The following is a 56876-nucleotide window of genomic DNA, read 5'->3' on the forward strand; positions in this document are numbered from 1 at the left end:
GCGCTCGGGTAGTTCTGGCGTTCCGTTTCGTTCCGCGTAGGGGCGTGGGGTTCTGTGTTGTGCGGGCTGCGGGCTGCGGGCTGCGGGCTGTGGGTTCGTCGTGGCTTGTCGCGCCCCACGCGGCGGAGCCGCAGATCGATACAGCCCCGCGCCCCTGAGGAGCAGGGGCTGCGCCACCTGCTCCTCAGGGGCGCTGCTGACGGGGCAAGGACCACAGCCACTTCTGGAAGAACAGGGTGAGGGTGCCTGCCAGGACGATGCCTGCGAGGTTCAGCAGGAGTTGGTTCGTCGAGCCGATCGTCTGGGCCGTGTCGCCGTAGCTCAGGGCGACCGCCGCGTTGGCTGCCGCCGGGACCGTGGTGACCGAGATGGCCACGCCGACCAGGGCGCCCGACTTCGCCGAGGTGAGGGAGAGGGTGCCGGCGATGCCGGCGAGGACGGCCACGACGAAGGAGAAGGCGTCGGGGGCGTAGACGAAGGCCGTGTTGGGGCGCTCGGCGTCCAGTTGCTCCCTGCTGAACAGGTCGAGCGCGTCCATGAAGAGGCTGAAGCCGACGGTCACGGCCATGGCCACCGCGAAGCCCACGAGGAGCGCGATCAGGGAGCGCAGGGCGAGGCGCGGGTGGCGTTGCACGATGGATGTGCTGATGCCCGCCAGGGGGCCGAACTCGGGGCCGACCGCCATCGCGCCGACGATCAGGATGGCGTTGTCGAGGACCACACCGCAGGCCGCGATCATCGTGGCGAGGGTGATGAAGGCGATGTAGGTGAGGGAGAGCGTCGACTCCTCGTGGGTGGCGTCCGTCAGGTGCTCCCACAGGACCGCGTCCGCGCCCTCTCCGGGCGCGTCCTTCTCGGCCCTGTCGGCGCGCTCGGAGAGCGACAGATCGATGTTCTCCACGGCGATGGAGCCGGTCCTGTCGAGGTCCAACGCCCTGAGCGCGCCGATCAGTTCGTCGCCCGCCTCGCGGGCCGCGTCGCACATCACGACGTCTCCGGCGGGGTTGCGGGCGGCGCCCGGTACGACGACGAGGTGGGCGGTCCCGACCGTGTTCTCGATCAGGTGCACCACCTCGTCGGTCCTGTCGGACGGGGTGATCAGGCGGAGATGCAGCATGCCGCCCTTTCTAACAGGCCGTGGTTACGGCCGTGGGCATCGCGTTGTCCGCGGCTTCACAGTTTGCGCAGGCTGAGGCGGCGCACCTTGTGGTCGGGGCCCTTGCGGATGATGAGGGTGGCGCGGCCCCGGGTGGGGGCGATGTTCTCGACCAGGTTGGGCTTGTTGATGGTGCGCCAGAGGATGCGGGCGTAGTCGACGGCCTCGTCCTCGGAGACCTGGGTGTACTTGCGGAAGTACGAGTCGGGCTTCTGGAAGGCGGTCTGGCGGAGCTTCTTGAAGCGGTTGAGGTACCAGCGCTCGATGTCGTCGGCGCCGGCGTCGACGTACACGCTGAAGTCGAAGTAGTCGGCGAGACCGACGCGGGTGCGGCCGTCGCTGCCGGGGAGGGCGGGCTGGAGGACGTTGAGGCCCTCGACGATGAGGATGTCGGGGCGGCGGACCGTGAGCCGCTGGTCGGGAACGATGTCGTAGATGAGGTGGGAGTAGACGGGGGCCGTCACCTCGTCCTTGCCGGCCTTGATGTCGGCGACGAAACGGGTCAGGGCCCGGCGGTCGTACGACTCGGGGAAGCCCTTGCGGGAGACCAGACCGCGTTCCTGGAGGTCCTTCATGGGCAGCAGGAAGCCGTCGGTGGTGACCAGTTCCACGCGCGGGTGTTCGGGCCAGCGGGCGAGGAGGGCCTGGAGGAGACGGGCGACGGTCGACTTGCCGACGGCCACGGAGCCGGCGACGCCTATGACGAACGGGGTGCCGGACTGGGAGCCCTGCTCGCCCAGGAACGTGTTGAGGGCGCCGCGCAGGCCGTCGGTGGCGCCGATGTAGAGGTTGAGGAGCCGGGACAGTGGCAGATAGATGTCCCGTACCTCGTCGAGGTCGATGACATCGCCCAGGCCGCGCAGCTTCTCGACCTCCTCGGCGTTCAGGGGCAGCGGCGTTTTTTCACGCAGCGCGCTCCACTCGGCACGGGTGAGGTCGACGTAGGGAGTCGCCTCCGGCCTGGGCCGGTGGGCGCTCCGCGGCAACGAGGAGACCGGTGAGATCACAGTCCATTGTTAACGGAGTTTGAACGGGGTGGCGGGTGGGGTCCGTCACGCCGGGGGCACATCAGGGGATATGCCCTTCACTGTGCGTGAACTGTGGCGAAGGTGTGGACCTGGAGTGGGGGGAGGACTAGCGTCCGGGCGGTCGGGAGGGAGCCGCCTCCCGGTCGGCCAGGGGGAATTGGGGGATCTGGATGACTTTCGACGTGCGTTCACGGTTACGGGGCGCTGTTCGGAGGGGGTCTACGCGCGGTGAGTCGGAGCTCGCCGGGCGGGTGTGCAGCGAGCTCTCGGTGGATCTGCCGGACGAGGATCTGGGCGAGTGCCTCTCCGACGCGATGGACATGTACCGGATGGGGAGCAAGCCCCGGTGCGAGGAGGTCGAGTACCTCGGGATGGTGCGGGAGGCGATCGACCGGATCGAGGAGGGGAGTTGAGGAGTCGAGTGGCGAGGGCGGGGTGAGCGTCAGGTCGTGATGTTCCGCCAGGCGGCCGGGATCGCCTCCGCCACGTCGTGGGCGCCCGCCGGGGCGCCGTCGGCGGCGTAGCGGCCCGCCAGGCCGTGTACGTACGCCGCCACGCTCGCCGCGTCCAGGGGGGAGAGGCCGGCCGCCAGGAGCGAGCCCGCCAGGCCCGAGAGGACGTCGCCGCTGCCGGCGGTGGCCAGCCAGGGGGTGCCGGTGGCGTTGACGCGGACCGGGGTGTCGGGGTCCGGGGCGGCGACCAGTGTGGTCGAGCCCTTGAGAAGGACCGTCGCGTCGTAGGCGCGGGCCAGGTCGCGTACGGCGGTGAGACGGGAGGCCTCGACCTCCTCCCGGGAGATGCCGAGGAGGGCAGCGGCCTCGCCCGCGTGCGGGGTCAGCAGGGTCGGGGAGGGACGGGCACGCACCGTCTCGCGGTCGGCGAGGCGCAGGCCGTCGGCGTCGAGGAGGACGGGGACGTCGGTGGAGAGGGCCTCGGCGACGGGGGCCGGGTCGTCGCCCGCCCCGGGACCGGCGACCCAGGCCTGGACCCTTCCCGCCTTCTTCGGGCCCGTGTTCGAGACCAGGGTCTCCGGGAAGCGGGCGAGGACCGCGTCGGTGGCCGCGCCGACATAGCGGACCGCGCCCGCTCCGCCGCGCAGGGCGCCCGCGACCGCGAGGACCGCCGCGCCCGGGTAGCGGGTCGAGCCCGCCGCGATGCCCACGACTCCTCGGCGGTACTTGTCGCTCTCCCGGGACGGGTGGGGGAGCAGGGCGGCCACGTCGGCGTGCTGGAGGGACTCCAGGGCTGGGGTGGCCGGGAGGGTGCTCGCCAGGCCGATGTCGATCAGGCGGACCGAGCCTGCGTACTCGCGGGCCGGGTCGATGAGGAGGCCCGGTTTGTGGGTGCCGAAGGTGACGGTGAGGTCGGCGCGGACGGCTGCGCCGTGCACCTCGCCGGTGTCCGGTTCGACGCCGCTCGGGAGGTCCACGGCGATGACCGTGGCGGGGGAGGAGGCCACGAGGGCGGCGAGGAGGGCGGCTTCCGGGCGGAGTCCGCCCTTGCCGCCGATGCCGACGATGCCGTCCAGGACGAGGTCGGCGTGGTGGATGAGGGCGGCGGCGGTGGCGGGGGTGGCTGTGGTGCCGCCCGCTCGGAGAAGGGACTTGAGGGCGGCGGGGTGGGTGCGGTCCGGGGTCAGGAGGACGGCGGTGACTCCCGCGCCGCGCTTCGCCAGGCGGGCGCCGGCGTAGAGGGTGTCGCCGCCGTTGTCCCCGCTGCCGGTGAGGAGGACCACGCGGCTGCCGTAGACGCGGCGGGGGAGGGTGTCGGCGCAGGCCGCGGCGAGGCCTGCGGCCGCGCGTTGCATCAGGGCGCCGTCGGGGAGCTGTGCCATGAGGGTGCGTTCGGCTGTGCGGACGGTTTCTACGCGGTGGGCTGAGCGCATGGGGACGAGTCTGCCTTGTGGTGGGGGTGGGTGCAGCTGGGTGGGGGCGTGGGGTGCGCTTGGCTGTGGCCGGGCGGGGGTGGGTTCCGCGGCTCGGCGGTTACGAGGTGCCGCTGCGCCCACCTTCCCCACTCTCGGCTTCGCTCGAGCGGGAGGTACCCCATCGCCCCAGCGGCACGATTGCCCGCGGTTGAGTGGACGGGTGGGTGAGCTATTGGACCCCTCCCTCACCCTTCGGCGATCACCACCGCCGATGCCACCCCCGCGTCGTGGCTCAGGGAGATGTGCCAGGACTTGACGCCCAGCTCGGACGCGCGGGACGCGACCGTGCCGGTCACTCGGAGGCGGGGTTGGCCGGAGGGTTCGACGTAGACCTCGGCGTCGGTCCAGCGGAGGCCGCTGGGGGCGCCGAGGGCCTTGGCCAGAGCCTCTTTCGCGGCGAAGCGGGCCGCGAGGGAGGCGATGCCCCGGCGTTCCCCGCTGGGGAGCGTGAGTTCGTCGGGGAGGAAGAGGCGATCGGCCATGCTGGGCGTGCGTTCCAGCGCGGCGTGGAAACGGTCGATCTCGGCGACGTCGATGCCGACTCCGATGATGGGCATGATCCGCACCCTAGCCTCAGCCCGAGGCCGCCCCGCCCCCGCTCACTCCACCGTCACCGACTTCGCCAGGTTCCGCGGCTGGTCCACCTCGTTGCCCCTCGCCGTCGCCAGTTCGCAGGCGAAGACCTGGAGGGGGACCGTGGCGACCAGGGGCTGGAGCAGCGTCGGGGTGGCGGGAATGCGGATCAGGTGGTCGGCGTACGGGACGACCGCCTCGTCGCCCTCCTCCGCGATGACGATCGTGCGGGCACCGCGCGCGCGGATCTCCTGGATGTTGGAGACGATCTTGTCGTGGAGGAGGGAGCGGCCCGCCGGGGAGGGGACCACGACGACCACCGGGAGGTCCGCCTCGATCAGGGCGATCGGACCGTGCTTCAGCTCGCCCGCCGCGAAGCCCTCCGCGTGCATGTAGGCCAGTTCCTTGAGCTTCAGGGCGCCCTCCAGGGCCACCGGATAGCCCACGTGGCGGCCCAGGAACAGCACCGTGTTCTTGTCGGCGAGGGTGCGCGCCAACTCCCGTACCGGCTCCATCGTTTCGAGGACCCGTTCCACCTCGCGGGAGATGCGGGAGAGGTCGCGGACCACCGCCCGGATCTCGTCGCCCCACTTGGTGCCGCGTACCTGGCCGAGATACAGGGCCACGAGATAGCAGGCCACCAGCTGTGTCAGGAACGCCTTCGTGGAGGCGACCGCCACCTCCGGGCCGGCGTGGGTGTAGAGGACCGCGTCGGACTCGCGGGGGATCGTCGAGCCGTTGGTGTTGCAGATGGCGAGGACACGGGCGCCCTGTTCACGGGCGTGCCGCAGGGCCATCAGCGTGTCCATGGTCTCGCCGGACTGGGAGATGGCGACGACCAGGGTGTGCGGGCCGAGGATCGGGTCCCGGTAGCGGAACTCGCTCGCCAGCTCCACCTCGCACGGGATACGGGTCCAGTGCTCGATGGCGTACTTGGCGATCATGCCCGCGTGGAACGCCGTACCGCACGCGACGATGACCACCTTGTCCAGCTCGCGCAGCTCCTTGTCGGGGATCCGGACCTCGTCCAGGGACAGTGAGCCCGCCGTGTCGATACGGCCGAGGAGCGTGTCCGCGACCGCCTTGGGCTGCTCGGCGATCTCCTTGAGCATGAAGTAGTCGTAGCCGTCCTTCTCCGCCGCCGACGCGTCCCAGTCGACGTGGTAGGAGCGGACCTCGGCGGGGCGGCCGTCGAACGTCGTCACCGTGACGCCGTCGCGGCGCAGTTCGACCACCTGGTCCTGGCCCAGCTCGATCGCCGAGCGGGTGTGGGCGATGAACGCGGCCACGTCCGAGGCGAGGAAGGCCTCGCCCTCGCCGACACCGACCACCAGGGGCGAGTTCCGGCGCGCGCCCACGACCACGTCCGGCGCGTCCGCGTGCACCGCGACCAGGGTGAACGCTCCCTCCAGCCGACGGCACACCAGCCGCATCGCCTCCGCGAGGTCCGCGCACGACGAGAACTCCTCGGCGAGCAGGTGGGCGACGACCTCGGTGTCCGTCTCGGAGACCAGGGCGTGGCCCCGTTCGGCCAGTTCGGCACGGAGCGCGGCGAAGTTCTCGATGATGCCGTTGTGGACGACGGCGACCCGGCCCGCGTTGTCGAGGTGCGGGTGGGCGTTGGCGTCCGTGGGGCCGCCGTGGGTGGCCCAGCGGGTGTGGCCGACGCCGGTCGAACCGGCCGGCAGCGGGTGGCCGACCACCTCCTTCTCCAGATTGACCAGCTTCCCGGCCTTCTTCGCGGCGGCCAGGCCCCCGTCGGCCAGTACCGCCACGCCCGCGGAGTCGTACCCCCGGTACTCCAGCCGCTTCAGCCCGGCCAGGACCACGTCGAGCGCGGACTGCGAGCCGATGTATCCCACGATTCCGCACATATCAACCCCTGTGTCGTGCCGCTCGCGACCTGTCGTGTGCAATATGTGACTGTACGTGACGCCGGTGGTGTCCGGTGAGCCCTCATATCGGGTGACTTGCCGCGCGGATATCGGGTGACCGTACGCGCGGCGCCCTCACCCGCGCGCGTACGGCACGTATCGCTGATCACATGACGAGCAGACGAATGATGTTCCGTGCCGTCGCCGTGTCCCCGGCGCAACGATGCGCCCCGTGCCCCTGACGACCGGGCTGCGCCCGTTCGATGATGCGTCCATGGGCTCTGAGACACTGGGGCTGACATGAGTGAGACAGCACCTCTGCGGAGCGCGCCCCTGCGGGCCCGTGCCGAGATCGATCTGGATGCCCTGCGGGCCAATGTGCGGACGTTGCGTGCGCTGGCGCCGGGCGCCGCGCTGATGGCCGTGGTCAAGTCGGACGCGTACGGCCATGGGGCGGTGCGGTGTGCGCGGGCGGCGGTCGAGGCCGGGGCGACCTGGCTGGGGACGGCCACGCCCGAGGAGGCGCTGGCGCTTCGCGCGGCGGGGCTGTCGGGACGGTTGATGTGCTGGCTGTGGGCGCCGGGCGGGCCCTGGCGCGAGGCGGTCGAGGCCGACCTGGACGTCGCGGTCAGCGGGATGTGGGCGCTGCGGGAGGTCACCGACGCCGCCCGCGAGGCGGGCCTGCGCGCGCGTGTGCAGCTCAAGGCCGACACGGGGCTCGGCCGGAACGGCTGCCAGCCCGACGACTGGCCGGCGCTCGTCGCCGAGGCGCTGCGGGCTCAGGCCGAGGGGTTCGTGACGGTCACCGGACTCTGGTCGCACCTCGCGTGCGCCGACGAGCCGGGGCACCCGTCCATCGAGGCCCAGCTCACCCGCTTCCGCGACATGGTCGCCTACGCCGAGGGCCAGGGCGTCCGCCCCGAGGTGCGGCACATCGCCAACTCGCCCGCCACACTCACCCGCCCGGACGCCCACTTCGACCTCGTACGCACGGGAATCGCGGTCTACGGCATCTCGCCCAGCCCGGAGCTGGGCAGCTCCGCCGATCTCGGGCTACGGCCCGTGATGCGGCTCAGCGCCTCGCTCGCGCTGGTCAAACACGTCTCAGGGGGGCACGGTGTCAGCTACGGGCACCACTACGTCACGCCCGGTGCCACAACCCTCGGCCTGGTCCCCGTCGGCTACGCGGACGGCATCCCCCGGCACGCCTCCGGAACCGGGCCCGTACTGGTCGGCGGCAAGTGGCGGACCGTCGCGGGCCGGGTCGCCATGGACCAGTTCGTCGTCGACCTCGGCGGGGACGAACCCGCCGCCGGGGACGAGGTCGTGCTGTTCGGGGCCGGCGACAGGGGTGAGCCGACCGCCGAGGACTGGGCGAAGGCGGCCGGGACCATCGCGTACGAGATCGTGACGCGCATCGGAACCCGCGTTCCGCGCGTCTACGTCAACACGGGTGAGTGAGCGGGCGCGTGCGGCCGTGAGCGCGGCCCATGAGGATGTGACCACGGGTGTGCGATCGCCGGTGTGCGGCACGGGCGGGTGGCCACGGGTGTGATCCGGGGCACGTGTGGGTGGGGGCATGAGCGATAGGTGCCCGAACACGAGTAAGTGAAAGACGAACAGGACTGGTGACTCCGTACGGATGTGCGGAGCGCCAGTGGGAGCGGGACCGGCCGTCGGCGAAGAGGAGCGGGACGTGAGCGAGAGCAGCGCGGAGGCCCTGGAGGCCGTCGCGAGCGCGGCCGCCGCCACGGCCGCGTCCGGCGACGGGATCTGGCGCAGAGCCGGTGTCGCGGGGGCGGCGATAGGCGTGGTCGCGGCGGGCGCGGCGGCCGGCGTCGCCATAGAGCGGCTCACCGTCGGACGCGGCATGCGCAGGAAGGCCCAGCTCGCGCTCGACTCCACCGGCCCGTACGGGGCACTGCGCGGCACCCCCGGCAAGGCGTACGCCGACGACGGTACCGAGCTGTACTACGAGGTCGACGACGTTGAGCCGGAGGCCGGGCTCTCGCCCCGTAGACGCCGGCTCTTCGGCCGCAAGGCGCCCGCCCCGGTCACCGTCGTCTTCAGCCACGGCTACTGCCTCAACCAGGACTCCTGGCACTTCCAGCGGGCCGCGCTGCGCGGTGTCGTACGGACCGTGCACTGGGACCAGCGCAGCCACGGCCGGTCCGGCCGTGGCGCGGGCCAGGTGCAGGACGGGCTGCCGGTCACCATCGACCAGCTCGGGCGCGACCTGAGGGCCGTCATCGACGCGGCGGTGCCCGAGGGGCCCATCGTGCTCGTCGGGCACTCCATGGGCGGCATGACCGTCATGGCGCTGGCCGCGCACGACCCGGAACTGATCCGCGAGCGGGTCGTCGCCGTCGCGCTGGTCGGTACGTCGTCGGGGCGGCTCGGCGAGGTCAACTTCGGGCTGCCGGTCGCCGGCGTCAACGCGGTGCGGCGGGTGCTGCCGGGTGTGCTGAAGGCGCTGGGGCAGCAGGCCGCGCTGGTGGAGCGGGGGCGGCGGGCGACCGCCGATCTGTTCGCCGGGATCATCAAGCGTTACTCGTTCGCGTCGCGGGACGTCGACCCGGCGGTCGCGCGGTTCGCCGAGCGGATGATCGAGGGCACGCCGATCGACGTCGTCGCCGAGTTCTATCCGGCGTTCACCGAGCACGACAAGACCGAGGCACTGCCGACCTTCGCCGAGCTGCCGGTGCTCGTGCTGGCCGGGGTCAAGGACCTCGTCACGCCGAGCGAGCACAGTGAGGCCATCGCCGATCTGCTGCCGGACGCGGAGCTGGTGCTCGTACCGGACGCGGGGCATCTGGTGATGCTGGAGCACCCCGAGGTCGTGACCGACCGGCTCGCCGACCTCCTCACCCGCGCGGGGGCCGTTCCGGCGGGGGCTACCGTAAGTGGCTATGGAAGCGCCAGCAGCACCGCACGTCCCGGGTGAGTCCGGGCCGTCTCTGCGGATCACCGTAAATTCCCCCGACCAGATGCTGGAGCTGGGCCGTCGCCTGGCCAAGCTCCTGCGCGCGGGCGATCTCGTGATGCTCAACGGGGAGTTGGGCGCCGGGAAGACCACCCTGACCCGGGGGCTCGGGGAGGGACTGGGGGTGCGGGGTGCGGTCACCTCGCCGACCTTCGTCATCGCCCGGGTGCATCCCTCGCTGGTGGAGGGGCCGCCGCTCGTCCATGTCGACGCGTACCGCCTGGGCGGCGGGCTGGACGAGATGGAGGATCTCGATCTCGACGTCTCGCTGCCGGATTCGGTGATCGTCGTGGAGTGGGGCGAGGGGAAGGTCGAGGAGCTCACGGACGACCGGCTGAACGTGGTCATCCACCGGGCCGTCGGCGACACCACGGACGAGGTGCGACATGTGACGGTCACCGGGCTGGGGGAACGGTGGGCATCCGTGGAGCTGGGTGTGCTGTCCGCGTGACGCCGGGTCGTCTGCGGCTCGTCTGTTCCGACAAGGCGTCGGCAAGATGTTGCGTCGGCCGTCCTCGGCGTGGTCACATGGTAACCAGTCCTTGGTTAGGTCTACCTAACTTGGTTCGCCGGTGGCACCAGGAGGCGTCCATGTCGACAGCGGAGCGTAAGCCGACCGGGGCGGGCGGGGTGTCGATGCGGGACCTTCTGGCGGCGTGTGCGGCGGCGAAGGTGATCTCCACGCCGCCGGCTCCGCCAGCGGCTCCGCCGGTGAAGGTGGAGGGGCGGCGGACTGTGGTTGAACGGTGCCCCAGGGCTGCGTAGCGCCGCGGGAGGGGTGTCTCGGGTCGTGTCGCGGCTGGCGGGTGGGTGGGGGCTGGTCGCGCAGTTCCCCGCGCCCCTGAAGGGCCGGGGTTTCCTGCCCGGCGACCAGAAATGACCCTCTGTTCGACCCGACCGCGCTCTGCCCTGCGGGCGGACATGGCGGCCTCTGCTCGATCAGGGCCGCCCTCGCGGCGCTGGCCGCCGAACGGCTCGCGGCGGGCGGGGAACTGGAGCCGCCCTCTGCTCGATCACGGCCACCCTCTGCCCTGCGGCCGGAAATGGCCCTCTGCTCGATCACGGCCACCCTCTGCCCTGCAGGCGGGCGGATATGGCGCCCTCTGCTTGATCAGGACCGCGCTCTGCAGGCGGCCGGACATGGCGCCCTCTGCTCGACCACGACCAACCTCTGCCCTGCGGCCGGAAATGGCCCTCTGCTCGATCACGGCCACCCGCTGCCCTGCGGCTGAAAATGGCGGCGCCTTCTACTCGACCACGATCACCTTCGTGCCGATGCCGGCGAACTCCCACATCGCCTTGCCGTCCTTGCGGGCCTCTCGGATGCCGCCCGTCTTGGTGGTGGGGTCGGGCTCGGGGGTGGAGCCGTCCACCGCCGCGCTGAAGCCGATGGAGACGCCGTCGACCGTGGCGAAGCGGACGACGTTCTCGATGGGGGTGCCGTCGGAGCCGGTGACGGCGGCGGAGCGGGACGTGACCGTGTAGGTGGCGGGGGTGGGGTCGACCGTGCTGGGGGTGACCTCGAAGGTGCGGGTGACCTTCTCGTTCGCGCCGACCAGCCAGACGCGGTCGTCGTCGAGGGAGTAGACGACACGTTCGCCGGAGCCCGAGTCGTCGGGGAGGACCTCGTCGGTGTCCTTCTCCCGGTCGGCGGGGGCCTTGGACTTCGGGAGCGCCGAGGACTTGGAGGGTGACGGTTTCCCGAGGTCGTCGGGCGCGTGCGCCGACGCCTGATAGGTGAGGAAACCGACTGCGGCGATGGCCGCCGCGGTGAGCCCGGCCACGAATACCGAGCTGCTACTGGCCACCTTCTGAGTCCACCTCTCGTACCCACGTACGCCCTTGAAGTACGTCTGTGCTGTGACGGTAGCAGCAGAGGGGACGTGTACCAGGTCGGCCGTGGCCCGGCCCGAAGCGCCGTAGGCTGTTTGTGTGCTCTTGCTCGCTCTGGATACCGCCACCCCCGCCGTCACCGTCGCGCTGCACGACGGGACGGACGTCGTCGCCGCGTCGAGTCAGGTGGACGCGCGTCGCCACGGGGAACTGCTGCTGCCCGCCGTCGACCGGGTCCTCGCCGAGGCGGGCACCCGCCTCGACGCCGTCACCGGCATCGTCGTGGGCATCGGCCCCGGCCCGTACACCGGGCTGCGCGTCGGCCTCATGACCGCCGACACCTTCGGCCTCGCCCTCGGGGTCCCCGTCCACGGCGTATGCACCCTCGACGGGCTCGCGTACGCGGCCGGGGCCGAGAAATCGGTCGAGGGACCGTTCGTGGTGGCGACCGACGCCCGGCGCAAGGAGGTGTACTGGGCGCGGTACGAGGACGCCCGGACGAGAGTCACCGAGCCGGCCGTCGACCGGCCCGCCGAGATCGCCGAAGCGGTGGCCGGACTGCCGGCCGTGGGGGCCGGGGCGGTCCTCTATCCCGGCACCTTCCCGGACGCCCGCGCGCCCGAGCACGTCTCCGCGGCCGCCCTCGCGGCGCTGGCCGCCGAACGGCTCGCGGCGGGCGGGGAACTGGAGCCGCCCAGGCCGCTGTATCTGCGCCGGCCCGACGCCCAGGTGCCCAAGAACTACAAGGTGGTCACCCCCAAGTGACGACCCCGGTGCTGCGCGAGATGCGCTGGTGGGACATCGAGCCCGTCCTGGAGCTGGAGAAGGACCTCTTCCCCGAGGACGCCTGGTCCCGTGGCATGTTCTGGTCGGACCTCGCGCACGCGCGCGGGCCCCAGGCGACCCGGCGGTACTACGTGGCCGAGGACGCCGCAGGCGACGGTGACAGCGGCGGCAGGCGGATCGTCGGCTACGGGGGCCTCGCCTCCGCGGGCGACGTCGCCGACGTCCAGACCATCGCCGTCGCCCGGGAACATTGGGGCACCGGCCTCGGCGCGCTGATCCTCACCGAGCTGCTGCGGACCGCCACCACTTTCGAGTGCGCCCAGGTGATGCTCGAATGCCGGGTCGACAACGTCCGTGCCCAGAAGCTCTACGAACGCTTCGGCTTCGAGGCGATCGGCTTCCGCCGCGGCTACTACCAGCCGGGGAACGTGGACGCCCTCGTCATGCGCCTCAACGACCCTTCCGCATCCGTACAAGGAACCGAGATCAATGGCTAGGTCAATGGCTGACGAACCGCTGGTCCTGGGGATCGAGACCTCCTGCGACGAGACCGGTGTCGGCGTCGTGCGCGGCACCACACTGCTGGCCGACGCGATCGCGTCGAGCGTCGACGAGCACGCCCGCTTCGGCGGCGTGGTGCCCGAGGTCGCCTCCCGCGCGCACCTGGAGGCGATGGTCCCGACGATCGAACGCGCGTTGAAGGAAGCGGGGGTGAGCGCGAAGGACCTCGACGGCATCGCCGTCACCGCCGGGCCGGGGCTCGCGGGTGCGCTGCTGGTGGGTGTCTCGGCCGCCAAGGCGTACGCGTACGCGCTCGGCAAGCCGCTGTACGGCGTCAACCACCTCGCCTCCCACATCTGCGTCGACCAGTTGGAGCACGGGGCGCTGCCCGAGCCGACGATGGCGCTGCTGGTGTCGGGCGGGCACTCGTCGTTGCTGCTGTCCACGGACATCACGTCGGACGTACGGCCGATGGGCGCGACGATCGACGATGCGGCGGGCGAGGCCTTCGACAAGATCGCGCGGGTGCTGAACCTCGGGTTCCCGGGCGGGCCGGTCATCGACCGGTACGCGAAGGAGGGTGACCCGACCGCGATCGCGTTCCCGCGGGGGCTCACCGGGCCCCGCGACCCCGCCTACGACTTCTCCTTCTCCGGTCTGAAGACCGCCGTGGCCCGCTGGATCGAGGCCAGGCGGGCGGCGGGCGAGGACGTTCCGGTGCGGGATGTGGCGGCTTCCTTCCAGGAGGCCGTGGTGGATGTGCTGACGCGCAAGGCCGTGCGGGCCTGCCGTGATCAGGGGGTGGATCATCTGATGATCGGTGGCGGCGTCGCGGCCAACTCCCGGCTGCGGGTGCTCGCCCAGGAGCGGTGCGAGGCCGCCGGGATCAGACTCCGGGTGCCCCGGCCCAAGTTGTGCACGGACAACGGGGCGATGGTGGCCGCGCTGGGCGCCGAGATGGTGGCGCGGGGGCGCGCCGCTTCGGACTGGGACCTGTCCGCGGACTCGTCGTTGCCGGTGACGGATCCGCATGTGCCGGGGCGCGCCGCTGGCCACGGCCACGGCCACGGGCATACGCACGATCACGATCATGTGCACGAGGTCGCGAAGGACAACCTGTACTCGTGACGACCGTCGCGTTGATGTGGGAGGCGCGGGCGGTGGCCGGGCGGGGGGAGGAACTCCTCGCCTGGGCGCGGGCCCAGGAGCTTCCCGTACGGCCGCTGCGGCGCGAGACGCTCAGGGCGCCGCAGGACCGGGTGCTGGTCATCACGTGGTGGGATGCGGAGTACGACGCCGATCTACCCGAACTGCCGGAGCCCGGCGCGGAGTTGGTCAGTCGGACGGTGCACCGGTGGAGGTTCGAGTCACTGGGTGGGTGAGGCGTCGGTGCTGACTTTCGCCGACGCGGTCCAGGGCGAGGAAGAAGACGGCGAGGCAGAGCAGCGGGACGCCCCCGAGCAGCAGGAGCGTGTGTGCCGGCCGGTCGGTGAAGAGCAACCCGGTGGTGAGGGCGAACATGGCGGCCGCGACGACCAGGCTCGCGATGCCCGCCCGCCGCGCTGCCATGCGCCGTCGCGTTCCCCGGGCGATGCGCTCCTCCACCTCCGGTCGCGTCTCCAGGGACGTGAGCCCGAGCCGCAGGGCTGTGGCGCACAGGTCGGCGACCTCGGCGATCGGGTCGGTCAACTGGTACTCGTCGAGGTGCGGGAGGCGGATCCGGCGACCCTCGGTGGAGTAGAGATACCCCGACCAGCGAGGGGCGCTCCCCTTGTTGTCCTCGACCCGGATGCCGTAGATGTCGGACCAGGCCCAACTACGGGTGCGTATCACCCCGCGTACGGTGACCCCGTCGGCCGTGACGGACGTACGCGCCCGCCACTGCTCCAGCACTGCCCGGCAGGCGACGGCCAGCCACGCCACCACGGCCAGCACGTCCCAGCCCGACGGCCCGAGCGTCGCCATCGCGTGCAGCGCGCCGGCGGAGACCAGCCCCGCCGCGACCAGCGTGGTGAGGAACGCGGGCGGAATTCCCCGCCGTCTGCGGTAATCCCGCTCGATGCCGTTGCTCATGGGGCCGTTATAACCCGTCTCAGTGAGCGTGAGGTAAGGATGCTGCGGCGCGTATCGAGGGGGAGTACGTGGCTGTTCGGTGGAGCAGCCGCCACCCCCGCCACCATCCACAGCCGCGACTCCGAGGGCATCACCCCGTCCCCGCCTCGGCCCCTCCGCCTGGGCCGCGTTCGTCGCGCACGCGGCGGCCCAGGCGGAGGGACGAACGGCCGTCAGCTCTCCACGGCCCGGACCTCCGTATCGCAGTGCAACCGGCGGTCCGGGCCCACCTCGCGCACAGGGCCCGTCAGGGTCAGCCGCACCCGGTGGCGTACGTCCACGCTCGACGCGGCCAACCGCAGTTCCAGGTCGCCCGGTTCGACCACGCGCCGCCCCGAACGGTCCGTGAAGGACGACACGTCCGCGTGGAAGCGGAAGGTCACCCGCCGCGCCTCACCCGGCTCCAGCTCCACGCGCCGGTAGGCGATCAGGCGTACGTCCGGGCGGGTCACCGAGGCCACCGGGTCGTGCAGGTAGAGCTGGACGACCTCCGCACCCGCCCGCTCTCCCGTGTTGCGGACGGTCAGCGAGACGTCGTACGTGCCGTCTCCGTCCGTCGAGAGCTCAGCGCCCTCGCCCCCGTCCTCGAAGTCCGTCCACGCGAACGTGGTGTACGAGCCGCCGTGCCCGAAGGGATACAGCGGGGTGGGGTCGATGTTGCTCGCGCCGCCCAGGAGGCCCAATGGCGGCTGGAGGTACGTCCACGGCTGGCCACCGGGCCGGTGCGGGACGCTCACCGGGAGGCGGCCGGACGGGGAGACGCGGCCCGACAGCACTCCCGCCACCGCCGGGCCGCCCTCCTCCCCGGGGAAGAACGCCTGGACCACGCCCGCCAGTCGCCCGTGCCAGCGGCCCAGCGCGTACGGACGCCCGGTGAGCAGGAGCGCCACCACCGGCGTACCCGTGGCGATCAACGCGTCCAGCAGCTCCGCCTGGACCCCGGGCAGGCGCAGATCCTCCGCGTCGCAGCCCTCACCCGAGGTGCCACGGCCGAACAGGCCCGCCCGGTCGCCGAGCACCGCCACGCAGACGTCGGCCTCGGAGGCCCGCGCGACCGCCTCCGGGAACCCTCCTGTGTCCGCACCGTCCACGTCACTGCCCGCCGCGTACGTGATCTTCGCGTCGGGGAGTTCGGTGCGCAGGGACTGGAGGACGGTCGGGATCTCGATGCCCAGCGGCGTGCCGGGGTGGGCCGGCAGGACGTGGGAGGGGAAGGAGTAGCAGCCGAGCATGGCGAGCGGGTCGTCGGCGCGTGGGCCCACCAGCGCGATCCTGATGTCCGGGGCCAACGGCAGTACGTCGTCGGGGTTGTCCAGCAGGACGACCGACTCCTCGGCCAGGCGGCGGGCCAGGGCGCGGTTCGCCGTCGAGTCCAGGGAGATGCGCTCGACATCCGGTTCCGGGGCCCAGTCCTCGTCGAGCATGCCCAGCTCGCACTTCTGGAGCAGGACCCGGCGGGCCGCCCGGTCCACCAGGGACTCCGGGCTCTCACCCGCCCGCACCGCCTCCACGAGGGGCTTGCCGTAGCAGCGCAGGGTCGGCAGTTCCACGTCGAGGCCCGCCGCCAGCGCCGCGTGCGCGGCCTCCGCGCGGCTTCCCGCCACGCGGTGGTTCGTCTCCAGGAAGCCGATGCCGAAGTAGTCGGAGACGACCGTGCCGGTGAAGCCCCAGTCGTCGCGCAGGAGTTCGGTCAACAGGTGGGGGTCCGCCGAGACCGGGACGCCGTCCGTCTCCGTGTACGCCGCCATCACCGAGCGCGCGCCGCCCTCGCGCACCGCCATCTCGAACGGGGGCAGGGTCACGTCCGCGAACTCCCGTACACCGGCCCGTACGGGCGCGTGGTTGCGAGCGCCGACGGACGCGGCGTACCCCGCGAAGTGCTTCAGCGTGGCGACGATCCCGGCCGACTCCAGGCCACGGACGTACGCCGTGCCGACCGTGGACACGAGGTACGGGTCCTCGCCGATCGTCTCCTCGACCCGCCCCCAGCGCGGGTCGCGGACCACGTCCAGAACGGGGGACAGTCCCTGGTGGATGCCGACGGAGGCCAGGTCGTCGCCGATCCGCCGGGCCATCTCCTCCACGAGCGCGGGGTCGAAGGTCGCGCCCCAGGCCAGGGGGACCGGGTAGGCGGTCGCGCGCCAGGCGGTGAAGCCGGCGAGGCACTCCTCGTGGGCGACGGCGGGGATGCCGAAACGGTTCGCGGCCATGATGCGGCGCTGGGCGCGGGCCAGTGCACGCGCGCCCAGCGCCGGGTCCACGGGGGCCGTGCCGAAGACACGGGTGAGCTGGCCGAGGCCCCGGGTGATCAGCTCGTCGAAGTCGAACGACTCCGTCATGCCCTGCTCGTCGGGGGCGATGTCCTCGCCGTTCGAGTCGCTCTTCACCCACACGCCGTAGAGCTGGGCGGTCTTCTCCTCCAGGGTCATCCGGGAGAGAAGGTCGTCGACCCGGGCCGCTGCGGGCAGGGCGGGGTCACGCCAAAGGGCCGTGGTCATGAAACTCCTGTCATGGGTTGGTGAGTTTCAGTGGCAACGATGCGATGGGGGTGTCACTTGCCTCCCACCCCCATCAACCCGCCCACCAGCGCCCGTCGCGCCACCAGGTACACGGCGAAGATCGGGATGCCGGAGAGGACGACCGAGGCGAGCACGGCGGGGATGTTGATGCCGAACTGGCTGACGTAGTTGAAGAGTCCGAGGGTGAGAACGCGCGGCTCGTCGGACTGGGTGAAGATCAGCGGGAAGAGGAACCCGTTCCAGGCCTGGAGCGCCGAGAAGATGACGACCGTGCTGATGCCGCCCTTGGCCAGCGGGATCGTCAGCTGGAAGAGCATCCGGAGCGGGGACGCGCCGTCCAGGGCCATCGCCTCGTACAGGTCTTCGGAGACGTCCCGGAGTGTGCCCACCAGGACCAGGACCGAGACCGGCATCGCGAAGGCGGCCGTCGGGAGGATGACGGCCAGGAGGGTGTCGTAGAGGTCGAGTTTCGCGATCAGCAAATACAACGGGACGACCACCGCCTGTGCCGGGATCGCCACGCCCAGGAGGAACAGGCGGAAGGCCGCGTTCGACCAGCGGTCGCGGGTACGGACGGTGACGTACGCCAGAGGGATGGACAAGGACAGGACGATGCCCACGACCGACACCGCGACGATCGCCGTGTTGCTCAGCAGATGGCCGAAGCCGGTGGTGAGGACGGTGTTGTAGTTGTCGAGGGTCGGGTCCGTGGGGGGCTTGAGGGGGTTGCCCGTCAGAGCCTTGTCGGCGCCCGTGAGGGAGGCCGACAGCATCGCGTAGATGGGGATCAGGACGATGGCCAGCCAGATGAACGCGCCCAGGCCCGCCACCGGGTTGGCGCGCCTGGTCCAGTGGCGTCGGCGGCGAGAGGCGGTCACGCGCTCGCGCGAGGGCTCGTCGGTCTTCGTGGGGCGCGCCAACGTGTCGTGTGACATTCCGGCCCGTCACATCCCTTCGCGGGTGCTGCGCATGGCGCCGAATCCCGTCAGCCGGACCAGGACCAGCGAGAGGCCGGTCGCGGCGATGACCAGGAAGGACGCGATGGCGCTCGCGTAGCCGAAGTCGTAGGTCTTGAAGCCCGCCTCGTACATCAGGTAGGGCAGGATCGCGGTGTCCGTGCCGGGGCCGCCCTTGGTGAGGATCAGGACCGTCTCGAAGTACGTCAGTGAGCCGACGACCATCAGGACCGTGGACGTGGTGATCGTGTGGCGCAGCTGCGGGAGCGTGATCGAGAAGAACTGGCGGTAGCGGCCGGCACCGTCGATGGCGGCGGCCTGGTAGAGGACGTCGGGGATCTGGCGGGCCCCGCCCTGGTAGATCAGGGTGTGGAAGGGGATGAACTGCCAGCCGCCGACGAAGACGATCGCGAGGAACGCGCCGCTCTGCGAGCCCAGGGTGTCCTTCTGGATGATGCCGAAGTTCGGGTCGAGGAGGGCGTAGAAGAGGATCGCGATGGCGGTGGAGGAGAGCAGGAACGGGACGAAGAAGACCGCGGAGAGGATCGCGCGGTTGCGCTGCCGGCCCGCCGCCCAGACGCCGAGCAGGAGGGCGATGACCGTCTGGAACACCCAGCTGGCGACCGTCAGGACGACGGTCAGCCACAGGGACTGCGTCATCCGGGGGTCGTCGAGGAGCTTGCGCCAGTTGTCGAGGCCCACCGGCCGCGGGTCGCCGAGGCCGTCCCAGCTGGTGAAGGAGAGATAGAGGGCCAGGGCCATCGGGACGACCGCGAAGAAGGTGAAGAAGAGGACGCCGGGGAGGGCCCAGGCGGCGTGCGGGCGGCCGGTGCGGCTCGCGTGGTGCGCCTGCCCCTTCCGCGCCGTCGGGGTCTTCTCGACCGTGACGGTCATTTCAGGCCCTTGCACGCCGTCACGAACTCGCTCGGCGTGGACTTGCCCGCGAACAGCTTGCCTATCTCCGTGTGCATCTTGGTGCCGAGGCCGTCGCCGAGCGCCTGGTCCCAGGAGAGCGTGAACGCGGGGGCCTTCTGCACCATGTCGTACTGGAACTTCGCGTACTCGGGGTTGGGCGCGGAGGTGAGGAGGCCGGCGGCGTTCGAGGTGGTCGGGACGTCGCCGTTGTCGATCAGGGCCTGCGCGTACGCCTGGGAGGCGCAGTCCTTCAGGAAGCCGACCGCCAGGTCCTTGTTCTTCGTACGGGCGTTGACGGACCAGTAGTTGGTGGGGTTGCCGACGACGTTGCGGACATCGCCCGTGCCGCCCTCGACGGTCGGGAAGGGGGCCCAGCCCAGGTTCGCCTTGGCGAAGTCCGGGAACTTGCCGAGCTGAGTGGAGTACTCCCAGGAGCCCATCAGGTGCATGGCGGCCTTGCCGCGCGCGAAGACCGCGGGGGCGCCGCCGTTGACGTACGACACCGAGGTGAACTTGGAGCCGAAGGCGTCGTCGTCGACGAGTTCCTTGACCAGTTCGGCGGCCTTGAGGATCGTGGGGTCGCCCCAGCCCTCGGCGTCGCCGTCCTGGATGCGCTTGAAGACCTCGGGGCCGCCGATACGGTCGACCAGGTACTCCAGCCACATCAGCTCGGGCCAGACGTCGGATCCGCCCAGGGCGAAGGGGGTGATCTTCGCCTTCTTGAGCTTGGCGTTGTTGTCGAGCAACTGGTCCCAGGTGGTGGGGGGCTGGAGCTTGTGCTCGGCGAAGACGGCCTTGTTGTAGAAGAGGATCACCGGTTGCATGCCGCGCATCGGAATGCCGTAGTGGCGGCCCTTGAGATCGCCTGCGGCCAGGACCGACGGCAGGAAGCCGTCCTTGAGGACCGGGTCGCCCTCGATGACGTCGGTGAGGTCGGTGAGCTTGCCCGCCTCCTCGTACGGCTTGATCGAGCCGCCGCCCCAGTTGAAGAACACGTCCGGGGCGCTGGGGGAGCCCATGGCCGTGCGGAGCTTGGGGGAGTAGTCGGAGCCGGGGACCTTCTGCAGCTTGATGGTGCCGCCGGCCTTCTTCGCCGCCGCCGACTTGTTGAACCGGTCGACGCCCGCCTGTTGGACCTTCACCGCGTCGTCGCCGTACACGAACGCGGTGAGCGTCTTGCCGTCCCCGGCGCCGCCCCCGCCGCCGGAGCCGCAGGCGGTGAGGCCGGTGCCGAGTCCCGCGGTGAGCAACGAGGCTGAACCGGCGCCGAGGAACCAGCGCCTGCTGAACGGCCGGCCGCCCGCGCTGTTGCCGGTGACCTGGCCTCTACTCTGCTCCATGACAGCACCCTTCACGAATGTTCGGACGCGCGAATGTTTCGGATGGCACTTCGAATGTTCCGGGAACGTATGACTGTCGAAAGGGTTCGTCAAGAGGTCGCGCAGGGATACGATCCCGCTCATGAAGCCCGCGAAGCCCGAGGAAACCCAGACAAGAGCGCGTGCGTCGCGGTCCACGCAGACCGCGACGCTCGCCGAGATCGCCCGCCAGGCCGGCGTTTCGGCTCCGACTGTTTCGAAGGTGCTCAACGGCCGCGCGGATGTCGCGCCCGCGACCCGTACCCGCGTCGAGGACCTGCTGCGCGCGTACGGCTACCGCCGCCGACGCGCCGAGGCGAGCCGGTCCCCCCTCATTGACCTGGTCTTCCACGAACTGGAGAGCGCCTGGGCGATGGAGGTCATCCGGGGGGTCGAGAACATCGCGCGGGAGGAGGGCCTGAGCGTCGTCCTCTCCGAGAGCGCGGGCCGGCTCACCCCCGGCCGCACCTGGGCCGACCAGGTCGCCGCGCGCCGCCCGCACGGGGTCGTCCTCGTGCTGTCCGGGCTCGACGAGTCCCAGCGCGCGCTGCTGACCAGCAGGTCCATCCCGTTCGTGGTGATGGACCCGGCCGGTGACCCCGGTGACGACGTGCCCTCGATCGGCGCCACCAACTGGCAGGGCGGCCTGGCCGCCACCCGCCATCTGGTCGAACTCGGCCACCGGCGTATCGGTGCCATCAGCGGCCCCTCGCGGATGATGTGCAGCCGCGCCCGGGTCGACGGCTACCGGGCCGCCCTGGAGACCGCCGGGCTGCCGGTCGACCCGGGCCTGCTCAAGGCCGGCGACTTCCATCACGAGACCGGCTACCGGCTGGGCCTGGAACTGCTGCGTCGCCCCGACCGCCCGACGGCAGTCTTCGCCGGCAACGACCTCCAGGCGCTCGGCCTCTACGAGGCCGCCCGGGAACTGGGCCTGCGCATCCCGGAGGACCTGAGCGTGGTCGGCTTCGACGACCTGCCGGTGGCCCGCTGGGTGGGGCCGCCGCTGACGACCGTACGGCAGCCGCTGATGGAGATGGCCGAGGCGGCGGCCCGGCTCGTCCTCGACCTCGGCCGCCAGGACGGCTCCTCGGCGGCGACCCGGGTGGAACTGGCGACGAGCCTGGTGGTGCGGAGCAGTACGGGGGTGCCGCCGAGCGGCACTGACACCGACCGGGTCCTGAGGCCGACCGAGTCCTGACGTCATTGGTCGTCTGGCGCCGGCGGTGCCCCGAGGTCAGCCGTGTGCGGACGCCTGCCGAGTCCTGAGGCCGACCGGGTCCTGAGGCGGGCCGTGCTCTGACGTCAGTGGTCGTCTGACGGCGGCGGTGCCCCGAGGTCAGCCGTGTGCGGACGCCTGCCGAGTCCTGAGGCAGGCCGTGCTCTGACGTCAGTGGTCGTCTGGCGCCGGCGGTGCCCCGAAGTCAGCCGTGTGCGGACGCCCGCCGAGTCCTGAGGCCGACCGGGTCCTGAGGCCGACCGGGTCCTGAGGCAGGCCGTGCTCTGAGGCCGGCCGTGTGCTGACGCCGACCGTGCCCTGACGCCAACTGCCCCCGAAGTCAGCCCTGCCCGGAAGGGGTGCGGGGAACTGCGCGATCGGCCACGGCGGAGCGGCGGTCGGGCTGCGGACCGGACTCGGCGACCGGCCACGGCGGAGCGGCGGTCGGCTGTGGATCGGACCCGGCGGACGGGTGTCCGACGCGGTCAAGCGCCGCCGGTGACCCGTGTGGCCGAAAGTTGATGTATTGACGGGGTGAGACAACCCGCTCCACACTCCTCCGCAGTCAATCGGTTGCACAACCGAAACTTTCGGAGGCACCCGCAATGAGAACCTCCAGAACCCCCTTGCGTTCCCGTCTCGCTTCCCTGTTCACCGGCGTGGCCGCCCTCGCAGCCCTGCTCGTCGCGGCCCCCGCCGCCCACGCCGCCGACCCGCCCCTGCGTGACCTCGCCGCCGCCAAGGGCAAGGGCATCGGCACCGCGGTGACCGGCTCCAAGCTCACCGGCACCTACGGTGAGATCGCGGGCCGGGAGTTCAACTGGCTCACCCCCGGCAACGCCATGAAGTGGGGCTCCGTCGAGCCCACCCGGGGCAATTTCAACTGGACCGAGGCCGACAGAATCGTCGACTTCGCCGAGGCCCACGACCAGGACGTACGCGGCCACACCCTGGTCTGGCACAGCCAGAACCCGAGCTGGCTCGACAACGGCACCTGGACGCCCGCGCAGCTCAGCCAGCTGATGAACGACCACATCGCGCTCGAAGTCGGCCGCTACAAGGGCCGGTTGGCCGCCTGGGACGTGGTGAACGAACCCTTCAACGAGGACGGCACCTACCGCCAGACCCTCTGGTACAACGGCCTCGGCACCGACTACATCGCCCAGGCGCTCACCGCCGCCCGCGCCGCCGACCCGGCCGCCAAGCTCTACATCAACGACTACAACGTCGAGGGCGTCAACGCCAAGAGCACGGCCCTCTACAACCTGGTCAGGGACCTGAAGGCGCGAGGCGTCCCGATCGACGGGGTCGGCCTCCAGGCCCATCTGATCCTCGGCCAGGTGCCGTCGACCCTGCAGCAGAACATCCAGCGCTTCGCCGACCTGGGCGTGGACGTCGCCATCACGGAACTCGACATCCGGATGCAACTTCCGGCCACCGAGGCCAAGCTGGCCCAGCAGCGCACCGAGTACGACGCCGTGGTGAAGGCCTGCGTGGCCGTGACCCGCTGCACCGCCGTCACCGTCTGGGGATTCACCGACTCCGACTCCTGGATCCCGGACACCTTCCCGGGACAGGGCGCGGCGACCCCGTACGACGAGAACTACGCGCCGAAACCCGCGTACCACGGCATCGTGACGGCGCTCGGCGGCACGGTGACCGAGCCACCGGTCCCGGCCGGCTGCTCGGCCGCGTACAGCGTCGCCAACCAGTGGAACACCGGCTTCACCGGCAATGTGACGATCCGCTGCGCCGCCGGGTCCTCGCTCTCCTCCTGGAGGGTCACCTGGACGTTCGGGGCCGGTCAGCAGGTCGGCCAGGCCTGGAACGCGACATGCACCCAGACCGGCGCGACCGTCAGCTGTGCCAACGCCTCCTGGAACGGCGGCGTGTCGAGTGGCGGTTCGGTGAGCTTCGGCTTCAACGGCACCTGGAGCGGCAGCAACCCGGTGCCGACCGTGACGTTGGGCTGAGAAGTCTGAGAATTTCCGAAGGAAAGGCGGCAGGTAGTTTCTCGCCGTAACAATTCGGACGTACGTTCATGTGTGTGACGGGTGAAGGGAACGAGTGCGGGAACGACAACGGGGGCGCGGGCAGACGGCGACGCCGGCTGAAGACGGCCGGGTTCACGCTCGCCTGCGTCCTCGTACTCGGTGTGAGCGGGGCGGGCTGGGCGTTCTGGCGGCTGAACAGCAACATCAAGAGCGTCGACATCAACAGCGCGCTCGGCGACAACCGCCCCGCGAAGATCCAGTCGGCGGCGTCACCCGAGGCGTCGGCCACCGCCGAGGCCCTGCCGAGCGGCGCGCTGAACATCCTCGTCCTCGGCTCCGACTCCCGCAGCGGCAAGGAGAACGCCGAACTGGGCGGAGGCGACGAGGATTCGGGCGCCCGCTCCGACACCGCGATGGTCGTCCACATCGACGAGGGCCGCACCGAGGCGACGGTCGTCAGCATTCCCCGCGACACCCTGGTCACCCGCCCGTCCTGCCCCCTGGAGTCGGGCGGTTCGACGGCGGTGGCGTACAACGTGATGTTCAACAGCGCGTACGCGGTCGGCGGACCGATCTGCGCGGTCAAGACCGTCGAGTCGATGACGAACGTCCGTATGGACCACTACGTCGAGATCGACTTCGCCGGCTTCGCGAAGCTCGTCGACGCGCTCGGCGGTGTCACGGTCACGACGGACGAGGACATCGACGACGAGGACAGTCACCTGAAGCTGCAGGCCGGCACGCACCATCTGGACGGCGAGCAGGCCCTCGCCCTGGCCCGCACGCGTCACGGCATCGGCGACGGCAGCGACCTCGGCCGCATCGGCCTCCAGCAGAAGCTGGTGAAGGCCCTGCTGGACCAGATCTCCTCGACCGACCTCCTCGCCGAGCCCACCCGGCTCTACGAGGTCGCCGACGCGATCACCGGCAGCCTGACGACGGACACCGGCCTGGACTCACTGACCGAACTGATCAGGCTGGGCGAGAGCCTGAAGGGCCTGTCCTCGGACACCACGAGGACCGTGATGATGCCGGTGGTCACGGCCCCCTACGACAGCAACCGGGTGGTGGCGGACGAGTCTGAGGCTAGCGAGCTGTGGGAGTCGCTGAAGTAGCGGCGGAAAATACTCCCGAGGAATCCGGCGGCCGTGTCGATCCGGGGTGCGGCCGTTCGACGCATGGGTGAGAGTCGGGGAGAAGCCCCGGCCGCCGATGCACTTTGGAGTGACCATGCCGCGCTATCTCTCGATGATCCAGATCGACGAGAAGACCGCCCCCGCCGAGGGCCCGAGCCCCGAGCTGATGCAGCGGATGGGGGATCTGCTGGAGGAGATCACCAAGGCGGGGGTCATGCTGGACACCGCCGGGCTGACGCCGACCGCGCAGGGGAAGAGGGTGCGCTGGGAGAGCGGACAACTGTCGGTCACCGACGGGCCGTTCACCGAGACCAAGGAGGTCGTCGGCGGCTATGCGCTGATGCAGTGCAAGGACATGGCCGAGGCCGTCGAGTGGGCCAAGCGGTTCCTGAAGGTGCACGAGGACTTCTGGACGGTCACCTGCGAGGTGCGGGAGATCCAGGAGGGCTGAGCCTGCTTGGCGTGGCTGCCCGCCGGGTGTCTGATGGTGGGCTGTGACCCCACAGCCCACCCCCGTCGGCCGCACCCCCGTCGGCCCCGCCCCCGACCCCGGCACGGCCATCGAAACCGTCTTCCGCATGGAGTCGCCCCGGCTCATCGCCGCCGTCGCGCGCATCGTGCGGGACGTCGGGATCGCGGAGGAACTGGCTCAGGACGCGCTGGTCGCGGCACTGGAGCAGTGGCCGAGGGACGGGGTGCCGGACAACCCGGGGGCCTGGCTGACGGCCACGGCCAAGCACCGGGCGATCGACCTCGTGCGCCGCCGGGAGCGGTACGCGCGCAAGCTCGCCGAGGTGGGCCGGGACCTGGAGGCGGCCGGGCCGTATCTCGACCGGCCGTCCGACCCGGACGACATCGACGACGACCTGCTCCGCCTCGTCTTCACGGCCTGCCACCCCGTGCTCTCCGCCGAGGCCCGCATCGCCCTCACCCTCCGCCTCCTCGGCGGCCTGACCACGCCCGAGATCGCCCGCGCCTTCCTGGCCCCCGAGGCGACGATCGCCCAGCGCGTCGTCCGCGCCAAGCGCACGCTGGCGACGAAGAACGTCGCTTTCGAGGTGCCGTACGGCCCCGACCGCGAGGCCCGCCTCGACTCCGTGCTCGAGGTCATCTACCTGATCTTCAACGAGGGGTACGCGGCCACCGCCGGCGACGACCTGCTGCGTCCCGCCCTGTGCGAGGACGCCCTCCGGCTGGCGCGCGTACTGGCCCAGTTGATGCCCGAGGAACCCGAAGTGCACGGCCTGGTGGCCCTGCTGGAGCTCCAGGAGTCACGGGCCGCCACCCGTACGGGCCCGACCGGCGAACCGGTCCTGCTGAAGGACCAGGACCGCCGCCGCTGGAACCGCCTCCTGGTCGCCCGGGGCTTCACCGCTCTCGGCCGCGCCACCGCCTGCGCGACGGGCGCCCCCGGCCCGTACGCCCTCCAGGCCGCCATCGCCGCGTGCCACGCCCAGGCGCGCACCTATGCGGAGACGGACTGGCTGAAGATCGCCACCCTGTACGCCCTGCTGGCCGTCCGTACCCCGTCCCCCGTGGTGGAGCTGAACCGCGCGGTCGCCGTCTCCATGGCCGAGGGCCCCGGCCCCGCCCTGGAGATCGTGGACGGCCTCGCCGCCGAGCCCGCCCTGCGCGACTACCACTTGCTGCCCAGCGTGCGGGGGGACCTGTTGCGGCGGTTGGGCCGTACGGAGGAGGCCCGCGCCGAGTTCGTACGGGCGGCAGGGCTGGCGCGCAACGAGCGGGAGCGGGCCTTGCTGCTGGCGCGGGCGGAGGAAGGGGCGTGAGAGGGCGTAACGGGGCCTGAGGGGACTGCGGGTCAGGCGGGGTGCCCGATCAGCATCGCCGGCGCTCCCGCGACCCGGGTCAGGAAGACCGTCGCCGAGTTGCGGCCCTGGGGCTTGACCTTCTTGCGCAGTTCCTCCGGCTCGACGGCCGACCCCCGCTTCTTCACGGTCAGGACGCCGACCTCGCGCTCTCGCAGCAGGGCCTTCAACTTCTTGACACCGAAGGGGAGTTGGTCGGTGATCTCGTAGGCGGTGGCGTACGGCGTGACGTGGTGTTCGTCGGCGGTGATGTAGGCGATCGTGGGGTCGATCAGCCCGCCCTCCAGGTCCTCGGCGACCTCGGCGACCAGGTGGGCGCGGATGACGGCGCCGTCGGGCTCGTACAGGTACCGGCCGACCGGGCGGACCGGGGGATCGGGCAGCATGGTGTCGGGGGAGGCGCCGATGCCGGCCTCCGAGGGCAGCAGCATCGCGCGCCGCGCCCCTGGCGTCCCGTCCCCGCGGAACCACAGCACGGCCTCCTTCACATCGCCGCCGTCCGAGATCCACTCGGCCTCGGCCTCCGGGGGGATCGCCTCGTGCGGGATGCCGGGCGCGATCTTCAGCACGCCGAGCGGGGCCTTGAGCGCGGCCGACACGGCCCAGGACAGGGGAGGGGAGTAGGCCTCCGGGTCGAAGATCCGGCCGCGCCCGGAGGACCGCCGGGCCGGGTCGACGAACACGGCGTCGTACCCGGCCGTGTCCACCTCCGTCACATCCGCCTCGCGCACCTCGATCAGATCGGCGAGGCCGAGCGCGTCGGCGTTGGCGCGGGCCACCGCCGCCGTCAGCGGGTCGTGGTCGACGGCCAGCACGCGGATCCCGGCGCGCGCCATCGCGATCGCGTCCCCGCCGATCCCGCAGCACAGGTCGGCGACCGACCGCACGCCCATCGCCCGGAAGCACTCGGCCCGGTACGTCGCCACGGTCGTCCTGGTCGACTGTTCGACCCCGTTCGGTGTGAAGAACATTCGTCCCGCGTCCGTCGCGCCGAACTTCGCCGCCGCGCGCTGCCGCAGACGTGCCTGGGCGAGGGCCGCCGACACCAGTGGCGCCGGGTGGTCGCGGCGCAGCCGGGTCGCCACGGCCAGCTCCCGCGCCGGATCGGTGTCGCGCACCTCGTCGAGGAGGGCGCGGCCCTCGGGGGTGAGGAGGGGGGCGAGGAAGGTGGCGGGGTCCTGGGCGTTCACCGGGCCATTGTCGGTCAGGGGGAGGGGGCGTGGGGCGGGGAGGGGGCGCGGGGTGAGCGGGAGGGACGAGGGAGCGAGGCGGTGGTGTGGGCCAGTCGGTGGATGGTCAGGGGCCGGTGGCGGTGTCGGGGTGGTGCGGAGGGGCCGTCCTGTGAGGATGAGGCGCCATGCGACTCGTACGACAAAATGATGGAAAGAGTGCGAAGCGGGCGAGTTTCTGGAGGGGGAGCGGCGGTGTCCGGGGCTGTGTCGCCCTGCTCGCCGCCGCGGTCATCGTGTCCGGGTGTGCTGCCGGAGGCGGGGGCGGTGGTGGTGCCCCCGAGGAGGCGCCGGGGCAGGGCGCTGCCGAGCGGCGGGAGGCCGCTGAGCCGGCCCACGGCCAGGACCGCGGGCAGCGGCCCTTCGACGCGCCCGGCGCCCGTGCCCTCGACGCGTACGCCGGGAAGTTGCGCCGGGCGCACACCGCACGGGTCGCCGCCGCGAAGCGCTGGGGGCTGGCCGAGGTGCCGCTGCTCGCGCCCGCGCCTCCGGCGGAGAAGCCGACGCTCAGGACGCGTGGGGGATTCGAGGTCGACGGCCACGAGGAGGACGGGCTCCCGCCGGTCTTCACGACCGTCCCCACCCGCCACAAGGTCCTCTTCCTCACCATCGACGACGGCGCCGAGAAGGACCCCGTGTTCCTGCGGATGATGAGCGAGCTGAACATCCCGTACACCGCCTTCCTCAGCGACTACCTGGTCAAGGAGGACTACGGCTACTTCGAGCGGATGCGGGACCGTGGCGTCGCCCTCCACAACCACACCCTCAACCACCGTCACCTGCCCGCCCTCTCCTACGCCGCCCAGAAGCGCGAGATCTGCGGCATGCAGGACGTGATCGAGAAGCGGTACGGGAAGCGGCCCACACTCTTCCGGCCGCCGTACGGGAGTTACAACCGGGACACCCTCCGCGCCGCCATGGTCTGCGGCGTCAAGGCCGTCCCCCTGTGGAACGAGGAGGTCTTCGTCGACCGCTGGGACTACCGCGAAGCGGACCGCGAACTCCGCCCAGGCGACATCGTCCTCAGCCACTTCCGGGGCAGGTCCGACTGGAGCGGCACCATGCCCGACATGGTCCGCCGCTTCCTGAACCTGGCCACCGCCGAGGGCTACGCGGTGGCGAGGCTGGAGGACTACCTGTGAGGGGCGGCGGGGGGCGTCGGGCGAGCCGGGCGAGGGAAGGGCGTCGGGCGAGGGGAGGGGGCGAGGCATCGGGGGGACATCCGGCGCGAGGAAGGCGTGCGGCGCGGGAGGAACGCCGGGCGGGCGGAGGGTGTGGGACCCGGCGAGAGCGGGTGGTGCGCCGGGGGGCGCGTGTGGTGACAGCTCGTACGCCGGTCGCCCGCGCCCTGGCCGCCCTCTGCGCTCTCACGGCCCTCGCCGTACTGCTTCTCGCCGGGTGCGCAGGCGATCCCGGCGGCCGCTCGGCCCGAGCGGAGGGGCCCGGGGCCGAAGCGGCGGAGAAGGACCTGCGGCCGGCGCAGGGCCCGAGGCCGCCATCGGCTCCGGCCACCCGGACACCGACCCCGGCGCTCCCGCCGTCGGCCCCGACCTCGGCGGCCCCGCCCCCGAGCGGGCAGCCGCCCAAGAACCCCGACCCCTCCGTTCCCGCGGCTCCCCGTCACCCCCACTCACCCCCGTACCGCCGCTGGGGCCTCGTCACCCCCCTCGCCCCCGCGCCCGAGCGCCCCGACCGGCCGTCGGCGTCCCGCGCGGCCGGCCCGGGCCTGCCGCCCGTCGTCGACCGCGTTCCGACCCGGGACAAGGTGGTCTTCCTGACGTACGACGACGGCGCCGAGAAGGACCCGAGGTTCGTCGACATGGTGCGTGAGCTGCGGCTGCCGGTGAGCATGTTCCTGACGGACAGCGTCGTGGGGCCGGGGTACGGCCACTTCGCGCGACTGCGGGCCGTCGGCGCGACCGTGCAGAACCACACGCTCGACCACACCGCCCTGCGCGGCCTGCCGTACGCCGGACAGCGCGCCGAGATCTGCGGCCAGCAGCACAAGCTGAAGCAGCGCTTCGGCGTCAGGCCGACCCTCTTCCGTCCGCCCTACGGCGTCTACGACACCACCACGCTCCGCGCCGCCGCCGACTGCGGCATCTCGGCCGTCGTCCTGTGGCGCGCGTCCATGCAGATCAACGACCTCCGCTACGCCGTCGGCGACCACCTCCACCCGGGCGACATCGTCCTGGCCCAGTTCCGGGGCCCGGACCAGCTGAAGGGCTCCACGCTCACCGAGATGACGACGCGGCTGCTGCGCCGGATCCAGGAGCAGGGCCTGACGGTCGGCCGCCTGGAGGACTACCTCTGAGGGCACCCGCCCCGGACGTGTACGAGGCCCGCCGAACCCCGGACGGACCCTCGCCGTCCACCGCGCGACGACCCGCCGCAACCCACTCGATTAGCAGTCCGCTTGACCGAGTGCTAATCGCGGTCATAGTCTCAGGTCTGGCACTCCCCACTGGAGAGTGCCAACTAGCGACGGGCAGATCCGGCACCCGCGACGACGGATCCACCTGGTCGCCACCTCAGACAGTTAACCCCGTGAGATCTCCGAAGGGGGAGGTCGGATCGTGACGACCACCAGCTCCAAGGTTGCCATCAAGCCGCTCGAGGACCGCATTGTGGTCCAGCCGCTCGACGCCGAGCAGACCACCGCCTCTGGCCTGGTCATCCCGGACACCGCCAAGGAGAAGCCCCAGGAGGGCGTCGTCCTGGCCGTGGGCCCGGGCCGCTTCGAGAACGGCGAGCGCCTGCCGCTCGACGTCAAGACCGGCGACATCGTGCTGTACAGCAAGTACGGCGGCACCGAAGTGAAGTACAACGGCGAGGAGTACCTCGTCCTCTCGGCTCGCGACGTCCTCGCGATCATCGAGAAGTAAGGGGCTCCGGGGGTCACCCCGGAAATCCTGCACCCGCTTCCACCGAAGCACATTGCTTTTGAGCTGCGCCCCGGGCCCCCGCGACCTTATGAAGCCGGGCGTTCGGGGCGCAGTTCGTTTCACCCACGTTTTCCGAGAGGGCTGAACCGCTCCCATGGCGAAGATCCTGAAGTTCGACGAGGACGCCCGTCGCGCCCTCGAGCGCGGCGTCAACAAGCTTGCCGACACGGTCAAGGTGACGATCGGCCCCAAGGGCCGCAACGTCGTCATCGACAAGAAGTTCGGCGCCCCCACCATCACCAACGACGGTGTGACCATCGCCCGTGAGGTCGAGGTCGACGACCCGTACGAGAACCTCGGCGTCCAGCTGGTGAAGGAGGTGGCGACCAAGACCAACGACGTAGCGGGTGACGGTACGACCACCGCCACCGTGCTGGCCCAGGCGCTCGTCCGCGAGGGCCTGCGCAACGTCGCCGCGGGTGCCTCCCCGGCCGCCCTGAAGAAGGGCATCGACGCCGCGGTCAAGGCCGTGTCCGAGGAGCTCCTCGCGACCGCCCGCCCGATCGACGAGAAGTCCGACATCGCCGCCGTCGCCGGTCTGTCCGCCCAGGACACGCAGGTCGGCGAGCTCATCGCCGAGGCGATGGACAAGGTCGGCAAGGACGGTGTCATCACCGTCGAGGAGTCCAACACCTTCGGCCTGGAGCTGGACTTCACCGAGGGCATGGCCTTCGACAAGGGCTACCTGTCGCCCTACTTCGTGACGGACCAGGAGCGTATGGAGGCCGTCCTCGACGACCCGTACATCCTCATCCACCAGGGCAAGATCGGCGCCATCGCCGACCTGCTGCCGCTGCTGGAGAAGGTCATCCAGTCCAACGCCTCGCGTCCGCTGCTGATCATCGCCGAGGACGTCGAGGGCGAGGCCCTGTCGACCCTGGTCGTGAACAAGATCCGCGGCACCTTCAACGCGGTCGCCGTCAAGGCCCCCGGCTTCGGCGACCGTCGCAAGGCGATGCTGCAGGACATGGCGACGCTGACCGGCGCCGAGGTCATCTCCGAGGAGGTCGGCCTCAAGCTCGACCAGGTCGGCCTGGACGTGCTCGGCTCCGCCCGCCGCGTCACCGTCACCAAGGACGACACCACGCTCGTCGACGGTGCCGGCGACTCCGGTGCCGTCCAGGGCCGCGTCGCCCAGATCAAGGCCGAGATCGAGAACACGGACTCCGACTGGGACCGCGAGAAGCTCCAGGAGCGCCTCGCGAAGCTGGCCGGCGGCGTGTGCGTCATCAAGGTCGGCGCCGCCACCGAGGTGGAGCTGAAGGAGAAGAAGCACCGTCTGGAGGACGCCATCTCCGCGACCCGCGCCGCGGTCGAGGAGGGCATCGTCTCCGGTGGTGGCTCCGCGCTCGTCCACGCCGTGAAGGTCCTCGAGGGCAACCTCGGCAAGACCGGCGACGAGGCCACGGGTGTCGCCGTCGTCCGCAAGGCCGCCGTCGAGCCGCTGCGCTGGATCGCGGAGAACGCCGGCCTGGAGGGTTACGTCATCACCTCCAAGGTCGCCGAGCTGGACAAGGGCCAGGGCTTCAACGCCGCGACAGGCGAGTACGGCGACCTGGTCAAGCAGGGCGTCATCGACCCGGTCAAGGTCACCCGCTCCGCCCTGGAGAACGCCGCCTCCATCGCCTCCCTCCTCCTCACGACCGAGACCCTGGTCGTCGAGAAGAAGGAAGAGGAGCCGGCCGACGCGGGCCACGGCGGCCACGGCCACTCCCACTGACGTTACGCACGTCGGCAGGTTTTTCTGAGGCCCAGTCCCCGGTTGCCGGGGCTGGGCCTCTTCCCTTGCAGTGACGTCGTGCGCCTGCGGTGGGAACAGTCACCAGGGCAGACGAACCGTGTGGACTCGCGCCCGCTCCTTGCTCGTCCCCCGTCCGGGCGCGAGGCTCACCATGGCGAGCCTCGGGGGCAGTGCTTCGGCGAATCGCAGCCCTCGTACGGCGTGGATGCCGATCTCGGGGCATGAGCCCCGCCGTGGTCTCCGCGACCGCGGCTCCCCAGGTCAGCGTCGTGACGTCCTCGCGCAACCGGATGAAACCGGTCGTCCGTCCGCCGTGAGGGACCGTCACGGACGCAAGGGAGGCGGTCAGTGGCGTTCGCCCGGTGCCCGGCCCACCTCCGTGGCCGCACGCCGCCGTCGCCGTCACCGCCGCGCGCGACGGCCGTGCCGACCGGGTGCACCACGTCCGGGTGCGCCTCGCGCGCCTCGGTCAGCCTGGCACCGGCGCGCCGGGTCAGGGCCACCGGCGGGTCGTTGCCGAGGAGTACGTCCCGCGCCGCACGGGCCGGCGCGTGCGGCCCGACGCGGTTGGCCCCCATGCGAACGGGTGACGGATCGTCGGTTCGTTCCAGGGTCGTTGCGCGTGAAATCCCGGGTTGCGGACGGTAGTCCCCGGTGAAACCCTGATAACTGTCTGGACTCACCAGAGCTGTCGCTTTCTTTCTCGTCCGCGAGGTGTGGTCGGCGTGCCGACTGTCAGCGGGACAAGTGGAATTCACTTCGATGCGCCGGAAGCGCTACGGCCCGATGCCCAGGAAAAGGCAATCGATTCGGCGGTCGAAGCGTGGAGCGGGGGCGGGCTTGAGGTGGTGGTCGACCGGAGTTCCTTCGCTGACCCGCTGACCGGCTACGGCCAACGTCCTGAACACGCCGCCTCTCTGCAGGAGGTGGGCGGCCGACCGGCCCGTGTCGTGGAGTTCACCGACGAGGACGGATCGCATGTGGCGGGGGTTCACTTTCCTGGACAGGGCGAGGGTGCGACCGGCGTGCGGGACGCGGGCCGGCCGCCCATGACGGTGATCGTGAGATCGAGCCCCGGGGCACCGAGGGAGTCCGCTCTGAGAGTCGTCCACAGCATCCGGTTCACCGGCTGATCCCCTGTACGGAGCTTCACGATTCATCTGTGCTTCCACACCCAACAATTCACCATGCAAGGGAGGATGAGATGGCTTCCGTTCTCGCTTTTCCCAAGATCGCGAATGTGCCGCCCGTCGAAGCAGGGGAGAAGGTTCGCGGAGTGGGGCGGGTGCAAGGGTTTCTCAACCGGTTCGGCTACCTGACCGACGAATACAGTGAGAACAGGGTGGACGATCCGACGTCTCGCGCGCTGGAGAAGTTCCAGGAGTTCAACAGGATTCCCGCGACCGGCGATTTCGACGAGCGGACTCGCGCCGCGATGACCCAGCCTCGCTGCGCCATGCTGGACATGGACGACGGCGTGGCGTTCGCCGCGAGGTGCGCCTGGGGTCACCGCGACCTGACGTTCGCCTTCGACACGGGGACCGACGACGCGGGCCCCGGCCAGGAGTTCGACGCCGTGCGGAGCGCTCTGCAGACGTGGTCCGGCTCGGTTCCGGTGACGTTCGCCGAGGTCACGTCGGCCCAGGATCCCGACATCGTGATCGGGTGGCGGTCCGCCGACGATCCGGACCACAGCATGGTCGGCGGAGTCCTCGCACACGCGGACTTCCCGCCGGGATGCGGGGTCGTCACGAACGGGAGCACACCGAAGCCCGTCCACTTCGACGACACCGAACACACCTGGAGCATCGGGGCCGTGGCGGACTGCTTCGACGTGGAGACGGTCGCCCTGCACGAACTCGGGCACATTCTCGGCCTTGGCCACTCCAGTGTCCTTGGAGCGGTGATGGCGCCGACGGTCGCTGCGAACATGACGAAGCGGGACCTGGTTCAGGACGACATCAATGGAGCCCTGGCCCTGTACGCCGGGTGACAGGGGAGTGAGGTGTGGTGGGGAGCCCGGTGCGGGGCTCCCCACCACTCACACGACCGAGGGTGTCGGCGGCAAGAGCGCCCGTACGCCACCGGGGAGCGCGCACGGCGCCGCCCGGCCGCAGCGTGCCGGGCCGCGCCTGGCCACCCGGCAGGGGGGAGGGGGCCATGAACCGCTTGGCCGGTCTTGTCCCACACCCTGCCGTCCACCGACTGCGGGGCCGCCGACGACCACGTACTGCTGCGCCTGCACGGCAGCCCCGACATGGGCTCTCCGCCCGCTCGTGGAGACCGGACCGGAGGAGTACCTGTCGGGTGCGGGTGCGGGTGCGGGTGCGGGAGCGGGAGCGGAGGTGGGAGCGGAGGTGGGGACAGCGGGGCGCGCGGGGAGACCGGACGGCGCACGATCCGCTGAACGCTGCGACACCCTCGCCGGTCCCTCTGAAGTGAGCCGGAGTCGCGATCAACCCGTGACCCCCGACGATTGGGCCGGATCTCGTCTGGCGTGTGGAGGTGAGCTTCACCTAATCTGAACCCGAGGTAGCTCTTTGTAGTGTGGCGAGCACTACGGGCGATTGTCGACCCGGAGTTTTCGGGTACTCGTCTGCGGTAGTGGACCGTCGTCCACTACCGTTGAGTACGCCGACCGGGCAGCTCGGGGGATACGGGGGGACTGCGGTGGTTCATGAGGGGCAACCCTTGTGGCGTAGGAGCAGTGCTTGTGGCAATGAGACGGAATGCGTGGAGATAGCCATGCGGACAGGACATGTCTTCGCGCGCGACACCAAGACGCCTGCCACGGACGTGCTGCGTTTCACCACCGTCGCCTGGACGTACTTCCTCCGCGCTCTGTTACGAGAAGAGCTGAAGGACTCATGACTTTCTTACAGGTCGTCGGCAGGAAGTGTGGGGCCGTGAGGGACAGGTCTGCAGCGCAGTCTCCGGGACGCGAGAGCGGCTCCCGGCCCACCGGCGTGGGGGGTGCGGCGGTCTTCCTGCTCGTCGTGGGGACAGCTGCTTCGACCGCGGCCGCTGCCGCATCCCTGCTCGTTGAGAGCGTTCCCGTCAAGCGCGCGCTGTGGGTGGCCGTGCTCCTCGCCGTCTCGGTGAGTGCGGGCCTGTGGCGCAGCGGGCAGTCCGTCACGGGCTCCCCACCGGATTCTGATCGTCTTTCTCACGTCCCGCGCGCGGGCTCTCCGCGCTGAGGGCGTTGTCCCGTCGTTGTCGCCAGGTGTTCGCGGCCCACCAGGCGATGGTGGTGAAGACGACGGCGATCACTACTCCCACCAAGAGCCTGACGACCAGTCCCCACAGTGGCAACTCCCCGTTGGTCACTCGGGTCGCGATGAACCACACGCACGCTATGAGGAAAAATGCCGCGGCGACGAAGCATCCGACGGCGGCGTCGCCATGGGCCCCGGGCGTCGCATGCGGATTCTCCTCGCCGGGGTGCCTGTTCCCTGCCGCGTCCCAGGTCGCCGGGTCATCGGTCGGCTTGCGGGTGGGACCAGTCCTGTCCGCCTCTCGTCCGTCGGTGAGCGTCGGCTTGCGCCGACGACGCCACACTGACCTGGCCACGTCGATCCTCCCCCTGGTTACACCGATGGCGGTTGGTGTTGTGGGCCTTAGCCCATGCCGAGGTCCTGCTTGACGCGGCTGATCAGGTCGAGTGAACCGGACTCGTCGAGCGCCAGGTCCGAGAGGCGCCGGGCGCAGTCCTGATAGTGCTTCAGCAGTCCGTCGTCCTCACCGCCCGTCATGCTTCCGGCGGCGTGCTCCAGATAGAGCAGGTCCTTGTCGTCCGTGAAGCCGAGCAGGACGAAGCTGCCGAAGGTGCTGTAGTGGGCGCCGGCCTCGTAGGGCAGCACCCGGATCGTCACATCAGGGCGGACGCCGAATTCGAGCAGCTGCTGCAGCTGCTCCGCCTGAACCTCCTTCCCTCCGATCTCACGTCGCACGGCGGCCTCGTCGAGGACGAACACGGAATCGAGCCGTCCCTCGCCATCGAACATCCGCGCCTGGCGCTTCATCCTGAGGTCGACCACACGGCCGACCCGGTCGGCGTCAAGACCCCGTGGGGCGAGGAGCGCCTCCGCGTACCGGCGGGTCTGCAAGTGTCCGGGAATCACGATGGGGTGGTACGTGTGGAGCCGCACGGCGGCGGTCTCGTATCCCAGGTACTGCGCGAACTGTGGAGTGAGTACATCGTGGAAACTCGACCACCAGCTGGGACCCTTGCTTCCCCGGGCTGCTTCCTCCAGCTTCGCCATCAACGTGGGGTCGGTGATCCCGTAGATTTCCATCAGCGCGCGCAGGTCGCTCACGGAGATGCTGACCGCTCCGGTCTCGATCCGGATCAGCTTGGACTGGGACCATTCCACGCGCTCGGCCGCCTCACGTTGCGTGAGACCGACCTCGTCGCGTGCCTGGCGCAACGCGATACGCAGCTTGCGCCGGTTGAGGCTGGGATCAACAGAGGGTGTCATCGCCGCTCCTTCCTTGGTGCACGTACCCCGACGTTCTTCTGCCATGCCCAATCAACTCAAAGCCATTGGCTGTGTCCATTATGCCAAGCCTCATCAGCTACTAGCTGATTGGCATGTTCATGATTCCAGGGGGGTGGGGCGGTAGGGGTCGGCCGCTAGAAACCGCTGGGGGTGCTCAGACCCTTTTTGAAAATGAGCGAGGCCCCCACGCTCCCGTGGGGGCCTCGCACTGTCATCTTCCGTCCAGGACGGTGTCAGTCGACCTGGCGCTTGGGGTCGCTCCACTGTTCCCACCGAATCGTGCATGCGCCCAGGAAGAGTCGCAGGTGGTGCAATCGGGGCACGCATCCTTGCTTCTGTCGCAGCGTGTTGCGCTCCTCCATCATCTCCTCGATGCGGCGCTTTCTGTCTTCTTCGGGCAGCGCCGCCTCGATGATGTGCAGACGGAGGCCGACCCGGTCCTCTGCGCGTTCCCGCAGGGCAGCCGTGTTCGAGCGCGGAGTCAGGAGGCGGATGGTCAGTCTGCCCACTCGGACGAAGAGGCCGCTCAGTTGTGCGGGCATCAGATTGATCAGCTTGCCCGCTGTGTTCATTGCCGACCGTTTTCCATGCTTCAGTTTCAGAATCAGGACCAGTAGCGGCAACAAGGCGAGTGCCGCCAGGACGGACAGGGCGACGGCGAGGGCGGTGACCATGGCGGTGGATCCGATCAGAAGTCCGCGACGGGTTTCGTCGTCCTGGTGGTCCCGGAGGGCTTGCTCTGGTGGGCGCGGGCCAGAACCAGTCGGGCTTGCTCGGCTCCGTCCTTCGTGAACCTGTAGTAGCGGCGCCGGGGCCGAGGGGGATCGGCGGAGGCGTGATCGTCGGGGTCCTCCCAGGAACTCTCCAGTATTCCCGCTCGCTCCAGTCGGGCCAGGATGGGATGGATGGTTCCACTCTGCAGGCCCACCGCCTGGCCGACCGTCAGCCCGTACTGGGGCTGTGCCGGATTCTGGAGCAGCTCTTTGAGGACCAGCTGTGTCTGCATGGTCATTCGGAGTCCGCTCATACCCCTAACTCTACTTAGGTTGTCAAGGACCTAAGTTGCCCCCGAGGTCGGGTTCGCGGTGCGACCGGAGGTCTACATCTAGCTAGGTTGTTCTTGACTTAAGTGGCGCTGTAGGGTTCCAGCGGGACGCGACGAGAGGACAGACATGGCTGCACAGGAGCACAGCGAGCACGGAAGTGGCGGCGACGGGTCCCAGCTCTGGGACTTCCGGCTGGACCGCTCAGGACTGGTCGTCAAGGCGGGGCGACATCTGCAGCTGCACATCTCCCTGGTGCTGCTCCTGTGGCTGGTCGCGGGGGTGGCCGGTTTGGGGGCCTTCAACTGGGAGTGGCCGCCCACGCCGTAGCGGCACGCCGGGAATGTCCACTGTGGCCACGCGGTGAGGGGCTCCGCCGGAAGGCGGAGCCCCTCACCGCGTTCCGGACCGCTTCGGCGCCGAAGCCGAGCTGCGGCGAGCGCACGGTCCGCAGCACTGCCCGTCCCGCTTGCGGATCTCCGCCTCGACCGAGGCCCACACCAGGGTCAGAGCCTTGGCCGCCAAGCCCGAGAAACCCGGGGCAGCGACCGGCCACGACGGACCGTTGGCCACGGGCCGGACCTCCGGCCGGCGCCAGGCTGATTCTGACGGCTCTTGAAGCCGTTGGTGAGCGGTCACGGACGAGTCCGGTGAGGCGGCCGGCGCCTCACCAGTCACCTCGCGCGGCGCCGATCGGCCGGATGATCTCCGGCCAGGAGCCATCGGAAGCGCCCTAGCCCTCCAGGTCGTCCAGCGCGCCCAACTGCCCCATCAGCCCGAGCCGGTCGTACTCCCACCATCCCTCGGCGATCTTCCCGTCGGAAGCGCACCGGTGCACGATCGTCCCCGTCATCCGGACCGTCCTGCCGCTGGCCGGAATCCCGAGGAAGTCCCCTTTGTGGGTCGCGTTCCAGGTCCACCGCGTGCACACCCGGTCGCCCTGGGCGATCTGGTCCTCCACGGTGAACGCGAAGTCGAACCCGCCCCGCCACTCCTCGACGGTCCGCCGGAACGCGTCCATCCCGATGGCGTCCGGCTCCTCGGACGGCACGTGGTCGTGATAACCCTCCACGAGAAGATCGTCGAGCGGCGGCAGTTCGCCCTTCGCGGCGATGGTCGTGAGGAACCGCCGCGCCGTCGCGGCGTACAGCTGCTCGTCCCGCACCACGTCCAGATCCGTGAACGTGGGCATCTCCTCACACAGCGCCACCATCTCCTGGAAGATCCGCTCCGTCTCCGGCAGCCCGGAGTTCCGCATAGCCTCCTCGTACGACGGGAACTCCACGATCTCCACGAAGTGCGAGCCGTCCGACCGGTCCTTCCCGATCACGCTGTGCGTCGCCGTCCGCTTGCCCTTGGTCTGCTCGACCCATGTGTCCATCAGCTGGTTCATCTCGTCGAACCGGCTCGTCCTGCAGTCGATGAGCTGCACGAATGTCATGAGACCGCCTCCGGCCCCCCTGGCTCGGGTGGAACAGCTCCATTGTCTCCCGGCGCCTGCTCCCGCACCCGCCGGCGCCGCCGCGACGACCGCTACTGCGGCCCGTACTTCCGCCCCGTCTTCGAGCTGATCCCGCCCAGCAGCCCTCGCGGCACCACCTTCACCACACCCATCAGGGCCTTGTAGCGCGGGTCGGGGATGGAGACGGTCCTGCCCCGGGAGAGGTCGGCGAGGGCGGCGGTGACCAGCTTGTCGGCGTCGAGCCACATCCAGGACGGGATGCTGTCGGTGCCCATGCCGGCCCGATCGTGGAACTCGGTGCGGACGAAGCCCGGGCACAGGGCCATCAGCCGGACGCCGGTGCCGGCCAGATCGCGCGCGGCACCCTGGGTGAACTGCACGACCCAGGCCTTCGACGCCCCGTAGGTGCCCCGCGGTACGAACGCGGCGACGGACGCCACGTTCACCACGCCGCCCCGGCCGCGCTCGCGCATGGCCTCGCCGGCCGCCGAGGTGAGACGGAGGACCGCCTCGCAGTGGACCTTGAGCATTCTCAGCTCGTCGGCCATGGAGACGTCGAGATAGCGGCCCTTGTTGCCGAAGCCGGCGTTGTTGATCAGCAGGTCGACCGGGTTCTTGCGGTCCGACAGCCGCCGCGCCACCGACTCGATGCCGTCGTCCGTCGCGAGGTCCGCCGTCAGCACCTCCGCCTCGATGCCGTGCCGGTCGTGCAACTCGGTCGCCTGCTCCCGCAGCCGCTTGGTGTCACGCGCCACCAGCACCAGGCTGTGCCCGTCCGCCGCCAGCCGCCGCGCGAAGGCGGCACCGATCCCCGCGGTCGATCCCGTAATCAGAGCCGTTGTCATGGCGCAAGCGTAGTGACCGGAACTGTGCGGGTCCGTCCGGTCCACCACACGTTCACCAGCGGCTTCGGCAGCGCCCCGGTGAACAGCCGCACCGGCATGGCGCCTTCACGGGCACCCCGCCACGGACCGGCCCGTCACCCCTGCTTCGCCGCGTACTTCCGCGCGATCTCCAGCACCTCCGGATGCAGCGCCTCGCCCGCCGCCAACAGCCTTGGCAGCAAACCGTGTTCGTTCATCGTGGCGCGGAAGGCGAGGGCCACGGTGATGTCGTGGTCGGGGCGGTGGACGATCTCGATGGGGTCGCCGGCCCGGATCTCGCCGGGCTGGATCACCCGGAGGTACGCGCCGGGCGCGCCCTCGCGCGTGAATCGCTTCACCCAGCCCCGTTCGCCCAGATGCCGCTGGAAGTTGAGGCAGGGGACGCGGCCGGACGTGATCTCCAGGATCACCTCGGAGCCGATCCGCCAGCGTTCACCGATGAGGGCACCGGAGACGTCGAGACCCTCGGTGGTGAGGTTCTCGCCGAAGGCTCCGCTGGGCAGGGTGCGGCCCAGTTCGCGCTCCCAGCCGTCCAGGTCCTCGCGGGCGAACGCGTAGACCGCCTGGTCGTCGCCGCCGTGGTGCTGCGTGTTGCACACCGCGTCACCGGCCACCCCGCTGGCACCGACCCCCTTGGGCCCGGGCGCGGACACCCGCACCGGCCCGTCCACCGGCCGCTTGTCGATGCCCGAGACCCGCTTCGACTCCTCCGGGACGTCGACGGCCTTGGGACGCCCCACATTCAGTGACAGAAGCTTCATACGGGCACGGTAGGCGGACGAGGGTCAAAGCGTCGACGCGATATTCGGCACCCTGTCCAAGCCCCGCTTATGCTCAACCCGTGATCGAGGCCCGTCATCTCCGTGTCCTGCGCGCCGTCGCCGCCACCGGTTCCTTCTCGGCGGCCGGACGCGAACTCGGCTGCACCCAGCCCGCCGTCAGCCAGCAGATGAAGGCGCTCGAATCCTCCGTCGGCACTCCGCTGCTCGTCCGCAGCGGCCGCGAGACGCGGCTGACGCAGGCGGGCGAGGCGCTGGTGCGGCACGCGGCCGGCATCCTCGCCGGGCTCACCGCGGCCGAGGAGGAGGTCGCCGCCATCGCCGGTCTGCGCGCCGGCCGGGTCCGTCTGGTGTCCTTCCCCAGCGGCAGCTCCACCCTCGTCCCCACCGCCCTGGCCGCCCTTCGCGCCGCCCACCCCGGCACCAGGGTCTCCCTGGAGGAGGCCGAACCGCCGCGCTCGGTCGCGATGCTCCGCGAGGGCGACTGCGACATCGCGCTCGCCTTCCGCTACGAGGGCGCGGCAGGCGCGGAGGAGTGGGACGACCTGGTCGTACGCCCCCTGCTCACGGACCGGCTCGTCGGACTCGTGCCGCAGGGCCATCGGCTGGCCCGTTCACGGTCCATCGGCATCGGGGAACTCGCCGGGGAGCCCTGGATCGCCGGCTGCCCGCGCTGCCGGGGGCAGCTGGTGCGGGTCTGCGAGAGCGCGGGCTTCACGCCCCGCATCGACTTCGCGACCGACGACTATCCGGCGGTGGTCGGCCTGGTGGGCGCGGGTCTGGGCGTCGCCGTCCTGCCGGAGCTGGCCATCGAGTCCGTACGCGCCAAGGGGGTGCGCCTGGTGGCGGTCGAGCCGGTGGTGCGCCGGGAGATCGTGGCGCTCACCCTGCCGGACCTGGCGCAGGTGCCCACGGTCGCGGCGACGCTGGACCGGCTCGCCGGAGCGGCCGCGCGGTAGCGCCGGACGGTCCCGAGGCAGTGCCGGACGCTCCGGCGCCGGGACCGTGAAGAAACGTTCCTTCAAGTGTTCGAACCGGCGTCGCCCCCCGGTGCGGACGCGGCCGCCGTCACCAGTCGGTGGCGTGCCCTGCCCATGAGTTCCTCGCGCTCGTCCTCGGTCAGCCCGCCCCACACGCCGTACGGCTCGCGCACCGCCAGGGCGTGGGCCGCGCACTGCGCGCGCACCGGGCATCTCATGCAGACCTCCTTGGCCGAGTTCTCACGAGCGCTCCGTGCCGCACCGCGTTCTCCTTCGGGGTGGAAGAAGAGTGAGCTGTCGACCCCGCGGCAGGCCGCGAGGAGCTGCCAGTCCCACAGATCAGCGTTCGGTCCGGGAAGGCGGGAGAAATCTGCCATTACGTGTCCCCTTGTTGCCGTTCTGGGCGGAGATGTTGCCCATGACCGTACATCGACTATCTAAGGAGATGAAAATATGACTCATTGCGAATCTAGCCTCAGACACCAACAAATGGGAAGAAAAACGGCTGAATGGGGCATAGGTTGTGGTGAAACGTTGAGGGTCCGTTGTGCATGTATGCACCGTGTGCGCGCCCTCACGTAGAGTGCCGAAGGTAGCCAGCCATCCCGTAACTCTTTCGAGTGACCGTCGTTGAGACGGGCGGAGGCGGTTGAGAGAACAAGCGCTCGGGCAGGCGTTCGTGTCCGCTCGTGAGTGTCGACCGCACAGGTGACGATTTCGTACCAGCCTGGAGGCTCAAGGTGACGCGCATCAGCTGCGGAGGACGGTCATGACATCCGTCCTCGTCTGCGACGACTCCCCGCTTGCCCGAGAGGCGCTGCGCCGCGCGGTGGCGACCGTGCCCGGCGTCGAGCGCGTGACCACGGCGGCCAACGGCGAGGAAGTCCTCCGCCGCTGGGGGGCCGACCGCTCGGATCTGATTCTGATGGACGTACGCATGCCCGGACTGGGCGGCGTCGAGACAGTACGGCGGCTGCTGTCCGCCGACCCCGGGGCACGCATCATCATGCTCACGGTGGCCGAGGACCTGGACGGCGTGGCCCTCGCGGTCGCCGCCGGTGCGCGGGGCTATCTGCACAAGGACGCCTCCCGCGCGGAGTTGCGCGCCACGGTGACGCAGGCCCTCGCGGACCCGACCTGGCGGCTCGCCCCGCGTCGGCTGCGCTCCGCCGAGATGGGCGCCGCGCCGACGCTCACCGCGCGCGAGATCCAGGTGCTGGAGGGCATGAGCCACGGTCGTTCCAACGCCGAGATCGGTCGCGAGCTGTTCCTCTCCGAGGACACCGTCAAGACCCACGCCCGGCGCCTGTTCAAGAAGCTCGGCGCCTCGGACCGCGCGCACGCGGTGGCGCTCGGCTTCCGCTGGGGCCTGGTCCGCTAGGTGAGCCGCGACGGGGGTTCGGTAATCCCCGCCTGCCGCGAGGCGGGCGGGGGCGCTTACCGCGAGGTGAGCGGGGCCGCGTGGGTGCCCGCTGCTCGTTTCGCCGCGGATGCCGCATCCTTGAGGTGTGGAGTTCCTCGGGGAGCAGTCGAACGAGCGGGAGGGGAGGGCGCAGGAGATGAGTTCCGGCGCACCTGCTCATAACGCTTCGGTGCACAACCATGGACGTGGCGCCACGGACCGGACGGCCGCAAGGCACCATGGACCGATGCGCGACGACGAGACGACAGTGATCGGTGCGCTCGTGCATCGCGCGGTCGACGGGGACGAGCAGGCCACGCACGATCTGCTCGCCCATGTCCACCCCTTGGCGCTGCGCTACTGCCGCACCCGTCTGTCCCGGCTTCCGGGTGACGCGCGGCACTTCGTGGAGGACCTGGCGCAGGAGGTCTGCGTCGCCGTCCTCCTCGCGCTGCCGCGCTACAAGGACACCGGACGGCCGTTCGAGGCGTTCGTCTTCGCCATCGCCGGCCACAAGGTCGCCGACCTCCAGCGTGCCGCGATGCGTCACCCCGGGTCGACGGCCGTCCCTTCGGACGAGATGCCGGAGCGCCCCGACGACTCGCTGGGTCCCGAGGAGCGCGCCCTGCTCAGCAGTGACGCCGAGTGGGCCAAGAAGCTCCTGGCCAACCTCCCCGAGAACCAGCGGGAGCTGTTGCTGCTGCGGATCGCGGTGGGGCTCACGGCCGAGGAGACCGGACAGATGCTGGGGATGTCACCGGGCGCCGTCCGGGTGGCACAGCACCGGGCGCTGAGCCGGCTCCGGGCGCTGGCGGAGCAGTAGCACCGGCGTTCGCGACGGTTCGGAAGGCGCCCCGGATGAACACGCGGGGTGCCTTTTCCGTACGAACATACGAAGCCCGGTATCAGTTCGTACCGTGGAATGTGTGCCCCACGCTTCCCGTTAGCATGGACATCCGCACCGATCAAGGCCATTTGGGGAAGGTGTCATGACTGCCAACGTCGACGGAGTGCCCGGTAAATTCGCGACTCTCGGGCTCACCTACGACGACGTGCTGCTGCTGCCGGGCGCATCCGAGGTGCTCCCCAACGCGGTCGACACCTCGTCCCGCATCTCTCGCAACGTCCGTGTGAACATCCCGCTGCTCTCCGCCGCGATGGACAAGGTCACCGAGTCCCGCATGGCGATCTCGATGGCCCGGCAGGGCGGTGTCGGCGTGCTGCACCGCAACCTCTCCGTCGAGGACCAGGTCAACCAGGTCGACCTCGTGAAGCGTTCCGAGTCCGGCATGGTCACGGACCCGATCACCGTGCACCCGGACGCCACGCTCGCCGAGGCGGACGCCCTGTGCGCCAAGTTCCGCATCAGCGGTGTTCCGGTGACCGACGGCAACAAGAAGTTGCTGGGCATCGTCACCAACCGCGACATGGCCTTCGAGACCGACCGCTCCCGTCAGGTGCGCGAGGTGATGACCCCGATGCCGCTGGTCACGGGTCAGGTCGGCATCTCCGGCGCGGACGCCATGCAGCTGCTGCGCCGCCACAAGATCGAGAAGCTGCCCCTGGTCGACGACGCGGGCATCCTCAAGGGCCTCATCACGGTCAAGGACTTCGTCAAGGCCGAGCAGTACCCGAACGCCGCCAAGGACTCCGAGGGCCGGTTGATCGTCGGCGCCGCCGTGGGCGCCAGCCCCGAGGCGCTGGAGCGCGCCCAGGCCCTGGCCGAGGCCGGTGTGGACTTTCTGGTCGTCGACACCTCGCACGGCCACAACAGCAACGCCCTGAGCTGGATGTCGAAGATCAAGTCGAGTGTCCACGTCGACGTGATCGGCGGCAACGTCGCCACCCGCGACGGCGCCCAGGCGCTGATCGACGCCGGTGTCGACGGCATCAAGGTCGGCGTGGGCCCCGGCTCGATCTGTACGACCCGGGTGGTCGCCGGTATCGGCGTCCCGCAGGTCACCGCCATCTACGAAGCCTCTCTCGCCGCCCGCCCGGCAGGCGTCCCGCTCATCGGCGACGGCGGTCTGCAGTACTCCGGCGACATCGGCAAGGCGCTGGCCGCCGGTGCCGACACGGTGATGCTGGGCAGCCTCCTCGCGGGCTGCGAGGAGTCGCCCGGCGAGCTGCAGTTCATCAACGGCAAGCAGTTCAAGTCGTACCGCGGCATGGGCTCGCTCGGCGCGATGCAGTCCCGCGGCCAGGGCAGGTCGTACTCGAAGGACCGCTACTTCCAGGCAGAGGTGGCGGCCGACGACAAGCTCGTGCCCGAGGGCATCGAGGGCCAGGTGCCCTACCGCGGTCCGCTGGGCAACGTGCTCCACCAGCTCGTCGGCGGTCTGCGCCAGACCATGGGCTATGTGGGCGCCGCCACCATCGCGGAGATGGAGACCAAGGGCCGCTTCGTACGGATCACCTCCGCGGGCCTCAAGGAGAGCCACCCGCACGACATCCAGATGACCGTCGAGGCGCCGAACTACAGCCGTAAGTAGACAGCGCGCCTCGTCACGCTGCGGCCAGGGCGGCCCCGGTGCATCCGGGGCCGCCCTCGTCGTGCCCGTCGGCGATACTGGTAGACGCTGAACGCATCAGGGAAAGGCCACAGACGTGACTGAGATCGAGATCGGGCGCGGCAAGCGCGGCCGCCGGGCGTACGCCTTCGACGACATCGCCGTCGTCCCCAGCCGCCGTACGCGGGACCCGAAGGAGGTCTCGATCGCCTGGCAGATCGACGCCTACCGTTTCGAGCTGCCCTTCTTGGCCGCTCCCATGGACTCGGTCGTCTCCCCGGCCACCGCGATCCGCATCGGCGAGCTGGGCGGCCTCGGCGTCCTGAACCTCGAAGGCCTGTGGACGCGGTACGAGGACCCGCAGCCGCTGCTCGACGAGATCACCGGCCTGCCCGACGAGGCCGCGACCCGCCGCCTCCAGGAGATCTACGCGGCTCCCATCAAGGAGGAGCTGATCGGGCAGCGCATCAAGGAGGTGCGCGACTCCGGTGTGGTCACCGCCGCCGCGCTCTCCCCGCAGCGCACGGCCCAGTTCTCCAAGGCCGTCGTGGACGCGGGCGTCGACATCTTCGTCATCCGCGGGACGACCGTGTCGGCGGAGCACGTCTCCGGCTCGCACGAGCCGCTGAACCTGAAGCAGTTCATCTACGAGCTGGACGTCCCGGTGATCGTGGGCGGCTGCGCCACCTACACGGCGGCCCTGCACCTGATGCGCACCGGCGCGGCCGGCGTCCTCGTCGGCTTCGGCGGCGGCGCGGCGCACACCACGCGCAACGTGCTGGGCATCCGGGTCCCGATGGCCACGGCGGTGGCCGACGTGGCCGCCGCCCGCCGCGACTACATGGACGAGTCCGGCGGCCGGTACGTGCACGTCATCGCCGACGGCGGTGTCGGCTGGTCCGGCGACATCCCCAAGGCGATCGCCTGCGGCGCCGACGCGGTGATGATGGGCTCCCCGCTGGCCCGTGCCACGGACGCGCCCGGCAAGGGCAACCACTGGGGCATGGAGGCGGTGAACGAGGAGCTGCCGCGCGGCAAGAAGGTCGACCTCGGGACCGTGGGCACGATCGAGGAGGTCCTCGCCGGGCCGTCGCACACGCCCGACGGTTCGATGAACCTCTTCGGTGCGCTGCGGCGGGCGATGGCCACGACCGGGTACAGCGAGCTGAAGGAGTTCCAGCGGGTCGAGGTCACGGTGGCGGACTCGCAGCACATGCGGTGACATGACGCCGCGCTCGGCTTGAGCGGAGAGAGGGGCTCGGTTGCCTGGGGGCGACCGGGCCCCTTTTTGCGTGCCCAAGTGGGCTAGCGGGGGCGTGAGTTGCGGGGGTGGGGGGCGCGTGGTTGCGTTTGGGGCGAATGTGGGCTGAACGGGCGTAGCGGGGCGATAACGTTCGTGTCCGGCGCCCCAGCTCGGCTGGGAGCCCCCTTCCAAGGACATGGTCCGGACCCCGCCCTCGGGGCCCGGCCCGATTTCCGACGGTCTGCCTACCGGGTCAATGGGCGGCATCGTGGAAGGGGGCGCCCATGGGACGTCACCGCAAGCCCACCCGCTGGGACCGGATCCGTCTTCGGATGGTGAAGTGCCGGAGGAGGTGGATCTTGCGGATCTACGGAAGGTGAGCGGCCGCCCCCACACCGAGTAGGGGCGGACACCCGATCACTTTTCAGGAGCCTGTCGCAGTGACCGCTGCGGTGGGCTCCACCTGTTTCCGTACGCTACCGGGGTGGGGCGGTGTCTGCCACCAGCCCCGGAGGCCGGGGCCGCGTCGTGCGCCCCCTCTCACAACCTGTGCGCCGCCCCCGTGGGCGTGGCCCCCCTGGTGTCCAGCAGGAGCTGGGCCTTCACCGACAAGCCCTGGAGGTCGTACGTGCGGTGCTGCTGGAGGAGGATCGTCAGGTCGGCGTCGGCGGTGGCCTCGTAGAGGGAGTCGGCCCGGGGGATGGGGCGGTCGAGGACGCTCCAGGTGGGGATGTGGGGGTCGTGGTAGCTGACATGGGCGCCGAGTTCGATGAGGCGGCGGGCGATCTCGTCGGCGGGGGTGCCCTGTTGGTCGGGGACGTCGGGCTTGTAGGTGACGCCGAGGAGCAGGACGCGGGCGCCCCGGGCCGACTTGCCGTGCTCGTTGAGGAGGGTGGCGGCGCGCTGGACGACGTACTGGGGCATGCGGTTGTTGACGCGCTGGGCCAGTTCGACCATGCGGAGTGAGCGGGGGGTGCGGCCCGACAGGTCCTGGGGGAGGGCGTGGCCGCCGACGCCGGGGCCGGGGCGGAAGGCCTGGAAGCCGAAGGGCTTCGTCTCGGCGCAGCGGATGACGTCCCACAGGTCGACGCCCAGGTCGTTGCAGAGGGCGGCCATCTCGTTGACCAGGGCGATGTTGACGTGGCGGTAGTTGGTCTCCAGGAGGTGGACCGTCTCCGCCTCGCGCAGGCCACGCGCGCGTACCACCTTGTCGGTGAGGCGGCCGTAGAAGGCCGCCGCCGATTCCGTGCAGGCGGAGGTGAGGCCGCCGATCACCTTGGGGGTGTTGGCGGGGCCGAAGTCGCGGTTGCCCGGGTCGACGCGGGCGGGGGAGTAGGCGAGGTGGAAGTCGCGGCCCGCGCGTAGGCCGGAACCCTCTTCGAGGAGTGGGCGGAGGAGTTCCTCGGTGGTGCCCGGGGGGACCGGGGACTCCAGGATCACCGTGGTGTGCGGGCGCAGCCGGGCGGCCAGGGTGCGCGCGGCCTCCTCGACCCGGGTGAGGTCGAGCGAGCCGTCGGCGCCCGGTGAGGTGGGGGCGCAGATGACCGCCGTACGGACGCGGCCCAGTTCGGCGGGGTTGGTGGTGGGCTTGAAGCCGCGGGCGAGCATGCGGCGCAGTTCGCCGGAGGTGAGGGAGCCGGAGTCGGGGCCGGTGCGGTAACCGAGCGTGGGGATGCCGACGGCGACGGCGGCCTGGGCCAGCGGCAGCCCCAATTGGCCGAGTCCGATGACGGCGAGATCTGCGGGCATGGCGTGTGGCCGTCCTTCCCAATAACCGAAGCGGGACAGGCGCGCAAGCCCTGTGGACTGGACGAGCGAGCGCAATGTCACACTAGGAGTAAATATGACCGATATGCGGGATTGGGAAATTGTTTTTCTGTGCGCGTCCTGCGGAGTTATCCACAGGCTGGGGGCTGGTGGTGGCCGAAGTCGGGCAACACGGTCAGAATTTTGGGCAGGGGGATGTGAACCGGGTCCTGCCTGACGGACATCGACAGGTGAGGCCGGCGCGACCGACATCGGGAGGCAGCGGTGAGGACAGCGGCACTGGGACCGGCGCAACGCGCCGAGTCACTGGCGGGTATGGCCGAGCGCGAGCTGGATGTGCTGGTCGTGGGTGGTGGCGTGGTCGGTGCGGGCACGGCCCTGGACGCCGTGACGCGCGGTCTGTCCACGGGCCTGGTCGAGGCACGTGACTGGGCGTCCGGCACCTCCAGCCGGTCGAGCAAACTGATCCACGGCGGTCTGCGCTATCTGGAGATGCTCGACTTCGCCCTCGTGCGCGAGGCGTTGAAGGAGCGCGGGCTGCTGCTGGAGCGGCTGGCCCCCCATCTGGTGAAGCCCGTGCCGTTCCTCTATCCCTTGCAGCACAAGGGCTGGGAGCGGTGGTACGCGGGCTCGGGCGTCGCCTTGTACGACGGGATGTCGATGGCGCGCGGGCACGGCAGGGGGCTGCCGGTCCATCGTCATCTGACCCGCCACCACGCCCTGCGCATCGCGCCCTGTCTGAAGAAGGACTCACTGGTCGGCGCGTTGCAGTACTACGACGCCCAGATGGACGACGCCCGCTATGTGGCGACGATGGTGCGCACGGCCGCGTCGTACGGGGCGAAGGCCGCCAACCGCGCGCGCGTGACCGGGTTCCTGCGGGAGGGCGAGCGGGTCGTCGGGGCCAGGGTGCAGGACGTCGAGGGCGGCGGGGAGTACGAGATCCGCGCCCGGCAGGTCGTGAACGCCACCGGGGTGTGGACCGACGACACCCAGGCGATGGTGGGTGAGCGGGGGCAGTTCCACGTCCGGGCGTCCAAGGGCATCCATCTGGTCGTACCGAAGGACCGGATCCACTCCACGACCGGGCTGATCCTGCGGACCGAGAAGTCCGTGCTGTTCGTGATCCCCTGGGGGCGGCACTGGATCGTGGGGACGACCGACACCGGCTGGGACCTCGACAAGGCGCATCCGGCGGCGTCCAGCGCGGACATCGACTATCTGCTGGAGCATGTGAACTCGGTCCTGGCGGTGCCTCTGACCAGGGACGACGTGCAGGGGGTCTATGCCGGGCTCCGGCCGCTGCTCGCGGGGGAGTCGGAGGCCACGAGCAAGCTCTCGCGGGAGCACATCGTGGCGCATCCGGTGCCGGGGCTGGTCGTGGTGGCCGGTGGCAAGTACACGACCTATCGGGTCATGGCCAAGGACGCGGTGGACGCCGCCGTGCACGGGCTGGATCAGCGGGTCGCGGAGTGCGTCACCGAGGATGTGCCGCTGCTGGGGGCGGAGGGGTACCGGGCGCTGTGGAACGCGCGGGCGCGCATCGCGGCGAGTACCGGCCTGCATGTGGTGCGGGTGGAGCATCTGCTGAACCGGTACGGGTCGGCGGTCGAGGAGGTGCTCGATCTGATCGCGGCCGATCCGTCGATGGGCGAGCCGTTGCAGGCCGCGGACGACTATCTGCGGGCCGAGGTGGTGTACGCGGCTTCGCACGAGGGGGCGCGGCATCTCGATGACGTGCTGACTCGGCGGACGCGGATCTCGATCGAGACCTTCGACCGGGGGACGCGGAGTGCGCGGGAGGCGGCGGAGCTGATGGCTCCTGTGCTCGGGTGGGACAAGGACCAGATCGAGCGGGAGGTTCAGCACTACGAGAAGAGGGTGGAGGCGGAGCGGGAGTCGCAGCGGCAGCCGGACGACCTGACGGCGGACGCGGCTCGGTTGGGGGCGCCGGACATCGTGCCGTTGTAGGTGGGAGGTTGGGGCCGGCAGGGGGTGGTGGGTGGTTGGTTTCGCCCCGCCGCCCCCACCCTTCCCGTCCCTGGGGGCCGCGCCCCCGGACCCCCTCCTGTCGCCCTTCGGGCTCGTCCTCAAGCGCCGGACGGGCTGGAATCGGCCCGGCGTGGCTGGTTGAGGGGGCCCTGGGCGTGGGGCGGTTGGCGGGTGGGTGACAATGGAGGCTCTGTCAGGGCGGGTTGTATGAGGGGACGCATGTCGGAGGCGCAGCGGGCTGGGGATTCCCGTCAGGACAAGGACGCACGTCTCCTCGCCGGGCGGTACCGGCTGGGAGGGGTCCTCGGTCGCGGCGGCATGGGCACGGTGTGGCGTGCCGAGGACGAGACGTTGGGCCGTACGGTCGCCGTCAAGGAGTTGAGGTTCCCGTCGAGCATCGACGCGGACGAGAAGCGGCGGCTGATCACGCGCACGCTGCGCGAGGCCAAGGCGATCGCGCGGATCCGTAACAACGCCGCGGTGACGGTGTTCGACGTCGTGCACGAGGACGACCGGCCGTGGATCGTGATGGAACTCGTCGAGGGCAAGTCGCTCGCCGAGGTCATCCGTGAGGACGGGGTGCTCGAACCCAGGCGGGCCGCCGAGGTCGGCCTCGCCATTCTCGACGTTCTGCGGGCCGCGCACCGTGAGGGCATCCTGCACCGGGACGTGAAGCCGTCGAACGTGCTCATCGACAAGCACGACGGCCGGGTCGTCCTCACCGACTTCGGTATCGCCCAGGTCGAGGGCGACCCCTCCATCACCTCGACCGGCATGCTCGTGGGCGCGCCCTCGTACATCTCGCCGGAGCGGGCGCGTGGCCACAAGCCCGGGCCCGCGGCCGACCTGTGGTCGCTGGGCGGTCTGCTCTACGCGGCGGTCGAGGGGGTGCCGCCCTACGACAAGGGGTCGGCCATAGCGACGCTGACCGCGGTGATGACCGAGCCGGTGCCGGACCCGAAGCGCGCCGGGGCCCTCAAGGACGTCATCTTCGGGCTGCTGACCAAGGACCCCGAGCGGCGGCTCGACGACGTCGGTGCGCGGGCGATGCTCAACACCGTGATCCACGCGCCCGACCCCAAGGACGTCGAGCCGGCGGACGCCACGAGGGTCGTACCGCTGCCGCCCGTGCCGGAGGAACGCCCGAAGAAGGGTGGTTCCGGCGGCGCCGGGGCCGGGGCCAAGGAGAGCGGCGGCGAGCGGCCGCGTGCGCCTCGGTGGTCCATGCGGAAGAGCGCGGCCGGGGCGGGAGCCGGAACTGCCGCCGGTGCCGGTGGCAGTGGCGGTGGCGAGCGGGGTGCCTCCGGTGGAGTGCTCGGCGGGGCTCCCGGTGGGGCGGGGGCCGGCGCGGTGTCTCCGGCCGCGTCCGGGGCGGCTGTGACGACGAGGTCCGCCTCCGTCGGGGTGGCGTCGGGTGCCGATGCCGCGAAGGCCGGCGGTGGCTCGGGGCAGACCGCGGGCAGGCCGGCGCCAGGGGTGCCCGGACCGCGTGCCGCCGGCGCCGGTGTGGGCGCGGGCGTCGGTGCGGGGAACGCCGCTTCGGCGGGGCGGACTTCCGGATGGCCCCAGGTGCCGCCGCCGGATCTGCCGCCGCGGTCGGTGCCCAGGGCGCCGATCACGGACGTGGTGTCGCGGCGGACGCTGGCCGTCATCGCCGTGGCCGTGGTGCTGGCCGTCCTCGGGACCGTGCTGGCGCTCACCCTCGGCAATGACGAAGGCAGTTCCAACAACAGCAAGGGCGCCGGCACCAAGGCGGTGGCGTCCAGCGGGTCGGCGTCGGGGAGCGACGCCGACACCAAGGACGCCGACAAGGGCAAGGAGAAGGACAAGGACAAGGGGTCCGACCCCAGTCCGGACGGTGACACGACGGAGGAAGCCGACGGTTCGAGCGGATCCGGGGGCAGTTCGCCGAGCCCTTCGGGCGGGTCGAACGGGTCGGTGAACGGCGACGGCTCCGGCGGCTCGGGGAGCATCGCGACCGAGACGTACAAGGGCAGTCAGGGGTTCTCGATCGGGCTGCCCGACGGGTGGAAGTACCAGTCCACGGACGCCGCGGGCGCCCGCTTCTCAGGTCCCGACGGGCAGCGGCTGCTCGTGGCCTGGACGACCACACCGAAGAACGACCCGGTCGCGGACTGGAAGAACCAAGAGCAGTACATGGTGCGTTCTCAGTACAAACGGGTGCGAATAGAGGCGGTGGACTACCGGGGCTGGAACGCGGCCGACTGGGAGTTCACCTATGTGGAGCGCGGAACGAAGTACCGGTCGATCGACCGCGGATTCGTCGTCGACTCCCAGCAGGGATACGCGCTGATGTACACCGCGAAGGCGTCGAAGTGGAGCGGTGAGCTGCGCAAGGACACATGGCGGACGTTCACGAAGACGTTCAAGCCGAAGTCGTGAGGCGCCGGACACCCCGCCCGTGACGGTGTGCGCAGGCGCGCGCGTGGGTGGGGTGTTGTGCGCCGGTGCGCTTGGAGCTGTGGCTGTGTGCGGTTTCGTGCCTCGGCTCGGCATGCCGTGCGGGGGCGTGCGGGGGCGAGGGTCGGGGTGAGTTCCCCCGATGTGAGCTCGGCTTCGGGACTTGTGCCCGCCGGGTGAGTTCGGGGACGGGTCTGCCGGGGAAGATCGGATGCGTTCGAGTGCATTCGAGACGAACGAGATATCGCATCGAGTCAATGTGAGTTGCCTCCGGCACGTATCGTGAAGGGCTGCGGACCTTACGCCTCAAGAGCGGAACGGGACGCAAGGCGAACGGAATTGACCAACCGGGCGGCCGGGGGAGGGCGTTGTGGACGAATTCGCGGGGCGAGTACTCGCCGACCGCTATCGCCTGCCGCTGCCACCTTCCGACGAGTACGAACTCGCCTCCGAGGTCCGGGCCTTCGACACCTACAGCGGACAGGAAGTCCTCGTACGCCAGGTGCCGTTGCCCGAGGTCGTCGAGGCGGAGATGCTCGACGCGGACGGGCTGCCCGAGGGGTATGTGGCGCGGGACGGCGGAGGGCGTCGGGGTGCGGCGCGGACCACGCGCCGGTCCACGGACCCGGCTGTCGGGCGGGCCATCGAGGCCGCGCAGGCCGCCGCGCAGATCCCCGACCATCCGCGGCTCGACCAGGTCTTCGACGTGTTCGCCGAGGGCGGCTCGCTGTGGATAGTGAGCGAACTGGTGTCCGCACGGCCCCTCGCCGCGCTGCTGGCGGAGCAGCCGCTGACCCCGTACCGGGCGGCCGAGATCGCCTCCGACGTCCTCACCGCCCTGCGGGCGCTGCACGCCCACGGCTGGGTCCACCGGAACATCACCGCCCGCACGGTGCTGGTCTGCGACGACGGCCGGGTGATGCTGACCGGGCTGGCGGCCGGGGCGGCGGAAGAGGCGCTGTGCGGGTACGACCCCGTGCCCGTGCGGGAGTTCGAGGACAGGCCGCCCGTGGCTCCCGGCGGCGGTGTGGGAGTGCCTGCAGTGGGGGCCGGCGGGGGGCAGGGTCCGCGTCGTGACCCGGTGCCGCCCGGTGGCGTTCCCGGGGCGCGCGGGGCCTCGGCGCCCGGGGGTGCCCTGCCGGGGGGTACCGGCGGGGGCACGTTCGGTGGTTCCCGTGGCAGCGGGCCCGGTGGCGGGGGCGAGGACCCCGAAGCTGCTCGGCGGGCCGCGATAGAGGCACGGGCGGGAAGGGCGGCGGCGCCGGCCACGGCCCCCTCCGGGGGGCAGCGCGCGCTGGAGGCCGGTGGTGACGCTCGGGCGGCGCGGGCCGGTGCGATCGCCGCGTACCGGGCGGGCGCGCGGGCCGCGGCCCGGGTGCAGGACGACCAACACGGCGGGCCGGGTGCGGGGTTGCCCGCGCAGCGGCCCGCGTCGCGGGACGGTACGGCGGCGGGGGCGGGCCGGGACGGCGACCCCGCTTCCGGCGCGGGGACGCGCCCGATGCCGCTCGGCCAGATCGCCGACCCCTACGGTGTCCTCGCGAACGGCGGCGCCACGAGCGCCTGGCACGGCGCGCTGCCGCGTGCCGGGAGGGCCGCGCCCGGCGGTGACGGCCGGGGGACCGCGGCGCCCGGTGCCTCCTCGCCGTACGGCGGCGGTCCACCCCGTGGTGCGTCAGGTGAGGGCGGTCGGGGCGACGACACCTTCGACGGCGGCGACACCGGCACCCACACGACACCGGGGCACGGCTCGCGTCGCGGCCCCGGGTACGGCGACTCCACGTACGACACCGCTGCGCACGCCGACCCCGCGTACGGCGTCGGCACGCACGCCGGCTCCGTGCAGGACAGGGCTGCCGCGCACTCCACCGGCGTCACGGACGCCGCCCCCTGGGACGGCGCCGACGGCGGGGCCGCTCCCCGGCGGGGGCCCGCGACCGCGCTCGCCGCCGAGCGGGCACGGCAGGCGCGGATGGCCGTGGTCGGGCCGGTCACGGAGCGCTGGGCGCCGGAGCAGGCCGGGCCGGTGCACGAGAACTGGCAGCTGGCGGCGCCGATCGGGCCGTCGACGGATCTGTGGGCGCTCGGGGCGCTGCTGTTCCGGGCCGTGCAGGGGCACGCGCCGTACCCGGAGGAGAACACCGCCGAGCTGGTGCAGATGGTGTGCGCGGAGCCACCCGCGTTCGCCGAGGAGTGCGGACCGCTGCGGCCGGTCGTGGAGTCCCTGCTGCGCCAGGACCCCATCGAGCGGCTGGACTTCGAGGAGCTGCGCGGCTGGCTGCGTTCCCTGGTCCGGTCGGCGCCCGAGCCCGAGGCCGGTGCGCATGTCGTGCCGGCGCCGCCCGTGGACGCCAGCCGGCTGCCGATCGTGCGGCGGCGGGGCGAGCTCGTCCGCAGACGCCGGGCCGGGCTGCCCGCGACGAGCGCGCACGCCCGACACAAGCGCACCCGGGAGAAGCCCCCACAGCCCCGCAAACTCGGCCGGAACCTGCTCCTGCTGATCCTGCTCGCGCTGGTGGCTGCGGTCACGTACGCCTTGGTGTTCATGCCGAAGGCCGCGCCGAGCAGTGAGGGCGGTGACACGAGAAGCCGTACGGACAGCGCCGGGCAGCAGAGTTCGGCGCCGGCGGCGAGCAGTGAGCCCCGGCCCGACCGGAACTCGAACTCGCCCGACGGAGGCGAGGAGGGCCAGAGCGGGGCGAGCCCGTCGGAGTCGTCCGGTGCGACGCAACCGCAGACCGGTGACTCCGAGGTCGCCCAGGGATTCACTCTGCGCAAGGACCCCGAGGGGTTCCAGGTCGCCGTCGCCAGCGGCTGGGACCGCAGCGCCAAGAACGGGCGCGGTCAGATCGTCTACTCGCAGGGCGACTTCGAGCTGATCCTCGTCCCCGGGCGGGACCGCACGGCGACGTACGGCAGTGATCCGCTGAAGTACCAGCGGGAGGACGAGCGCGAGTTGCAGCCGTTCCGTGACTCGTCCTGGGCCACGTCCACCGGGATGCGGTTGATCGAGGTGGGCGGGGTGACCTCGGCCGAGGGACAGTTCACCTGGCAGGACTCCGAGGGGCGCGGCGTCTACGTACGGAACCTCGTGATACTCCTCGACGGGCGGTACCACGTGGTGCAGTTGCGGGGGCCGGAGGCGGAGCGGGACGAGGTCACGCGGCTGTACGAACAGGCGGCGGACACGTACAAGGCGACCGGTTGAGCGGCTGTCCGGCCCGGCCGCGGAAGGTTGTGCTCCGGTCGCGGAAGCGAGAACCGTCACAGTGCTGTCCCTGTG

Annotated in this window: 51 protein-coding genes (1 of these 51 running past the window's edge); 30 read left to right on the top strand and 21 right to left on the bottom strand. The window is 70.9% G+C overall.

Annotated elements, in window-relative coordinates:
- On the top strand, nucleotides 1–12 hold the 3' portion of the coding sequence (gene glmM, locus OG858_RS28215) for a phosphoglucosamine mutase (protein ID WP_319066270.1). Its footprint begins 1347 nt before the window's first position; 12 of the gene's 1359 nt are visible here — the last part of the coding sequence; the start codon falls outside the window, past its left edge; it ends in the stop codon at nucleotides 10–12.
- 172 nt (nucleotides 13–184) lie between these two features.
- Here glmM and OG858_RS28220 read toward each other — a convergent pair whose 3' ends face one another.
- A complete protein-coding gene (locus tag OG858_RS28220) occupies nucleotides 185–1117 on the bottom strand; it encodes a DUF389 domain-containing protein (RefSeq protein WP_086752287.1) in 933 nt (310 codons plus the stop codon).
- A 56-nt stretch (nucleotides 1118–1173) separates the two neighbouring features.
- Nucleotides 1174–2163, bottom strand: a complete 990-nt coding sequence (coaA, locus tag OG858_RS28225) for a type I pantothenate kinase (protein WP_086752289.1) — start codon at nucleotides 2161–2163, stop codon at nucleotides 1174–1176.
- A 272-nt stretch (nucleotides 2164–2435) separates the two neighbouring features.
- Here coaA and OG858_RS28230 point away from each other — a divergent pair, with 272 nt between their 5' ends.
- Complete coding sequence (locus OG858_RS28230; protein ID WP_179201368.1) at nucleotides 2436–2597, top strand: hypothetical protein; 162 nt, start codon at nucleotides 2436–2438, stop codon at nucleotides 2595–2597.
- Between the two features lie 29 nt (nucleotides 2598–2626).
- On the opposite strand, the gene OG858_RS28235 is transcribed toward OG858_RS28230, so the two are convergent.
- The 3 genes from OG858_RS28235 to glmS form a co-directional block, all read right to left on the bottom strand.
- Nucleotides 2627–4069 carry an NAD(P)H-hydrate dehydratase gene (locus OG858_RS28235; protein ID WP_319317506.1) on the bottom strand — a complete coding sequence of 481 codons (1443 nt, stop codon included), beginning with the start codon at nucleotides 4067–4069 and terminating at the stop codon, nucleotides 2627–2629.
- A gap of 227 nt (nucleotides 4070–4296) precedes the next feature.
- A complete protein-coding gene (locus tag OG858_RS28240) occupies nucleotides 4297–4668 on the bottom strand; it encodes a holo-ACP synthase (protein ID WP_319066266.1) in 372 nt (123 codons plus the stop codon).
- A gap of 42 nt (nucleotides 4669–4710) precedes the next feature.
- Entirely contained in the window at nucleotides 4711–6558 is a 1848-nt protein-coding gene (gene glmS, locus OG858_RS28245; RefSeq protein ID WP_086752968.1) for a glutamine--fructose-6-phosphate transaminase (isomerizing), read from the bottom strand.
- 300 nt (nucleotides 6559–6858) lie between these two features.
- Between glmS and alr the strand changes: the two genes are divergently transcribed.
- The 3 genes from alr (at nucleotide 6859) to tsaE (ending at nucleotide 9992) form a co-directional block, all read left to right on the top strand.
- Nucleotides 6859–8019, top strand: coding sequence for an alanine racemase (alr, locus tag OG858_RS28250; RefSeq protein WP_086752966.1), 1161 nt, complete (start codon nucleotides 6859–6861; stop codon nucleotides 8017–8019).
- 235 nt (nucleotides 8020–8254) lie between these two features.
- Nucleotides 8255–9502 (top strand): alpha/beta fold hydrolase, encoded by a 1248-nt coding sequence (locus OG858_RS28255; protein WP_328544300.1) that lies wholly within the window; start codon nucleotides 8255–8257, stop codon nucleotides 9500–9502.
- Complete coding sequence (tsaE, locus tag OG858_RS28260) at nucleotides 9468–9992, top strand: tRNA (adenosine(37)-N6)-threonylcarbamoyltransferase complex ATPase subunit type 1 TsaE (protein ID WP_086752962.1); 525 nt, start codon at nucleotides 9468–9470, stop codon at nucleotides 9990–9992. Before OG858_RS28255 ends, tsaE begins: the two co-directional genes overlap by 35 nt.
- 796 nt (nucleotides 9993–10788) lie before the next feature.
- On the opposite strand, the gene OG858_RS28265 is transcribed toward tsaE, so the two are convergent.
- Nucleotides 10789–11349: a L,D-transpeptidase gene (locus OG858_RS28265; RefSeq protein WP_179200800.1), complete on the bottom strand. Its 561-nt coding sequence runs from the start codon at nucleotides 11347–11349 to the stop codon at nucleotides 10789–10791.
- Between the two features lie 124 nt (nucleotides 11350–11473).
- On the opposite strand from OG858_RS28265, the gene tsaB reads away from it, so the two are divergent.
- From tsaB to OG858_RS28285, 4 genes are read left to right on the top strand one after another with little or no spacing between them, the layout of a single operon-like run.
- Nucleotides 11474–12139, top strand: coding sequence for a tRNA (adenosine(37)-N6)-threonylcarbamoyltransferase complex dimerization subunit type 1 TsaB (gene tsaB / locus OG858_RS28270; protein ID WP_328544299.1), 666 nt, complete (start codon nucleotides 11474–11476; stop codon nucleotides 12137–12139).
- Complete coding sequence (gene rimI / locus OG858_RS28275) at nucleotides 12136–12657, top strand: ribosomal protein S18-alanine N-acetyltransferase (RefSeq protein ID WP_086746742.1); 522 nt, start codon at nucleotides 12136–12138, stop codon at nucleotides 12655–12657. Before tsaB ends, rimI begins: the two co-directional genes overlap by 4 nt.
- A gap of 4 nt (nucleotides 12658–12661) precedes the next feature.
- Entirely contained in the window at nucleotides 12662–13789 is a 1128-nt protein-coding gene (tsaD, locus tag OG858_RS28280; RefSeq protein ID WP_406198490.1) for a tRNA (adenosine(37)-N6)-threonylcarbamoyltransferase complex transferase subunit TsaD, read from the top strand.
- 14 nt (nucleotides 13790–13803) lie between these two features.
- Complete coding sequence (locus OG858_RS28285; RefSeq protein ID WP_086746745.1) at nucleotides 13804–14043, top strand: hypothetical protein; 240 nt, start codon at nucleotides 13804–13806, stop codon at nucleotides 14041–14043.
- Here OG858_RS28285 and OG858_RS28290 read toward each other — a convergent pair.
- From OG858_RS28290 to OG858_RS28310, 5 genes are all read right to left on the bottom strand, one after another.
- Nucleotides 13997–14734 carry a PH domain-containing protein gene (locus OG858_RS28290; RefSeq protein ID WP_086746741.1) on the bottom strand — a complete coding sequence of 246 codons (738 nt, stop codon included), beginning with the start codon at nucleotides 14732–14734 and terminating at the stop codon, nucleotides 13997–13999. The two genes, OG858_RS28285 and OG858_RS28290, sit on opposite strands and share 47 nt — an antisense overlap.
- 212 nt (nucleotides 14735–14946) lie before the next feature.
- Entirely contained in the window at nucleotides 14947–17271 is a 2325-nt protein-coding gene (locus OG858_RS28295) for a beta-xylosidase/alpha-l-arabinosidase (RefSeq protein WP_319319444.1), read from the bottom strand.
- Nucleotides 17272–17324: 53 nt separating this feature from the next.
- A complete protein-coding gene (locus OG858_RS28300) occupies nucleotides 17325–18227 on the bottom strand; it encodes a carbohydrate ABC transporter permease (RefSeq protein WP_319066262.1) in 903 nt (300 codons plus the stop codon).
- A gap of 9 nt (nucleotides 18228–18236) precedes the next feature.
- On the bottom strand, nucleotides 18237–19142 hold the full coding sequence (locus tag OG858_RS28305; protein WP_086750544.1) for a carbohydrate ABC transporter permease: 906 nt from the start codon (nucleotides 19140–19142) through the stop codon (nucleotides 18237–18239).
- Entirely contained in the window at nucleotides 19139–20503 is a 1365-nt protein-coding gene (locus OG858_RS28310; protein WP_328544298.1) for an ABC transporter substrate-binding protein, read from the bottom strand. The genes OG858_RS28305 and OG858_RS28310 overlap by 4 nt, the downstream gene beginning before the upstream one ends.
- A gap of 121 nt (nucleotides 20504–20624) precedes the next feature.
- On the opposite strand from OG858_RS28310, the gene OG858_RS28315 reads away from it, so the two are divergent.
- The 5 genes from OG858_RS28315 to OG858_RS28335 all read left to right on the top strand — a co-directional run bounded on the left by OG858_RS28315 (nucleotide 20625) and on the right by OG858_RS28335 (nucleotide 26657).
- Nucleotides 20625–21722, top strand: a complete 1098-nt coding sequence (locus OG858_RS28315) for a LacI family DNA-binding transcriptional regulator (RefSeq protein WP_086750546.1) — start codon at nucleotides 20625–20627, stop codon at nucleotides 21720–21722.
- Nucleotides 21723–22345: 623 nt separating this feature from the next.
- The gene (locus OG858_RS28320) at nucleotides 22346–23713 is read left to right on the top strand and encodes an endo-1,4-beta-xylanase (RefSeq protein ID WP_086750547.1); all 1368 of its coding nucleotides are present in this window, start codon (nucleotides 22346–22348) and stop codon (nucleotides 23711–23713) included.
- 68 nt (nucleotides 23714–23781) lie between these two features.
- The gene (locus OG858_RS28325; RefSeq protein WP_319066259.1) at nucleotides 23782–24849 is read left to right on the top strand and encodes an LCP family protein; all 1068 of its coding nucleotides are present in this window, start codon (nucleotides 23782–23784) and stop codon (nucleotides 24847–24849) included.
- Nucleotides 24850–24964: 115 nt separating this feature from the next.
- The gene (locus tag OG858_RS28330; protein WP_086751721.1) at nucleotides 24965–25321 is read left to right on the top strand and encodes a YciI family protein; all 357 of its coding nucleotides are present in this window, start codon (nucleotides 24965–24967) and stop codon (nucleotides 25319–25321) included.
- Nucleotides 25322–25364: 43 nt separating this feature from the next.
- Complete coding sequence (locus OG858_RS28335) at nucleotides 25365–26657, top strand: RNA polymerase sigma factor (protein ID WP_408059433.1); 1293 nt, start codon at nucleotides 25365–25367, stop codon at nucleotides 26655–26657.
- 32 nt (nucleotides 26658–26689) lie between these two features.
- Here OG858_RS28335 and OG858_RS28340 read toward each other — a convergent pair whose 3' ends face one another.
- Nucleotides 26690–27886 carry a class I SAM-dependent methyltransferase gene (locus OG858_RS28340; RefSeq protein WP_328544297.1) on the bottom strand — a complete coding sequence of 399 codons (1197 nt, stop codon included), beginning with the start codon at nucleotides 27884–27886 and terminating at the stop codon, nucleotides 26690–26692.
- A 167-nt stretch (nucleotides 27887–28053) separates the two neighbouring features.
- Between OG858_RS28340 and OG858_RS28345 the strand changes: the two genes are divergently transcribed.
- From OG858_RS28345 to OG858_RS28375, 7 genes are all read left to right on the top strand, one after another.
- The gene (locus tag OG858_RS28345) at nucleotides 28054–29067 is read left to right on the top strand and encodes a polysaccharide deacetylase family protein (protein WP_327724744.1); all 1014 of its coding nucleotides are present in this window, start codon (nucleotides 28054–28056) and stop codon (nucleotides 29065–29067) included.
- Between the two features lie 176 nt (nucleotides 29068–29243).
- The gene (locus OG858_RS28350) at nucleotides 29244–30239 is read left to right on the top strand and encodes a polysaccharide deacetylase family protein (protein ID WP_319066254.1); all 996 of its coding nucleotides are present in this window, start codon (nucleotides 29244–29246) and stop codon (nucleotides 30237–30239) included.
- Nucleotides 30240–30501: 262 nt separating this feature from the next.
- Nucleotides 30502–30810, top strand: coding sequence for a co-chaperone GroES (gene groES, locus OG858_RS28355; RefSeq protein ID WP_003998759.1), 309 nt, complete (start codon nucleotides 30502–30504; stop codon nucleotides 30808–30810).
- A gap of 154 nt (nucleotides 30811–30964) precedes the next feature.
- The gene (gene groL, locus OG858_RS28360; protein WP_037694236.1) at nucleotides 30965–32590 is read left to right on the top strand and encodes a chaperonin GroEL; all 1626 of its coding nucleotides are present in this window, start codon (nucleotides 30965–30967) and stop codon (nucleotides 32588–32590) included.
- Between the two features lie 746 nt (nucleotides 32591–33336).
- Nucleotides 33337–33744, top strand: coding sequence for a hypothetical protein (locus tag OG858_RS28365; protein ID WP_143677238.1), 408 nt, complete (start codon nucleotides 33337–33339; stop codon nucleotides 33742–33744).
- A gap of 71 nt (nucleotides 33745–33815) precedes the next feature.
- A complete protein-coding gene (locus OG858_RS28370; protein WP_328544296.1) occupies nucleotides 33816–34604 on the top strand; it encodes a matrixin family metalloprotease in 789 nt (262 codons plus the stop codon).
- 677 nt (nucleotides 34605–35281) lie between these two features.
- A complete protein-coding gene (locus OG858_RS28375) occupies nucleotides 35282–35482 on the top strand; it encodes a DUF397 domain-containing protein (RefSeq protein WP_256960371.1) in 201 nt (66 codons plus the stop codon).
- A 261-nt stretch (nucleotides 35483–35743) separates the two neighbouring features.
- Here OG858_RS28375 and OG858_RS28380 read toward each other — a convergent pair whose 3' ends face one another.
- The 4 genes from OG858_RS28380 to OG858_RS28395 all read right to left on the bottom strand — a co-directional run bounded on the left by OG858_RS28380 (nucleotide 35744) and on the right by OG858_RS28395 (nucleotide 38137).
- Nucleotides 35744–36181: a hypothetical protein gene (locus OG858_RS28380; protein WP_319319284.1), complete on the bottom strand. Its 438-nt coding sequence runs from the start codon at nucleotides 36179–36181 to the stop codon at nucleotides 35744–35746.
- A gap of 47 nt (nucleotides 36182–36228) precedes the next feature.
- Complete coding sequence (locus tag OG858_RS28385) at nucleotides 36229–37089, bottom strand: helix-turn-helix domain-containing protein (RefSeq protein WP_319066252.1); 861 nt, start codon at nucleotides 37087–37089, stop codon at nucleotides 36229–36231.
- 254 nt (nucleotides 37090–37343) lie between these two features.
- Nucleotides 37344–37784 (bottom strand): hypothetical protein, encoded by a 441-nt coding sequence (locus OG858_RS28390; RefSeq protein ID WP_086748109.1) that lies wholly within the window; start codon nucleotides 37782–37784, stop codon nucleotides 37344–37346.
- 14 nt (nucleotides 37785–37798) lie between these two features.
- Entirely contained in the window at nucleotides 37799–38137 is a 339-nt protein-coding gene (locus OG858_RS28395; RefSeq protein ID WP_319066251.1) for a PadR family transcriptional regulator, read from the bottom strand.
- A 145-nt stretch (nucleotides 38138–38282) separates the two neighbouring features.
- Here OG858_RS28395 and OG858_RS28400 point away from each other — a divergent pair, with 145 nt between their 5' ends.
- The gene (locus tag OG858_RS28400) at nucleotides 38283–38483 is read left to right on the top strand and encodes a hypothetical protein (protein ID WP_086748107.1); all 201 of its coding nucleotides are present in this window, start codon (nucleotides 38283–38285) and stop codon (nucleotides 38481–38483) included.
- A 403-nt stretch (nucleotides 38484–38886) separates the two neighbouring features.
- Here the strand turns inward: OG858_RS28400 and OG858_RS28405 are convergent, their stop codons facing one another.
- From OG858_RS28405 to OG858_RS28415, 3 genes are all read right to left on the bottom strand, one after another.
- Nucleotides 38887–39594, bottom strand: a complete 708-nt coding sequence (locus OG858_RS28405) for an ester cyclase (RefSeq protein WP_328544295.1) — start codon at nucleotides 39592–39594, stop codon at nucleotides 38887–38889.
- Nucleotides 39595–39686: 92 nt separating this feature from the next.
- Complete coding sequence (locus OG858_RS28410) at nucleotides 39687–40460, bottom strand: SDR family NAD(P)-dependent oxidoreductase (RefSeq protein WP_086748105.1); 774 nt, start codon at nucleotides 40458–40460, stop codon at nucleotides 39687–39689.
- Nucleotides 40461–40594: 134 nt separating this feature from the next.
- Entirely contained in the window at nucleotides 40595–41260 is a 666-nt protein-coding gene (locus OG858_RS28415) for an MOSC domain-containing protein (protein WP_179200941.1), read from the bottom strand.
- 80 nt (nucleotides 41261–41340) lie between these two features.
- On the opposite strand from OG858_RS28415, the gene OG858_RS28420 reads away from it, so the two are divergent.
- A complete protein-coding gene (locus OG858_RS28420; RefSeq protein WP_086748104.1) occupies nucleotides 41341–42237 on the top strand; it encodes a LysR family transcriptional regulator in 897 nt (298 codons plus the stop codon).
- Nucleotides 42238–42299: 62 nt separating this feature from the next.
- Here the strand turns inward: OG858_RS28420 and OG858_RS28425 are convergent, their stop codons facing one another.
- Complete coding sequence (locus OG858_RS28425) at nucleotides 42300–42635, bottom strand: WhiB family transcriptional regulator (RefSeq protein ID WP_037694243.1); 336 nt, start codon at nucleotides 42633–42635, stop codon at nucleotides 42300–42302.
- Between the two features lie 392 nt (nucleotides 42636–43027).
- Between OG858_RS28425 and OG858_RS28430 the strand changes: the two genes are divergently transcribed.
- From OG858_RS28430 to OG858_RS28445, 4 genes are all read left to right on the top strand, one after another.
- The gene (locus OG858_RS28430) at nucleotides 43028–43639 is read left to right on the top strand and encodes a response regulator transcription factor (protein WP_003948568.1); all 612 of its coding nucleotides are present in this window, start codon (nucleotides 43028–43030) and stop codon (nucleotides 43637–43639) included.
- 268 nt (nucleotides 43640–43907) lie between these two features.
- Entirely contained in the window at nucleotides 43908–44483 is a 576-nt protein-coding gene (locus OG858_RS28435) for a sigma-70 family RNA polymerase sigma factor (protein WP_005481141.1), read from the top strand.
- A gap of 166 nt (nucleotides 44484–44649) precedes the next feature.
- Nucleotides 44650–46152, top strand: coding sequence for an IMP dehydrogenase (gene guaB, locus OG858_RS28440; RefSeq protein WP_319266008.1), 1503 nt, complete (start codon nucleotides 44650–44652; stop codon nucleotides 46150–46152).
- Nucleotides 46153–46267: 115 nt separating this feature from the next.
- Nucleotides 46268–47392, top strand: coding sequence for a GuaB3 family IMP dehydrogenase-related protein (locus tag OG858_RS28445; protein WP_046704802.1), 1125 nt, complete (start codon nucleotides 46268–46270; stop codon nucleotides 47390–47392).
- 561 nt (nucleotides 47393–47953) lie between these two features.
- Here OG858_RS28445 and OG858_RS28450 read toward each other — a convergent pair.
- The gene (locus OG858_RS28450; RefSeq protein WP_319266005.1) at nucleotides 47954–49162 is read right to left on the bottom strand and encodes a nucleotide sugar dehydrogenase; all 1209 of its coding nucleotides are present in this window, start codon (nucleotides 49160–49162) and stop codon (nucleotides 47954–47956) included.
- A 282-nt stretch (nucleotides 49163–49444) separates the two neighbouring features.
- On the opposite strand from OG858_RS28450, the gene OG858_RS28455 reads away from it, so the two are divergent.
- From OG858_RS28455 to OG858_RS28465, 3 genes are all read left to right on the top strand, one after another.
- The gene (locus OG858_RS28455) at nucleotides 49445–51151 is read left to right on the top strand and encodes a glycerol-3-phosphate dehydrogenase/oxidase (protein ID WP_319066246.1); all 1707 of its coding nucleotides are present in this window, start codon (nucleotides 49445–49447) and stop codon (nucleotides 51149–51151) included.
- 240 nt (nucleotides 51152–51391) lie between these two features.
- A complete protein-coding gene (locus OG858_RS28460) occupies nucleotides 51392–53575 on the top strand; it encodes a serine/threonine-protein kinase (RefSeq protein ID WP_328544294.1) in 2184 nt (727 codons plus the stop codon).
- Nucleotides 53576–53963: 388 nt separating this feature from the next.
- Entirely contained in the window at nucleotides 53964–56801 is a 2838-nt protein-coding gene (locus tag OG858_RS28465) for a protein kinase (RefSeq protein ID WP_328544293.1), read from the top strand.
- Nucleotides 56802–56876 lie beyond the last annotated feature (75 nt).

Origin of the sequence: Streptomyces europaeiscabiei, from assembly GCF_036346855.1 — a bacterium.
GTDB lineage: Bacteria > Actinomycetota > Actinomycetes > Streptomycetales > Streptomycetaceae > Streptomyces > Streptomyces europaeiscabiei.

Bases quoted from the DNA above. Each gene is read 5' to 3' on its own strand.
- OG858_RS28295 (WP_319319444.1), bottom strand. From the start codon at position 17,271: ATGACCACGGCCCTTTGGCGTGACCCCGCCCTGCCCGCAGCGGCCCGG.
- OG858_RS28315 (WP_086750546.1), top strand. From the start codon at position 20,625: ATGAAGCCCGCGAAGCCCGAGGAAACCCAGACAAGAGCGCGTGCGTCG.
- OG858_RS28415 (WP_179200941.1), bottom strand. From the start codon at position 41,260: ATGAAGCTTCTGTCACTGAATGTGGGGCGTCCCAAGGCCGTCGACGTC.
- groL (WP_037694236.1), top strand. From the start codon at position 30,965: ATGGCGAAGATCCTGAAGTTCGACGAGGACGCCCGTCGCGCCCTCGAG.
- OG858_RS28430 (WP_003948568.1), top strand. From the start codon at position 43,028: ATGACATCCGTCCTCGTCTGCGACGACTCCCCGCTTGCCCGAGAGGCG.
- OG858_RS28320 (WP_086750547.1), top strand. From the start codon at position 22,346: ATGAGAACCTCCAGAACCCCCTTGCGTTCCCGTCTCGCTTCCCTGTTC.
- OG858_RS28390 (WP_086748109.1), bottom strand. From the start codon at position 37,784: ATGGTCACCGCCCTCGCCGTCGCCCTGTCCGTCCTGGCGGCACTCGCC.
- OG858_RS28285 (WP_086746745.1), top strand. From the start codon at position 13,804: ATGTGGGAGGCGCGGGCGGTGGCCGGGCGGGGGGAGGAACTCCTCGCC.
- OG858_RS28330 (WP_086751721.1), top strand. From the start codon at position 24,965: ATGCCGCGCTATCTCTCGATGATCCAGATCGACGAGAAGACCGCCCCC.
- glmS (WP_086752968.1), bottom strand. From the start codon at position 6,558: ATGTGCGGAATCGTGGGATACATCGGCTCGCAGTCCGCGCTCGACGTG.
- OG858_RS28300 (WP_319066262.1), bottom strand. From the start codon at position 18,227: ATGTCACACGACACGTTGGCGCGCCCCACGAAGACCGACGAGCCCTCG.
- OG858_RS28290 (WP_086746741.1), bottom strand. From the start codon at position 14,734: ATGAGCAACGGCATCGAGCGGGATTACCGCAGACGGCGGGGAATTCCG.
- OG858_RS28305 (WP_086750544.1), bottom strand. From the start codon at position 19,142: ATGACCGTCACGGTCGAGAAGACCCCGACGGCGCGGAAGGGGCAGGCG.
- OG858_RS28310 (WP_328544298.1), bottom strand. From the start codon at position 20,503: ATGGAGCAGAGTAGAGGCCAGGTCACCGGCAACAGCGCGGGCGGCCGG.
- tsaE (WP_086752962.1), top strand. From the start codon at position 9,468: ATGGAAGCGCCAGCAGCACCGCACGTCCCGGGTGAGTCCGGGCCGTCT.
- OG858_RS28325 (WP_319066259.1), top strand. From the start codon at position 23,782: ATGTGTGTGACGGGTGAAGGGAACGAGTGCGGGAACGACAACGGGGGC.
- OG858_RS28410 (WP_086748105.1), bottom strand. From the start codon at position 40,460: ATGACAACGGCTCTGATTACGGGATCGACCGCGGGGATCGGTGCCGCC.
- OG858_RS28345 (WP_327724744.1), top strand. From the start codon at position 28,054: ATGCGACTCGTACGACAAAATGATGGAAAGAGTGCGAAGCGGGCGAGT.
- OG858_RS28460 (WP_328544294.1), top strand. From the start codon at position 51,392: ATGTCGGAGGCGCAGCGGGCTGGGGATTCCCGTCAGGACAAGGACGCA.
- OG858_RS28435 (WP_005481141.1), top strand. From the start codon at position 43,908: ATGCGCGACGACGAGACGACAGTGATCGGTGCGCTCGTGCATCGCGCG.
- OG858_RS28395 (WP_319066251.1), bottom strand. From the start codon at position 38,137: ATGAGCGGACTCCGAATGACCATGCAGACACAGCTGGTCCTCAAAGAG.
- OG858_RS28450 (WP_319266005.1), bottom strand. From the start codon at position 49,162: ATGCCCGCAGATCTCGCCGTCATCGGACTCGGCCAATTGGGGCTGCCG.
- tsaD (WP_406198490.1), top strand. From the start codon at position 12,662: ATGGCTGACGAACCGCTGGTCCTGGGGATCGAGACCTCCTGCGACGAG.
- OG858_RS28405 (WP_328544295.1), bottom strand. From the start codon at position 39,594: ATGACATTCGTGCAGCTCATCGACTGCAGGACGAGCCGGTTCGACGAG.
- guaB (WP_319266008.1), top strand. From the start codon at position 44,650: ATGACTGCCAACGTCGACGGAGTGCCCGGTAAATTCGCGACTCTCGGG.
- OG858_RS28220 (WP_086752287.1), bottom strand. From the start codon at position 1,117: ATGCTGCATCTCCGCCTGATCACCCCGTCCGACAGGACCGACGAGGTG.
- OG858_RS28425 (WP_037694243.1), bottom strand. From the start codon at position 42,635: ATGGCAGATTTCTCCCGCCTTCCCGGACCGAACGCTGATCTGTGGGAC.
- OG858_RS28400 (WP_086748107.1), top strand. From the start codon at position 38,283: ATGGCTGCACAGGAGCACAGCGAGCACGGAAGTGGCGGCGACGGGTCC.
- OG858_RS28385 (WP_319066252.1), bottom strand. From the start codon at position 37,089: ATGACACCCTCTGTTGATCCCAGCCTCAACCGGCGCAAGCTGCGTATC.
- OG858_RS28240 (WP_319066266.1), bottom strand. From the start codon at position 4,668: ATGCCCATCATCGGAGTCGGCATCGACGTCGCCGAGATCGACCGTTTC.
- OG858_RS28235 (WP_319317506.1), bottom strand. From the start codon at position 4,069: ATGCGCTCAGCCCACCGCGTAGAAACCGTCCGCACAGCCGAACGCACC.
- OG858_RS28370 (WP_328544296.1), top strand. From the start codon at position 33,816: ATGGCTTCCGTTCTCGCTTTTCCCAAGATCGCGAATGTGCCGCCCGTC.
- alr (WP_086752966.1), top strand. From the start codon at position 6,859: ATGAGTGAGACAGCACCTCTGCGGAGCGCGCCCCTGCGGGCCCGTGCC.